The organism is Stakelama pacifica (assembly GCF_004361835.1).
Classification (GTDB): Bacteria; Pseudomonadota; Alphaproteobacteria; order Sphingomonadales; family Sphingomonadaceae; genus Sphingomonas; species Sphingomonas pacifica.
This window is the reverse complement of sequence record NZ_SNWD01000002.1, coordinates 1-56,306: the sequence shown is the minus strand read 5'-3', so window position 1 is coordinate 56,306 and position 56,306 is coordinate 1. Positions and strand designations below refer to the sequence as shown.

Sequence of the window (56,306 nt, the reverse complement as noted above, 5' to 3'; positions counted from 1 at the left end):
TGAAGGCGATGGTCGAGATGGGTATGTTTCTCGCCATCCTGTCGGTCGGTATCGTCTATGGCTGGCGCGAGGGGGTATTTCGGTGGCAATGAAGGCGCTCGCACGGATCGCGATGCGCGCGCCGATCCCCGTGTTCGTGGCGACAGGGCGGGGTTGGCTTGGCCCGTGCCGGAAACTTGCCGCGAGCGCGGACATCGCGGTCGTCGCGAACATCCGCCAAGCTGCGATCCTCATCGTCGCCGGCGAACCGCGCGACGAGGATCGCGATGCGCTTCGGCGATTGCACGACCAGATGCCGCATCCGCGCGCGACCGCGTGGTGGGGCACGCGCCCGTTCGCCGAGGCCGATTCTGCACTCGAGGTCTCCGCGACCGACGATCCGGGGCCGTTGCTCCGCAGGGCATTCGCCGCACTTCTGGCGCGCGTCCGAGAGAGCGAGCCGGATTGGTTGCCCGATGACCCTCCCAATCCGTGGCGAGGCGAGGGGGATCATGGTCAGGGCGGCAAGGGCATGATGGGCGGAACCCCCTATGGCCGTCCCATGGCGATGACCGCCGACGACTTACGCGACGGGCTGGCGCTCGACAGCTTCAGCTTCACGGTCGGCCCCTTCTATCCAAGCCTTCCGCCTGGTCTCGCGCTCGAGCTGGTGCTGCAGGGCGATATCATTCAGTCGGCGCGTATCGTGCGCCCTCCGCTCGATCCGGGCAAGGGCGCCGCGGACGCGTGCCGGTCGATGATCGTGGGGCGCATGCTGCACCTTCTGGAGCTCGACGCCTTGGCGCGCCGATGCGAAGCGGTGCCGGTCGACGATCGGGACGCGGTCGCCGCTTTGCGACGACGGATCGGCGCGAGCGGCGCCATGCGTGCCATTCCGGACGGGCTCGGCAGGATCGCGGGTGCTGATGCACGCACCCGGTTCACGCGAATGGTCGCGGCGTTGGGCGATGCAGAAGCGTCATCGTTTGCCGGTCCCGGCGGTCGACTCGTCGACCTCCTGCCGGGGCTCGAATGGAGCGAGGCGATGCTTGTCATCAACAGCTTCTCGCATCGCGATCTCGTGGCGCTCGCGCCGCGCGAAGTGGAGCCGGAAGAGCACCGCGAAGGGCATGGGACGTGACCGCGCTCATCGCCGTGCTTCTGCTGCTTGCCGCCGGCATCTGGTTCGGTGCGACGGCCGACGCTGTTGCCGAGGCCGCTGTGGCTGGCCATCCGGTACGGGCCGCTCTGACGTCACCGTTCCGTCGCGCCGCACTGATGCTTTCGCGCCAGGCGATCGCGACCGAACATCCCGACAGGCTCAATCGTTTGCTCGCGCCAGCCTGTTATCTCGTGCTGGCCGCCGCCGGCCTTTCGGTCATACCGTTCGCGCCCGGGATGGCGGTTACCGATATCGCCACGGGTCTCGTGCTGTGGGGCGCTTGCGAGGCGTTGGTGGTTGTGGTGGTCTTTCTGAATGGCTGGTCGGCCAATGCGCCATTGCCGCTTATCGGCGGATACCGTTATGTCGCGATCGGCCTGCCGGCGATGCTGATCAGCATGTTCGTTCTGATCGGCGCGGCGCTACCTGCACAATCGCTGGGAGTCGGCGCCGTCGTCGAATCGCAGCGGGTGCTCATCAACGCCGTCCGGCAGCCGCTCGGATTGCCTCTGTTTCTGCTGCTCGGCCTGTCGATCACGTTGCGCGGGCCGTTCGACTATGGCGACTCGGCGGACCTCGCCGGCGGCACGCATGCCGAGGCCTCAGGTGCACATCGGCTGTTGTGGCGCGCTGCCAAGCTCGCGATGCTGACCGCCTTTTCCGCGATGGCGGCGACGGTGTTTCTCGGCGGGTATCTCGGAACCGTGCTGCCCGGCCCGGCGTGGCTCGTGCTGAAGACCGCTCTCGTCATGCTCGTTCTGGTCGCGATCACGCATCTGGTGGCGCGCGTGCCGCCGGCGCGGATGCTCACCTGGCTGTGGACGGTGTTGTTGCCGCTGTCCTTCGTCGATCTTGTCTGGGCGGGACTGGAGGCAATGCGATGACCCTCAGCGATATCGCCTTTTGGCTGTTTTCGGCAGGCGCCGTTTGGACCGCGTGGCGTGTGTTTCGCACCGATTCGATGGTCCGCGCCTCATTCGCGCTGATGCTCTCCTTCTTCTGCGTCGCGGCGATCCTGCTGCTCCTGTCCGCGCCCTATCTCGGCATCGCGACGATCTTCATGATGGCCGTCGAGATGATGGTCATGGCGCTGTTCATGGTCATGTTCATGATGAACCCGGCCGGCCTCAACCCGATGATGATGGTGCATCAGCATAAGGTATCGATCGGTGCCGGCGTGGCGGCCTTTGCCGGGTTGGGCGCGGCGGCTCTCCTGACCGATCTGCCCCATCACGCGGTCGCCGCCGGCAAGCCGGTGATTCGCGACCTCGGAACCGAACTGCTCGGCGGGTCGATGCTGATTTTCGAGACCGCGGGGATCACGCTCCTGGCGACGATGGTGGCGACGGTGGTGCTGTCGAGCCGGTCGGGGCGGTTTGGTGCCGCCGATGAGGGATCACGCCCGCCGGGCCTCGAACCCGGCGGCAAGCCCGCCGGCCGGGCGCCGGAGCGAGATAGCGATCATTCGCACCATGCGGAGCATGGCGGATGACTTTGACCGCGATCCTGCTCGTGGCCGCCGCGCTGATCGGCATCGGGCTGTACGGCGCGTTGTCGCAGCAATCGTTCGTCATGCTGATGATGGGGCTCGAACTGATCCTCAACGGGGTGCTGCTGATCGCGGTCGGATTCTGGTCGCTGGGTCTTGGCGGCCCGCCGCGCGGGCAATTGCTCGCGATCGTGGTGATGGCGGTGATGGCGATCGAGATGGCGGTCGGTTTCGCACTCGTCACCGCCGTCTACCGGAAGCGCCAAGCCGACACGACCGAGGGACTGGAGACGATGAAGCACTGATGTTGTGGCTACCCGCCCTCGTGCCGATCATCGGCGCTGCCGCGATCTTCGCCTGGCCTTCCGAACGGCGGATGGGGCTCGGCGCAGCGGGTGTCTTGGTACTCACGGCGACCCTCGCCCTCGCGGTTCTCGCTGCGACGCAAGGCTGGAGCGAGGCGCTCGAATGGGGCGGGCCGCTGCGCCTGATCGCGGTGCTGACGCCGCTTTCGTCCATTGTCGCAATCCTCGTGCCGGGGGTTGCGCTGGCAGTCGTGCTTTATGCCGCCGCGCATGAGGCGGAGCGCGGATTGCGGCGGTTATTGGCGCTTATGGTCGCTTTTGCCGGCGCGATGGAGTTGCTCGTGATCGCCGGGGATTTCGTCACGCTGCTCCTCGGCTGGGAACTGGTCGGCGCCTGTTCCTGGGCGCTGATCGGGCATCGCTGGCGCGACGCGGACGTGCCCGCGTCGGCGAACTACGCCTTTGTCGTGACGCGATTCGGCGATCTCGGCCTGTTCCTGGCCGGGATGGCATGTTTCGCCGCGACCGGGCGTTTTGCCTTCTCCTCGCTCGCGGTCATGCATGGCCCGGCGCTTGGCGTGGTCGCGGCGGGCCTGCTCTTGTCTGCAGCCGCGAAATCGGGGCAGGTGCCCTTCGCGCCCTGGCTGTTCCGGGCGATGGCCGGCCCGACCTCGGTGTCGGCCCTGCTTCATGCCGCGACGATGGTGGCGGCAGGCGCGTTCCTGCTCGCGCGGCTGTGGGAACCGCTTCACGCGGTCGACTGGTTCGGCCCGGCGACGATCGCGATCGGCCTCGCCACCGCGCTCGCCGGAGGGATCGTCGGGTTCGCGCAGTTCCACGCCAAGAAGCTCCTGGCGGCGTCGACCTCGGCGCATTTCGGGCTGATGTTCGTCGCGGTCGGCGCGGGATTTCCGGGTGTCGCCGTTCTCCACCTCGTCGCCCATGCCGCATTCAAGGCACCGCTGTTCCTGTCCGCCGGTGTGGCCGAACATGCGGTCGGCAGCTACGATTTGCGCCGGATGCGCCTCGGACGCGTCGTGCCCTGGACCGCGGCGGTCGCGCTCGTCGCCGGACTGGCGCTGGCCGGATTGCCGCCGCTCGGCGGGGGCTGGACGAAGGATGCGATCGTCAGCGCCGCCGAGGCCCGGCAAGGATTGCCCCTTGCGCTTGCCGTCATCCTCGCCGGCGGGTTGAGCGCGGCCTATGCGGCACGCTTTGTTACGCTCGGCTTTGGTTTGGGGGAAAAACACCAGCTCACCTCGCCGCGGGCCGCCGAGCGCGTTGGGCTTGGGCTGTTCGCGGTGGCAACGCTGGCATTGTCGCTGTTGTGGCTGCCGGGCGTCGAAGCGGCGACGGCGCGGCTGCTGGCGGCGGATTTTCCCGAACGGAGCGGCACCGGCTTGCTGTTGTCGCTCGCATTCGTGGTGACAGGACTGGTGGTCGGCGTCCGGGGGGTACGGATCGAGTTTCCGGGATGGATCGCCGAATGGTTCGGGCTGCCGTTACTGATCGACCGGCTTGTTGTACGCCCGGCCGTTCGCTTCGCCGAAAGCCTCGCGGGCGTCGACGACCGTCTGATCGATTGGGGCGTCGCCTGGACGTCTCGTCTGGCGGGCGTCATCGCGCGCCTCGGCGACAATGTCGGCGAGCGGCTTGCCGACCTGCTGCCGCACGGCAGCGCGCGCGCGGTGTCGATGACCGGCCTGAAATCGATGAAGCTCCAGACCGGACTCTCGCACCATTATTATCTGCTCATCGCGGGTGGAGGAGCAGGGATGCTCCTGTTGCTGTTCTTGTGGAGGTGACATGCTGACGATCGCGATCCTGCTGCCGCTTGCCGCCGCGCTCGCGCTGTTCATGATTCCCTCGCTTGGCGCGCGGGCATCGCGCGGCATCGCCATTGGAGTAGCGGCCGTGCCGCTCATATTGCTGGCGGTTGTCGCGGCGCGGTTCTTCGGCGGCGGTGCGCAGCCGGCGTTCGTCGCGACCGCCGAATGGCCGTGGATTCCGGCGCTCGGCATCGCCTGGCGGGTGGGCGTCGACGGCGTTGCCATCGCGATCGCCCTGATGAGCGCGCTCTTGTTCGTCGCGGCGATCGCCTGGCCGATCCGTCTCGATCGCGAGCCAAGGCATTATTACGCCTGGATGCTCTTCCTGCTCGGCGTCTCGCTCGGCGTATTCCTCGTTCTTGACCTGATCCTGTTCTACGTGTTCTTCGACCTGAGCCTGGTCGGCATGTATTTCCTGATCGGGCGGTGGGGCCATGGCGACGCGCAGGCCGCCGCGACCAAATTCTTCATCTATACGCTGCTCGGCTCGCTCGCGATCCTGCTGGCGATCATCGGGCTAGCGCTCTCGGGCGGGGGGCCGCTGACCTTCGACATGCGCACGTTGATCGTGCGCCAGCCGCTCGGCGGCGTCGATCCGCGGAGTTCGCTGATCCTGTTCGGTTTCGTGCTCGGCTTCGCGATCAAGACGCCGCTCTTTCCCGTCCATACTTGGCTTCCGCCCGCGCATGTCAACGCGCCGGGGCCGGTCTCGGCGATCCTCGCCGGCGTGCTCCTCAAAATGGGCACCTACGGCCTGGTGCGCATTCCGCTGTCGATGATGCGCGAGACCGTTGCCGCCTATGCGCTGCCGCTGGCGATCCTCGCGCTCGTCTCCATCCTGTGGGGGGCGTTCGTCGCCTTGGCGCAGAGCGATCTGAAGCGCCGGATCGCCTACACCTCGGTCAATCACATGGGCTACACCGTGCTCGGGATCGCGGTTGCCGGTGCGTTGGCGAGCGGCGATGCCGCCGCGCACCGCCTCGCGCTCGACGGCGCGGTGGTCGAGATGGTCGCACACGGCCTCATCACCGGCTCTTTGTTCCTGATCGCGGGCGCGTTCTGGCAGCGCACGCGCGACTATGATCTCGACCATTATGGCGGCTTGGCCGACGTGGCGCCGCGCCTGACGGCGCTGACCATCGTCGCCGCTTTCGCCAGTCTGGGCCTGCCCGCGCTTGCCGGCTTCGTCGCCGAGTTCCAGATTTTTGCCGGAACCTTCGCCACTTGGCCGTGGATCGCGGCGATCGGCCTGCTGGGCGTGCTCATTACGGCCGCCTTGTTCCTGAACATGCTTCGCCGGCTCTTTTTCGGTGACCTGCCAAAAGAGCGTCAGGGATTTGTCGATCTCGGCCGCATCGAAACCGCGATCCTCTCCGTTCTGCTCGGGCTCGTGCTGGCGATCGGCGTCTATCCGCGACCACTGCTCGCGCTGATCGGTTTCGGCACTGTCCCGATCGTCGCGGAGCGCTGAGGTGCCGATAGGCGACATCGCCCCCGAAATCGCGCTCGTCCTGAGCGCCGTCGCGATCGTCCTGCTCGCTACGTTCCTGCCGCGCGCGCAGCAGCGGCTGTGCGCCTTTGTCGCGCTGGCGGGCGGGTTGGTGGCGCTGGCGTTGGTCGCCATCCAACTCCGCACGCCGGTACGCGAGACGTTTTCGGGCCTGTGGGTGATTGATCCGGCGTCGATCTGGGCGCGACTTCTGATCCTCGCCGTTACGCTCGCGGTCACCATGATGAGCATCGGCTGGTTCCGCGCCGATCAACGCGAGGGCGAATATTATGCGCTGCTCCTGCTGTCGGCGCTGGGCGCGATGATCCTCGCCGGTGCGACCGACCTGTTGCAGCTCGTCATGGGAATCCTGCTGTCCTCGGTGACCGGCTATACGCTCGCCGCCTATCACCGCGACTGGGCGCTGTCGGTCGAGGCGGGAATGAAATATTTCCTGATCGGCGCGCTCGCCAATGCCGTGCTGATGGTGGGCGTGGCGTTGCTGTTCGGCCTGCTCGGCGATTCGAGCTATGCCGCCATGGCGGCGGCGCTAGGCACAACGGCGCCATCGCCGCTGCTGCTGGTCGGTTTCGCGCTGACAGTCGTCGGCGTGGCGTTCAAACTCGGGGCGGTGCCCGTGCATAGCTGGATGCCCGATGTCGCCGAGGGTGCGCCGGCGCCGGTCGCGGCGTTCCTGACGATCGCGCCCAAGATCGGCGGCGCCATCGCGCTCGCGCGGCTGGTGACGCTGTTCGGCGGCATCGACGCCGGCGTCCGGCCGTTGGTCGCCGCGCTGGCGGTAGCGACGATGACGCTCGGCAATCTCGCCGCGCTATGGCAATCGGACGTGCGGCGATTGCTCGGCTGGTCTTCGGTGTCGCAATCTGGCTATGCGCTGATGGCGGTGACGATCGTCGGGCTCGTGCCCGATGCCACGGCGGCGCTGCTGCTATTCCTGGCAGGGTATGCGGCGGCGAACCTGACCGCGTTCGGCGCGGTGATCCACCTGCGCGGACGCACCGCGATCGAGGATTATGCCGGTTTTGCTGGACGGCGACCTTTTACCGCGGCCGCGCTGGCGCTGGCGCTGCTCTCCCTGGTCGGTGTTCCGCCGCTCGCTGGTTTCGTCGGCAAGTTGTTGCTGTTCAAGACGACCATCGCGGCCGGCTATGCCTGGCTCGCCGCGATCGCGGTCGCGAATACCGTGATATCGCTCTTCTACTATCTGCGTGTTCTCGCCCGAATGTATTTCGGCGAGCGGGGAGGCAATGCCCGGATACTCGGCGGATGGAGCGGTGCCGCGTTGGCGATAGGCGCGGTCGGGGTGACCGGTATAGGAATTTTTGCCGGATTGGTGCTGGCAGCATTTTGATCCACGCCCACCCGCCGTCACGGAAATACTCTCTCGGGTGAGGGGAAAGGCCGCAAGGTGACGTAATGGAATTGAGGCCTTGCGTGAGGCGCGACAAGAAGGGGAGACCGAATCCGTGGCCGCAATCCGAAATTTCGACCATCGCAAACATCTACCTAGCGTCTCGTTCATTGTCGTAGCCGCGATCGTCATTGCGGTCTTCGCGGCCGTGCTGATCTATACCGGCGTGTACAATATCGGCGCCGACGCCCCGCATACCCGCGCCGTCTATTCGCTGCTCGACACGGTCCGTGACCGGTCGATCGCGGTCCATGCGCGCGGAATCAAACCGCCCGCCAACCTCGCCAGCGCCGAACGCGTGTCGCGTGGCGCGGGGCTCTATGACGAAATGTGCACCGGCTGTCACTTGGGGCCGGGCATGGCGCCGACCGAACTGAGCCAGGGCTTATATCCTGAGGCGCCCGAGCTGGCAGAACATGCGCATCACTCGAATGCACAGAAATTCTGGATGATCAAGCACGGCGTCAAGCTGACGGCGATGCCGGCCTGGGGCAAGACGCATAGCGACGAGCTGATCTGGGACATGGTCGCGTTTGTCGATCGTCTGCCGAGCATGACCCCTGCACAGTATAAAGCGATCGTGGCCAATGCGCCGGCCGATCATGATGAAATGATGAAGGAAGACGAAGGCGCGAACACCAAACCGGCGGGCGAAGCGCATGGCGGGGATGGTCACGATCATCAGCACTGAGCGGGACGCGATGGGGAACCGGTGCCGTGCGACCAAAGCAGGCAGTGGTGCGCTGGTGGGTTGGGATCGCCGCCGAATTGGTATGCGTGATCGCGGCAGGCCTGAGTTTCTTCCTATTGCCCTCCCCGTGGAGCGATATTTTCCTTGGCGGCTTTGTCGCGCTGGGGTGGTGGTCGACAGCAAAGCTCGGGGGTCGACGCAAATCGTGATCTCAAGCCCGTCTAGCTCGGCGTGAATTTTCGCACGATCATCCGGCGCATTGGTTGCTCGACATAATCGTGGCTCAATGCTGCAAGCGCAAGGATAATCGCCGTCAGGACGACCGCCCATACAAGCTTCGCGGTGTTCGCGGGATGGCTACCGGTCAGGCCCGATAGCTGAGGCCATAGAAGCTCGGCGGTCATCAGCACGGGGAAATTGAGCAGATAGAGAGCATAGGACATGGTGCCCAAGCGCTGTGCCGCACGCGTCCTCGCTATTGCTCCAATCGGCCCGGCGTCCGAGGCGCTGGCGTAGATCAGTGTCGCGAAAGCTGGGATGAGAAAAACATCATGAAAACCGGACAAGAAAATGGCTGCGATCAGGATCAGCGCGCCGCACTGGGTTAATCCCATCCACGGTCTAGCGCGCAGCGGTCGTCGCTCATGCGCCCGGTAGAGAACGACGCCAAGCGCGAAGCCGGCAAAGCAGCGAAGAAGCGCAAAGGGTGTCAGGATATCGAGCGAGGGCTTTGCGTGAAGGATCGCAAGGTAGATCGACACCGATGTGACACACAAAACTACGATGCTGCGCACCGGGGCACGCGCGAGCGCGAAGGCCAGAAGCGGGAAGATCAGATACACATGCATTTCCGCGCTGATCGACCAGGATGGAATGTTCCAGCTGAGCGCTGCCTTCGCGTCCCAGATCTGGAGAAGAGAAAGCTGTTCAAGAAAATGGCGAAAATCGAACGTCGTCAGCGGCTTCCAGAAGCGTCCGCCCCCCAGCAACGGTCCTAGAAACGAGGTGCCGATCATGAGCACCGCCAGATAGGTGAGCGCCAAAATGTGAAATGGAAGTATCCGTGCGATTCGGGCGACGGCAAAGGCGGTGACCGATGTCTTTGACGGTGACGCGAGAAAGCCTTGATAGGTAAGCGCAATGACGAATCCGCTCAGAATGAAGAACAGGTCCACCCAGGCATAGCCGCGTGCGATGACCGGTGCTGCGGATCCAAGCGGTATCCGGAATGCGCGTATGAGCTCGAAATGGTAGAAGAATACGAACAATGCAGCCATGCCGCGCAATGCGGTGTGCGAGTGGATGTACGGTTTGACGCCCGCAGCTTCGTGCACGACGGCGCCGGCATCGCTCAGGCCGATACCCCGATCTACGCTGTCACGGTGGCGACCGGTCGCTGTTTCTCGGGTCGGACCCGACATAATAGACATGAGAAACGGACCCCCGCATTCCTCTTTGTCTATGATACGTGTGTGCACCCCCGATCCCCTCGCCGAGATCCGGAATGAGGTTAGGAAATTGGAAGAGAATAACCTGCGCACCGAGTGCGTGATGCTTAATGTACGCTTGACCGCTGTCCACGACATGTTCCCGCGAACATCGGTTTGCCGGCACTCAGGATTTGCGAAGAATCCGAGCCTATCTCGTGACCTCGAAGTCGAGTTCGCCACGCATAGGGTGCCCGTCCGCCGCTTCCACCGCCCAGCGCAGCGCATAGGTTCCAGGCTTTAGCCGATTGCGAAGCTTCAAGGTCACCGTTCTCGTGGTCGGGTCGGTGGCGGCGACGAACGCCTTGATCGCCATTGGCGAATGGTTGTTCATTCCCGGCATACCGGTCATCACGATTTCCGCGCTGCCGCTGTCAGGCGTGATCGCGGCATCGAAGGTCAAGGTGACGACCGATACGCCGGTAGTGGTGGTTCCCTCTGCCGGTGTGGACTTCACCAATTTCGTATGCGCAAGTGCGGATTGCGAAGCCGCAAACGTCATGCTCAATAGCGCAAAACCCGCCCATTTTATTCCGGTCATCGCAGTATCTTCCTTCGGCAAGCAACTTGTTGGTGTTGGATCAGAACCACAGCCTGATGCCCGCCACGAAATTCGTGACGCTGGGATCGTCGCCGCGTGCCCGGGCGAAATCGGCGCTGTTGCCGACCCGCCATTCCTGCTCGACGCCGATATAGGGCGCGAACTCGCGGGCGATTTCGTAGCGCAGCCGCACGCCGATCTCGGCGGTGTCGATCCCGGCACCGACGCCGCGTTCGCGAATATCCTGCGCCGACAGGTTGATCTCGGCGCGCGGCTGCAACCGCAGGCGCTGCGTGATGCGCTGGTCGAGTTCGGCCTCGATACGCCCGCGCAGCTCGCCCTTGGTCGACAGGAACGCCGCAGCGTCGATTTCGAACATATAGGGCGCGAGACCCTGAACGCCGATCACCGCGTCGGTACGGTCGGGGCCGGCGAAATCATGGCGCACGCCGGTCTGGAGATCGAACCACGGCCCGATCGCATGGCTGTAGAGCGCCTGAACCTCGGCCTGTTCGTTCTCGCCGCCGAACGCGCCTTCGCCCTCGCTCTTGAACCACAGCTTGTCGACGTCGCCGCCATAATAGCCCTGGACGTCCCACAGATATCCGTCCTTGCCCTTGTGCGCGCGGTATTCGAGCCGATCGGCCATAAACCAGAAATATTTCTGAGCGCCCTGTTCGCGGCGAAGCGTCTCGCGCGACGGCGCCATCGCATCGGCGCCGTAGATCGCATCGGCCGCGGTCGGCGGACCCGATCCCGCCGCGGCGGGTGGCGGTGTTTCCGTCGTCGGTGCAACGGGCATGTCCATCGCGCCGTGATCCTGCATTTGCATGGGCGCGGACGACTGCGGTGCGACCGACGGCATGTCCATCGAAACCGGCGCGGCAGGAGCCTTTGCCTTCGCCGCCGGCGTCGTCTGCGTGCGGCGCTTTGCGGGCGGCATCGGTGCGGGCTTCGGCGCGGCCTTCTGCCCGGTCGCCGCCTTGGGCTTTGCCGGCATCGGCATGTCCATGTGCATATGCTGTGCAGCAGCGGGCGTCGCGGCGAACAGCAGCGGAAGGAGGAGCAAGGCGCGCGTCATGCCCGCTCTCCCGGTGCGGCGACCGAGACGACCTGAAACATGCCCGCATGCATGTGGTAGAGCAGATGGCAGTGAAACGCCCAGTCGCCATATTCGTTGGCGGTCAGGTCGAACTGCGCGCTGCCGCCGGGCTGTACGATCACCGTGTGCTTGCGCGGCTGGTGCAGATGTCCGGCACCGTTCACCAGCTCGAAGAAATGGCCGTGCAGGTGAATCGGATGCGCCATCATCGTGTCGTTGACGAGCTTCACGCGGACGCGTTCGTCGTTCGCGAAGCGGATCGGATGATCGCTGACGGCGGAGAATTTTTCGCCGTCGAACGACCACATATAGCGTTCCATGTTGCCGGTCAGATGGATCTCCATGAAGCGCGACGGCACGCGGTCGTCGGCGCCGGGTTCGAGCGCGACGAGCTGCCTGTAATCGAGCACGCGGTGATCGACGTTATCGAGCCCGAGGCCGGGATCGCCCATCCGGTCGATCGGATTCATCGCGACCATGTCGATGCCGGGCCCGACTTTGACGTCGGGCGGCAGCAGCGATGTGTCACGCATCGACATGCCCGACATCGACATGCCCCCGCCGCCCTGCGACGCGCCCATCGCCATACCGCTCGTGCCGGCCATGTCGCCATGGTCCGTCTGACCGGCATGGCCCATCGCGCCGTGATCCATTCCGGTCATGTCCGAAGAGGCGCCATCGCCCATCTTCATGCCGTCCATACCGCCCATGCCGCTCATGCCCATATCGGCCATCGTCAGGAGCGGCGGATCGCGAAGCGCCGGTACCGCCGCGCGCGCGCCGGGAGCCGAAGCGAGCGTGGCGACCGCCATGCCCGATCGGTCCATCGCTTCGCCGACGATCGTATAGGCGGGCGCCGAACCGGGTTCGACGACCACGTCATAGGTCTCGGCAACGCCGATCTGCAGCTCGTCCACCTCGACGGGCCGCACATTCTGTCCATCGGCGGCGACCACCGTCATCGGCAGGCCGGGAAGCCTGACGTTGAAGAACGTCATCGCCGAGCCGTTGATGATCCGGATTCGCACGCGCTCGCCGGGCCGGAACGCGAATTCCATCCCTTCGGTCGGGCCGTGTCCGTTGGCGAGATAGGTGTAGGTGGATCCCGTCACGTCAAGGATGTCGGTCGCCATCATCCGCATCTTCGCCCACATGCGGCGGTCCTTGCCCGATAGCGGATAATCGTCGGTCCAGCTCGTCTGCTGGTAGTTGAAATAATCCTCGCCCTTTTTGAGCTTGGCCATGATCGCATGCGGATCGAGCGAAGAGAATTCGCTCAACAGGAGAACATAATCGCGGTCCGCTTGGACTGGATCGGGACTAGCGGGATCGACTACGATGGGTCCGTAATGGCCCGACTGTTCCTGCAGGCCCGCATGGCTGTGCCACCAATAGGTGCCCGACTGCCGGACCGGAAAGACCGCGCTGAATGTGCCGCCTGCGGGAATGCCGGGAAAGCTCACGCCGGGCACGCCGTCCATCTGGAACGGCACCAGCAGGCCATGCCAGTGAATTGAGGTATCGACGTCGAGGTCATTATGGATGTTGAGTGTCACCGGATCACCTTCGCGCAACCGAATGAGCGGTCCGGGAACACTGCCATTGACTGCGATGCCGCGTCCGGCGCGGCCCTCTACGCGGCGCGGGCCTCGGCCAACGCGAAGTTCGATGGTCTCGCCGCTCACCTCGTCGAAACCCTGACGGATCAGCGGCTGCGACAGGTCACCCCCGCGCGCCCAAGCTGGACACGAAAGCAAGGCGCTGCCGGCGAGTGCCGATGCGCGAAGGAAATCTCGCCGGCCAAACGGCGTCTGGAATGTCTCGGTGCTCATATCGCCTACTACGCGAGCTCGGTGTGACAACCCTCAAACATTTTGTGCGCCGCCGCGAAGCCGGGCACGCGCCCGGTAAATGCGCGTCTCCACCGCCTTTTCCGAAATGCCGAGAATAGCAGCTGCCTCGCCTTGCGAATAACCCTCGTGAGCCACAAGGATCAATGGCTCGCGAAGGGACGTAGGGAGGCGCGCGATCTGCGCCTGTACACGGCGGAGCTCGTCGCGCCGCTCGATCGACTCGACGGGATCCTCGGGATCGGGACGATCATGTTCGTTCGCCGGATCGAGCCGATCGAATGGGTTTTCGGTGAAGAAGCGCCAATGCCGACGCCGCAGGAGATCGCGGCACTTGTTCAGGGTTACGCGTGCCAGCCAGGGAGCTAGTGCGCGCGTTTCGTCGAAACGGTCGAGCTTCAGCCACGCCTGCGCAAGCGCTTCCTGCGCGGCGTCCTCGGCTTCAGCGCGATTGCCCATCGTCGCTTGAGCGATGGCCAACAAGCGCGGCGCATGGCGCGCGATCAGGCGGTCATAGGCAGCGCGGTCACCGGCCCTCGCGCGTCGAACAAGCTCCTGCTCTTGTGCTTCCGTCTCGCCGCCCCCGGGGGTCATTCCGGCTGGCTGGTGAGCGATTGCGTGACCCGGGCATCGAACCGCTCGCGCTGCGCCGGCGTAAGGATCGCGCGCATCGCGAACAGGTGATCGATCGTGGCGTCCTGGAGCGCGCCCATACGGGCATGGACGATTTCCACGGCCGCTTTCACTCGCGGGCCGTTGCGCCCTTCGATCTCGATCGCACGGGCGAGATCGACATTGGCCTGCTGCAATTGCAGATCGAGCGCGCGCTGCCGCGCGCCGAACCGTGCCTCGAGCGTTTCGAGCGCGGCCTCTTGGTCGGGCGATAGCCGCAACCGCTCATGGACAAAACTGTGGAGACCGGTCGCTGTGCTGTGAGTCGGCGCCCACCGATCGACCGCGAGCGCGCCGAGTGCGCCGAGTGCGCCGAGTGCCACGGCGAGAAGCACGAGTAGAACGAGGCCAATGCGCCGCACCTTCAGCCTTCCAGATCGAGTAGCGCAGCGGGGGCATGGTCGGTTACCCAGATAGCACTGGGGTGTGCCCGGGCGGGATCGCTTCCGGCGATGCCCATCCCAGAAACCGTCGCGATGGCGAGGAACAGCGCGCTCAACGCCGTTTGGCGCAACCGTCTTTGTCGTTCGGTAATCGTGCCGATCCGCTGCCATACCCCACTTATGAATGCTGCATCGAGGGGCGCTGCAACGTCGGATTGCATTGGCTTCATTGTCATCACTTCCTGCTTTCACCTCTAATACGTATTGTCCAACCGGTTCCCCTCGCGGGCCGAGGGATAAGACACCTGGCGAGCGTAAGCGCAGGTGGAAACCTGGGGAATCTGCATTCGCATGGCCGAAACATGCTGAGCACTATCATTCTGACATTCGCGATTTTCGCGATAGTTTGCGCTGTACATATCGGGGGGATTGCCGGAACGGCACGCCATATCAGGCGCATCTCCGGTCATGGTCGGAGGACGGCGTGCTTACTGCCGTTGTTGCTCGCATTGCATCTGGCCGGCGCGGCGTTGTTCGCCATAGGGTTTTATTTTGGGGGGCTTTTGGGCCTCGGCGCGCTATCTGGATCCTCGCCACCGGATGCGATGGATCAATTCTACTTCTCGCTGATCAACATGACGACGCTTGGTCTCGGCGACGTATACCCGGTGGGCCATTTACGGTTTCTGGCTGGCGTCGAATCGCTGACGGGGTTTCTACTTCTCAGTTGCTCGGCGTCCTATGTCTTTCAGTCGATGCATCACGGTGTTGAGGAGAGGTGAGAAGTTGATCGGGTCATCGAGGGCCGAAGAGATCACCCGCTCCGGACAATATTTTCGTCCAGATATTCGCACTGTGCTTCGGTAGCATTCCGGTTCGGAGGTTGTCGCGATGGGTAGCGGATTTCTTCGCCAGATTGTACCCTTGGGGATCGCGCTCACTATTCCCGGTGTCGTCGCTTGGCATTGCAGATCAGTGGAAACAGCTTTTTTGACGCTAGGTTTGGCGACGCTCCTAAATACTGTCGCCTTGGGCATTGCCTGGGTTTCTATTCGCCTCTTCAGCCAGAACATTGGAGCGAGTTGGCAGCGCCTGCTCGGGTCTGCTCTACCGTTCGATCTTCCGCTCATCTGCTCTATCGCAAGCGGCATCGGGATTTGGAATGCCTGCTGACGGTGGTTCTTGGCTTAGCATATTTGACGGCGGCCAAACCCAAGCAGGCTGTCAGGCCCTAACGACGAACTGGCCCATCATGCCCGCATCCTCGTGCTCGAGGATATGGCAATGATACATATAGGGCAGATCGCGATCGGTGTATTCCTCGAACCGCACCAGGATGCGCACGCGCTCGCGGGGGCGAACAACGACGACATCCTTGAGCCCCAGTTCGGCGGCCGATGCGGGCCGGCCGTCGCGATCGAGGACACGGAACTGCACATTGTGGACGTGGAAGGGGTGCGCCATCATCGACGCGTTCTCGATTTCCCAGATTTCATCGGTTCCGACCGTTACCGCTTCGTCGATCCGCTGCATGTCCATCGACCGTCCGTTGATCGTGAAGCCGCCGCCGCTCATCATTCCCATCGGCATGTCGAGCACGAAACGCCGCTTCCGCACCGCCTTGCTCGCATCCGGAGGTGCGAGATCGACGAGACGACGCGGCAGCGGACCCCAGCGTCTCCTCGCTTCGCCCGGGCGGATGTCGAGCGCGACGAAGCGCTCGCCGCGGTCCGCGCCGCGCGCCATCATTCCCCCGCGCATCATTGTACGCCGGGCATCGGCGGCCAGGAGCTTGACCGCTAAACCGTCCTGAAGATCGACGATGATCTGAGCGCGTTCGGCAGGGGCCAGGATCACATGGTCGGTTCGCAAGGCGGCGGCGAGCAGCCCGCCATCGGTGCCGATCAGGTGGAATGACCGGCCATCGCTGAACGACAGGCGATAGAAGCGCGCGTTCGAACCGTTGAGAAGGCGAAGACGCAACCGGTCCGAGCCGGCATCGAATGTCCGGCCGATGCCGCCGTTCACGAGTAGCGTATCGCCGGTGACGCCCATCATCCTGTTCATCATCGACGGCGAATAGATCAGCTCCCCAGCGCTGCCGAACGACCGGTCCTGCAGGATGAGGGGAACGTCGTCGACGCCGTACTCGCCTGGAAGCGCGAGGCGCTCGCTTTCGCGGTCGCGAACGTAAATCGCACCCGCCAGCCCGTGATAGACCTGCGGTCCCGCTCGGCGGTGCATATGCGAATGATACCAGAACATCGCGCCGCGTTCGCGTATTTCAAACGATGGCGACCACGTCTCGCCCGGTGCGATCGGCTGATGCGGTCCGCCGTCCGCTGCCGCCGGCAGGTTGAAGCCATGCCAGTGCAGCGTCGCCGGCTCGTCGAGCGCGTTGACCACGGACATGCGAACCCGCTCGCCCGCATGCATTTCCAGCGTGGGACCGAGATAGGCGCTGTTGATGCCGATGGTTGGCGTCGTCCGCCTCTCGATAAATTCGCTGACGCCCTTTTGCAGCCGTAGCGAGAATTGGCGCGCGCCGCCGGCTTGAACTCCCGGGAGCAGCGGTGGAATGTTGAGCGGTTTACGGTCGCCGGTGCCGCCCGACACTGCCGTTCGAGACTCGTCGAACAGACCGGGCAGCGTGACGCCGGCGACGATCATGCCCCCGCCCAGCGCCGCTCCCGCGACCAGTTGCCTTCGGCCAATCATGCTGTTCCTTTCGTGGCTTGGGATCGGCAATCCGGCACGCAACCGGTGGCGTCATCCGGATCGCAGATATTTGACGAGCGCCAGCAGGCTGAGGACGAGCCATGCAAGAATGAGGATCCAGACGATGCCCATTCCCACCATCATGCCGGTCGGCATGTCACTCGCGCAGTTCATCATGGTGTTTCTCCTTGTTCTTTCTTGGCTGACCGGCGGCGCAACAGCAGATAGCCGGCGGGAATAACCAGCATTGAGATCAGCGGTGCGGTGAACATGCCGCCGATCATGGGCGCCGCGATGCGGCGCATCACTTCCGACCCTGTTCCCGCGCTTATCAGGATCGGCAGCAGGCCCGTCAAAATCACCGCGACGGTCATTGCCTTGGGCCGCACCCGCAGCAGCGCCCCTTCGCGTACCGCGGTCGTAATTTCGGCAATGCTCGGATTGGGGCCACGGTCGGCGAGCGCCTGCTTGAGATAGACAAGCATCACCACGCCGAACTCGGCCGCGACGCCGGCAAGCGCTATGAAACCGACCGCGGTCGCGACCGACTGGTTGTAGCCGAGCAGATAGAGCAGCCACAGCCCGCCGGTCAGCGCGAACGGCAGCGTCGCCATGACGAGCAGCGCCTCGTCGAACCGCTTGAAGATCAGATAGAGCAGGACGAAGATGATGAGCAGCGTCGCCGGAACGACGATCATCATCCGCTGCTCGGCGCGCTTCAGATATTCGAACTGGCCGGTGTAGGACACGCTGACGCCCGGCGGCAGCTTCACCTGGCTACGAACCGCGTCCTGAAGATCCTCGACGACCGAGGCGATGTCGCGCCCGCGGCTGTCGATATAGATCCAGGTCGATGGCCTGCCATTCTCGCTCCGGAGCATCGGCGGCCCCGAACTTACCGTCACATCGGCGACGCTGCCGAGCGTGATTTGCTGTCGCGACGGAGTGAGGATCGGCAGCGCGCGCAGCTCTTCCAGGCTGTCGCGAATTTCGCGCGGATAGCGCACGCTGATCGGATAGCGGGCCAGCCCTTCGACCGTCTCGCCGATCGTCTGCCCGCCGATCGCGCTCGCGACGATCGATTGCACGTCGGAGATGTTAAGCCCGTAACGGCCGGCCCGCGCCCGGTCGATATCGACATCGATATAATGTCCGCCGGACAGCCGATCGGCGAGCGCCGAGGTGACGCCGGGGACCGATTTCGCGACGCCTTCGATCTTTTGCGCGACGCCGTCGATCGTCGACAGCTCGGCGCCCGAGACCTTGACCCCGATCGGGCTCTTGATGCCGGTCGACAGCATCTCAATCCGATTGCGGATCGGCGGGATCCAGAAGTTGGCGATGCCGGGAACCTTCACCGCCGCGTCGAGTGCGTCGACGAGCTTGTCAGGCGTCATGCCTTCGCGCCACTGATCGCGTGGTTTGAAATGAACGACGCTTTCGAACATCGTCAGCGGCGCGGGATCGGTCGCGGTATCGGCGCGCCCCGCCTTGCCGAAGACGGTTTCCACTTCGGGAACGGTCTTGATCATCCGGTCGGTCTGCTGGAGCAGCTCGGCCGCCTTGGCGGGCGAAACCCCCGGCAGCGTCGACGGCATGTAGAGCAGATCGCCCTCGTCCATCTGCGGCAGGAATTCGCCGCCGAGCTGACTGATGGGCCACAGGCTCGAGGCGAAGACGAGACCCGCGATCAGGATCGTCGTCTTCGGGCGGACCATGACCCAGTCGATCGCGGGACGGTAAATCCGCGTCAGCCAGCGATTGATCGGATTGGCCTGCTCTTCCGGTATCCGCCCGCGGATCAGATATCCCATCAGGATCGGAATGAGCGTGACCGACAGGATCGCCGCGCCCGCCATCGCATAGGTCTTGGTGAACGCAAGCGGCGCGAACAGCCGTCCTTCCTGTCCCTGCAGCGTGAATACCGGCACGAACGACAGGGCGATGATGAGCAGGCTGAGGAACAGCGCCGGCGCGACCTCGACGGCGGACGCCGTGACGAGACGCCAGCGCGCCTCGCCCCTCAGCGTATCGTCGGGGTGAAGGTGGTTCCACCGCTCGATATGCTTGTGCGCGTTCTCGATCATCACGATCGCGGCGTCGGTCATCGCGCCCACCGCGATGGCGATGCCGCCGAGCGACATGATGTTCGCGTTGACGCCCTGGATGCGCATGACGATCAGTGCGATCAGCACGCCGAGCGGCAAGGTGAGGATCGCGACCAGCGCCGAGCGCGCGTGCCACAGGAACAGCGCGCAGACGAGCGCGACGACGATGAATTCCTCGAACAGTTTTTCCTTGAGGTTGTCGACGCCGCGATCGATCAGCGACGACCGGTCATAGGTCGGCACAATCTCAACGCCGGGCGGGAGGCTCTTCTTGAGGTCGTCGAGCTTGGCCTTGACGTTGGTGATCGCCTGCCGCGCGTTCTTGCCCGACCGCAGCACGATGATGCCGCCCGCGACCTCACCTTGGCCGTTCAGTTCGGCGACGCCGCGCCGGATAGCGGGGCCGGTCTGGATCGTGGCGACGTCGCCGAGCGTGATCGGAATGCCGCCCGACACCGTGTCGACGGGGATCGCCCGGAAATCATCGAGATTTTCGAGATAGCCGCTGGCGCGCACGATATATTCGCTTTCCGCCATCTCGACGACCGAGCCGCCCTTTTCCTGGTTGGCGTTGCGAACGGCGCTGATCACGGCATCCTGGGTGATGCCGTAGGAGGCCATGCGTTCGGGATCGAGCACGATCTGATACTGGCGCACCATCCCGCCGATGCTTGCCACCTCGGCGACGTCGGGGACGGTCTTGAGCTCGTAGCGCAGGAACCAGTCCTGGATGCTCCTCAGCTGCGCGAGGTCGTGCTGCCCGGTCCTGTCAACCAGCGCATATTCATAGATCCAGCCGACGCCGGTCGCATCGGGTCCGAGCGATGCCTTGGCGCCCTCGGGCAGCTGGCTTTGCACCTGGCTGAGATATTCGAGGACGCGCGAGCGCGCCCAATAGAGATCGGTGCCGTCGTCGAACAGAATGTAGACATAGCTGTCGCCATTGAACGAATAGCCGCGCACCGATCGTGCGCCCGGCACCGACAGCATCGTCGTCGCGAGCGGATAGGTGACCTGGTCCTCGACGAGCTGCGGCGCCTGTCCCGGATAGCTCGTGCGGATGATGACCTGCACGTCGGACAGATCGGGAAGCGCGTCGACAGGCGTGGTTTTCGTTGCCCAGATGCCGACTGCGAGCAAAGCTCCAACCAGCAGCAGGACGAGGAAGCGCCCGCGGACGCAGGCACGGACGAGCGACCCGATCATTGGCCGCCTCCCGCGCGCGCGATGCTCGTCACGGTTTGCGAGCGGCCCTGTTTGCGGAAGTGGAAGGTGATGCGGTCCCCCGTCTTGAATCCCCGCGCCAGTTCAGGTTTGGCGAGCGCGAAGGTCATCGTCATCGCCGGCCATTGCAGTGCCGGCACCGGCTCGTGCGAGATGGTGATCGCGTTGGGCTTGATGGCTTCGATCTTGCCGGTGGCGGAATGGTCCGCGCTGGCGTCTTGCGCCTTTTTCGCGCTATCGGCGGGCGCCGGGCGCGACGCGTCGAGCGGTCGGACCTGAAGGTTCGAGAGGCTGGCTTCGGAATCGACGAGGAACTGGCCCGAGGCGACGACCTTCTCGCCGGCGGCGAGACCGTCGAGGATTTCGGTCTGGCCTCCGCCCTCGCGGCCCAGCTTCACCTCGGCCGGCTGGAAGCGGCCATTGCCCGTCGCCAGCATCACGATGTCGCGCTTTCCGGTGCGGATCACCGCTTCGCTCGGAACGAGGAGATGCGGTTCGCCGCTTTGGCCGAGATGCACGGTCGCGAACATGCCGGGTTTCAGGCGGCCGCCGCGATTGGCAAGCTCGATGCGCACGGTCAGCGTGCGGCTGGCCTCGGCGGCGGTCGGCAGAACCGCGATGACGCGGCCGGTGAAGCGTTCGCCGGGATAGCTCGCGACATCGGCGGCGGCGGTTTCGCCGACCCTGATCTGCCCGGCCTGCGCCTCGGGAACGGCGGCATTGAGCCATACCGTCCCCAGCCCGTTGACTTGCGCCAGCGTCTGACCGGCGGCGAGCGTCATGCCCGAGCGCACGTCGAGCGTCTGGATGACGCCGCTGACAGGAGTCGAGATCGTCACCACATTCTGTTCGCTCCCGGTCCGGTCGACGCGCGCGATCAGGCCCTCCGGCATCCCGAGCAGTTTCAGCCGCTCGCGCGCCGCCGCGGCGAGGCTCTGATTGCCCGCACGCCGGAGCGCGAGATATTCCGCCTGCGCACCGCCCCATTCGGGCACCAGGAGGTCGGCGATCGGAGCGCCGCGCCGGACCAGGTCGCTCGGCGCCCGACCATAGGTGCGCTGGACGAATCCGCCGGACCGTGCCTGAATGACCGCGACGTCGCGCTGGTTGAAATCGATCGTGCCGGTGACATCGATGCTCGACCGCAGCGTGCCCATCTGTGCGGTCGCGGTGCGGATGCCGAGATTTTGCATGACGCGCGGATCGATCTTGACGCCGGGCGCCGAATTGCCGTCCTCGTCGGCATATTTGGGGATGGTCTTCATGCCCATCGACGACAGCGTGTCAGGATTGTCGTAATGCTCGGTCGGCACCATCGGATCGTACCAATAGAGGATCTTGCGGCCGTCCTTGGCCGCCGCGCCCGACGGCGCGGCGCTTGTCTGTTCGGCCAAAAAATAGCCGCCGGCGCCGGCGGCCAGCGAGGCGACGCCGATTGCCGCGGCAATCCGCAGCTTCAGAGATTTGTCGAGGGTCACTTGGCGTCTCCGGTATAGGCGAACAGGATTTGGACGGCGGCGCGCTTGAGCGCCGCTTCGCGTTCGAGAAGGTCGATTTCGGCGTCGGCTAACGCGATCGTCTGGTTGAGTGCGGCGCCCAGATCGAGCCGGCCGGCGGCGTAGCTTTCCTGCGCGACGACGGCGCGCTTCTTCGACAGGGGCACCAGCTGGTCGCGCGCGCGATCATATTGTTCGCGCCGCATGCGATAGTCGGCGAGATCGGTGCTCAACGCGGCACGGGCCTGACGCTCGGCATCGATCCGTTCGAGCCGCGCCGCCTGTTCATCGCCGAGCCGTGCGTCGATCACGGGATCCTGCCGCTTGCCGGCGAAGAGCGGAAGGTCGATCGAAACGCCGATCGACACGAAATTGCCGAACTGCGGCTGGCGATGCGCGAACGACGCCTTCAGCGCCCAGTCGGGATGCTTCTCGGCGCGGGCGAGGCGGACATCGGCTTGCGCCTGACCGATGGCGGCATCGCGCACGCGGAGTTTGGGAAGCGTATCGATCCGCGCAGCCAGCGCTGTCGAGTCGATCTCCGTGGCAGGCGGCGGGCCGGCGACCTGGGGCGCGGCGATACCGGTCCAGCGGCGCAGTTCGGCGCGCGCCTTAGAGATCGCCGCCTCGCGCTCGCTCCGGCGGTCGGCAAGTTTGGCGGCAAGAATGTCGGGATCGAACGCCTCGGCGCCGGTGGCGCTGCCCGAGGCGAGCCGCGCGCCCATCGTCTTTTGCAGGTCGCCGATATCGCTCTCCAGTTTCGCGAGGATGTCGAGGCGCTTTTGAGCGAAATAGAGATCGACCCAGGCCAGCGCCGCGCCGAGCCTGGCCTCGCGAACCGCGACCGCCTCGCGCGCGTCGGCGGCGGTGATGTCCGCCGCCGCCCGGTCGGCGCGAGCATGGCGCTTCTTGAGATTGGGAAATTCCTGACGGACACCGATGGTTTGCCGGACGTAGCCGTTGGGCGTCACCGGCGGAGCCTGCGTCAACCGGAAGTCGTTGAAATCGAGATCGATCGTCGGATCGGGGAGCTGATCGGCGGCAACGGCGGAACGTCGCGCCGCCGTGGCTTGCTCCGAACGTGCCTCGACCGACGGTGCGTCGCCTTCGGCGCGTTCGACCGCCTGTCCGAACGTCAACGATTGCGCTGATGCGGGTGTGGCTTGCACGATCGCCGCCATCCCAACGGTGATCGCCAGGCGCGCGGCGGCGCCTTGCATAGAGTTCTTCATTCGTGAGCCTTCGTGTCGCCGCGTACCAAGCGGGTACGGGCACGTCGCGAATCTGCCGCGCTCGCGGTGATGTCGCGGGAAGAGGCGCACGCCGCGGCGACGCAAAGGCCCCCATGTAACCGGGCAGCCGAGACGTCCGCCGCGTGGTCGCGGCGCCGTTGCCTAAAGGATCAGATAGATGGGCGCGGAGGCGCGAGTGGGGGTGCGACCGTCAAGCCGGTCAAGCGCGCGGAGGACGGGGCGAACGCAATGTCGTCCGACAGTGCAACGCGACGCGCGATCGCCGGGTCGGCCGATGGCGCCATGACGCCGCTGCACCCGGCCATGCTGACAAGACAGGTCGCGAAATTGCAGCCTTGCTTGTCCGAGCCGCTCTTGTTGGTGTCGTTCATCATCCGCATGCAGTCGGCGGAAGACGACGTACTCGCAGTCACGGTCGCATCGGTTGAACGGGCGTGCGCCAAGCCCTGCCCGCTCACGGTCAGTGCAAGCAGCGATAACAGGATCGAGTAGAGCACGGTTCGCAACACGCGCGATCCCTTCCATGCATCTGGCCGAATTGTCAACACCGAAAGCATCAGTGGCGGAATGTGGTGGCCTGCGAAAGGGACCAAATCTCTGACGGGTACTTTGCGTAGTAGTGTTTTCGCTTCTGCGGTGCAGTTGCTGAATTTCAAGTATTCGACTAAAGTTTACCCGAATAATACTTGTGGTAAATGCTTCCAACAGATCACAGTTATGCCGCCTCGGATTTGCCGAGCGGGGTTCGCCCGTGACGAGATCCGATCAATGGCAAACCCTGTCTAACCACGCTAATGGCGACAATCGGCGTCCTGCTCGGACGCAAGGCCGATGAGTATATGGGGAAAAGCGCGGAGGTGCTGGGCCGCGTGGCGCTGATCGTGATCGACGTATCGATGCTCCATCAACACATATGGGCCTAGCGGCGAGAGACCCCAAACGTCGCTCAACGCGTCTGGGAGCTTGTCGTACGTCGGATAGGTCCTATCGCTTCCGCGACGCAGCGATATGCCGCACCGGCGAGGAATTCCTTGTGGCTGACGGGTGAAAGCAACTCCTCGATCGCGTGCCAGGGCTTGATGGCGGCATAGTCGCGGCTGACGCCGAACGGGCGGTTGATGAAGATTGCCAGGTCGATGAGCCATTTCGGCCAGTGCTCGGGTTCCTTCAGCCCGAGACAAGCGAAGCGTGCCCCCGGTTGCAGTCGATCTGCTACGCGCGCTACCACCTCGGCGTGATCGGGCAGCATTTCGAGTGCGAATGTTGCCACCGCGCCGTCAAGTGCGTCTGGCAAGTCGGCGGTTCTGAGGTCACCGCATCGTAGCTCCACATTGTCCCAACCGTTATCGGCGACCCGTTCACGGGCCTTGGCCAGCATTTCCGGAGAAAGATCGATGCCGACGACCCGGCCGGTCGGTCCGACCCTCCGGACCAACATCGCGAGGTTCGCGCCGGTCCCGCAGCCAAGATCGACGACCGTTGCGCCGGGCCGAAGGTTCAGCGCATCGATCGAAGTCGCGCGCTGTCGGCCAATTCCCGCGAGCCGGTAAATGACCAGAGCGGCGTCATAGAATTTCGCGGTCCTGCCATAGACCTTCTTAACTTGGTCATTCTCGAGAACCATCACTCGTCACGGTAGCATGTCGACTGCTCTTGCTGAAGAGGAGTATTGAAGCCATCCTCGCCAATTCATGCTATATCAATACATAGCCCGTGCGGCGTCAGGATACATTTTTGAGTTTGACTAAGCACGCGGTGGCACTATGGATGCACGCCGCATGCGAGGATTGATCGCTCTTGTTCTGGGAACGCTGCTGTCGCTGTCATTGGCGGCAAGTGCGGTCGCGCATGTCATGGAGCGCCGGTTTCGCATCTTGCCGGCGCGGTCGAGTGCACCGCCGATAACGACGGCAAGACCGGCGATAGCGACGGTGAGAAGTCCGCACCGCACGCTCATGCCTCGCATTGCCATCACCTGATTGCGCCCGTGGATGCGGTCGCGTCCGAGGTCCCGGTATCGCTGCGGGATATCGGTCTTGCGCTTCCGTCACGGCCGCTGGATCCGGCACCGTCCGACGGCATGCTGAGGCCTCCGCGCGCCTGACAAATGCGTCCTCCCCCTCACGGGGGATGTCCGTTCGTCAGGAGATAATTCATGTATCGTATCGTCGCCGCGGCCTTCGCCGTGGCCGCGACCGGCTGGGGCACATCGCCCTTGTCGGCGCAAACCGTGGCCGGACCGCCGGCCACGATGGGGCCTGTCGCGCAAGGCGCGCCGCCAGTATCGTCCACGGCAAAGCTGCCGGAGCGGCTCAGCCTTGCGGAAGCGCTCGCCCTAGCGGCGGCTCGCTCGCCGCGCATCGTGGACGCGCAGAGCCAGGTCGACGCTGCGCGTGCACGCGTTCGCCAGGCAGGCTTTCGGGTAAACCCCACGCTCAGCGTCGAGGCTGAGAATTTCCTGGGCTCCGGCGCTTTCGAAGGGTTTCGAAGCACCGAGCTGACCGCCTCGATCAACCAGCAGATCGACCTTGCCGGCCACCGCAAGGCGCGCGTGTCGGTAGCCGAAGCTCAGCTATTTGCCGAAACCCTGCGGCTGGCGATCGCGCGCGCCGACCTCATCCAGGACGTCCGGCAGCGCTTTGCCCGGGCGGTGGCGGCGCGAGAGCAGCTTACGGTCGCACGCGACAATGCCGATCGGTCTCGCGAACTCGCCCGCATCGCGGGGGAACTGGTCGATGCCGGACGCGAGCCGCCGCTGCGTGCGCTACGCGCCCGCGCCGCACTTGCCCGCGAGCGGGCGGCGGTCGAGTCGGCACAGGCAGAAGAGCAGGCCGCGCGCGCCGCGCTCGGCACCTTGCTTGGCAGCAAAACGCCGCCGGCACAGGTGGTCGGCGCTGTCGAGGTGCCGATGCCGGCCAGCATCAGTGCTCCGGAAGCGCTCGATGTGCTACTCGCCCGCGCGGAAACGGCGATTGCCGAAGCGCAGGTGAGCAACGCGCGGGCCGAGGGTCGGGTCGATCCGTCGATCGGTCTGGGTGTGAAGACGGTGCGCGAAACGGGCGATGTCGGACTGGTGGCGGGCATATCGCTGCCGCTGCCGGTCTTCGACCGCAATCAGGGCAATATCGCTGCCGCCGGTGCCGAACGCGTCGCTGCGGAAGCGAGGCTGGTCGATGTCGAGAACCGGACCCGGGCGGAAATCGACACCGCGCGTGCCGAGCTGCGCGCCGCTGACGCGCGCCTGACCGCCCTGCGCGACAGCGGGATCGGCGAGGCAAAGGAAGCGCTGCGCCTTGCCGACCTGTCCTATCGCGCCGGCAAGTCGTCGCTGATCGAATTGCTCGATGCCCAGCGAAGCCTCGCGCTTCTCCAAACCGATCTGATCGATGCGCGGCGCGCCCGCGCGGAGGCAGCGGCGGCGCTTGCGCGCCTTGCCGCGCCCTTCACCCAGGGGACCAACTGACATGAATCGCAACATCATCGCCGCGTTCGCGGCAATCGCCATCATATCCGGCGGCACCGGATATCTGCTCAGCGGAAGCGAGGACGCATCGCCCGACCAGGCGCCGGCGACCGCGCCGGAAACCGCCACTACTCCCGACAGCGTCGCGATGACGCCCGAGCGGATCAAGGCCGCCGACATCGCGCTGGTCGAGGTCGGCCCGGGTGCGTTCGGGTCCGAAATCGTCGCCCAGGGCTCGATCGAGGCGCCGCCCAGCGGCGTCGCCGTCCTCACCGCCGGTGCCGAGGGGCGCATCACCCGGATCACCAAGCAGATCGGCGACGCCGTCTCGCGCGGCCAGACGGTCGCCCGCATCGAGAGTCGCGACGCAGCCGATATTTCCGGCGACTTGCGTGCGGCGCAAGCGCGTGCCGCCCAGGCAAGGGCCGAATATGAGCGCGAGCAGCGCCTGTTCGATGCGAAGGTCACCGCCGAGGCCGATCTGCAAAAGGCCCGCGCCGACTATCAGGCCGCGGTCGCCGCAGTCGATGCGGCGCAGGGTTCCGCTGCCGCGGCGGGCGTGACCGGGCGCTATGTGCTCGTCCGATCGCCGATTTCGGGAAGCGTCACCGCGGCGCCGGCCAAGCTCGGCAATTATGTCAGCCCGGAAACCGAGCTGTTCCGCATCGCCAACCCCAATCTCGTCCAGGCGCAGGTCTCGGTGCCGGTCGCCGATGGCCGCCGGATCGAGCGCGGCGCGCGTGCCGTGATCGAGGCGGGCGGGCAGGAGATCCCGGCGCGGGTTCGCTCGGTCACGCCGTCCGCCAATCCCGAAAGTCGCACGCTGACGGTGATCCTGACGCCAACCGCCGGCCGTAGCATGTTGACGCCGGGTGATTACATCCGCGCTCGCATCACCGCCGCAAAGGGTGGTGAAGCCGGCCTGTCGGTCCCCGCCGAAGCGGTGCAGTCGGTCGGCGGGCGCGACGTCGTCTTCGTGCGGACGGACAAGGGCTTCGCCCCGCGCCCCGTGCAACTCGGCGCGCGCACCAGCGCGGCGGCGCAGATCCTGAACGGGCTGAAGCCCGGCGAGACGATCGCCGGCGCCAATGCCTTCCTCCTCAAGGCCGAACTCGAAAAGGGTTCGGGCGAGGAAGAGTGACCGGACCGATCAGGAGATACGCGACATGCTAGCCAAGCTAATCGACGGATCGGTCCGACACCGGTATCTGGTCCTCTTCATCATCGCGGCGATCGCGGCCTTCGGGTTGTTCCAGCTCAAGAAGCTGCCGATCGACGCGGTTCCCGACATCACCAACAATCAGGTGCAGATCAATTCGGTCGCGCCCGAGCTATCCCCCGTCAACATGGAAAAGCTGGTGACGTTTCCGGTGGAAACGTCGCTTGCGGGCATCCCGGGGCTGGAGACGACACGCTCGATCACCCGCAACGGGTTCAGCCAGGTCGTCGCGATCTTCAGCGACGATACCGACATCTATTTCGCCCGCCAGCAGGTCGGCGAGCGGCTTAACCAGATCGGCGACGCGCTGCCGCAGGGTGTGCAGCCGACCATGGGCCCGATCTCGACCGGTCTCGGCGAAGTGCTGATGTGGTCGATCCGCTATGCCGAGCCGGGGACCAAGGATGCCAAGGTGCGCGACGGCAAGCCGGGGCCGCAGAGCGACGGGTCCTATATCACGCCCGAAGGTCAGCGGCTGACGACCGAGACTGCCAAGGCCGCTTATCTGCGCACCGTTCAGGACTGGATCGTCGCGCTTCAGATGCGAACCGTTCCCGGCATTGCCGGCGTCGACTCGATCGGCGGCTACCAGAAGAAGTATCTGGTCCAACCCGACCCCGCGAAGCTTTCCTCCTACGGTCTGTCGTTCATGGATGTCGCCGACGCGCTCGAACGCAACAACCTCTCGGTCGGCGCGAACTATGTCAATCGCGGGGGCGAGGCGTTCCTCGCTCGGGTCGATGCGCGCATCACCTCGATCGACCAGATCGAGAATGCGGTGATCGCCGACCGTGCCGGCGTTCCCATCCGCCTGTCCGACGTCGCCTCGGTTTCGATCGGCGGCGAGCTGCGCACCGGCGCGGCATCGGAAAACGGCAATCAGGCGGTGATCGGAACCGCGCTGATGCTGCTCGGCGAAAACAGCCGGGCAGTCGCGCAGGACGCTGGCGAAAGGTTGGAACAGATCAGGCCGTCGCTTCCGCCGGGGGTAGAATTGCAGGTCGTGCTCGACCGCTCGAAACTGGTCAACGCGACGATCGAGACGATCCAGAAGAACCTGACCGAAGGTGCGCTGCTCGTCATCGTGTCGCTGTTCCTGCTTCTCGGCAATTTCCGCGCGGCGATCATTTCCGCGCTCGTCATCCCGTTTTCGTTTCTGATGATGGCGATCGGGATGAACTGGCTGAAAGTGCCGGGCAATCTGATGAGCCTCGGCGCGCTTGATTTCGGGCTGATCGTCGATGGCACGGTGATCATCGTCGAGAATTTCCTGCGCCGCATGGCGGAACGGCAGGAACATGAAGGCCGGCTGCTGAACGTCGGCGAGCGGCTCGAGGAGGTTGCGGGCTCGGTCAAGGAGATGATCCGGCCTTCGTTGTTCGGACAGGCGATCATCCTGATGGTGTTCGCGCCGCTGCTGACCTTTACCGGCGTCGAGGGCAAGACCTTCTCGCCGATGGCGATCACGGTGATGCTCGCACTGGTCGCCGCGTTCATCCTGTCGATGACGTTGGTGCCCGCGCTACTGGCGGTGGTCATCCGCGGACGGGTCGCCGAAAAGGAGGTGCGGGCGATTGCCTGGCTCAAGGATCGCTATGCCCGCGGCCTGCCGCGCGCGCTGGCGCGCCCCTGGGTCACGATCGGAACGGGCGTCGCGGTGTTCGCGCTGTCGCTCGTCGTGTTCCAGTTCGTCGGGCGCGAGTTCATCCCGCAGCTTGATGAAAAGGACTTTGCCGTCTCGGCGATTCGCATCCCCTCCACCTCGCTCGAACAATCGGCGAAGATGCAGCGCGACGTCGAACGCGCGCTGATGAGCGTGCCAGAGGTCGACTACGTATTTTCCAAAACCGGCACCGCCGAGGTGGCGTCCGATCCGATGCCGCCGAACCGGTCGGACAGCTTCGTGATGCTCAAGCCGGAGGAGGAATGGCCCGATCCGGACCTCAGCAAGGCGGAACTTGCGAAGAAGCTCGATGCGAAGCTGCAACCGCTGGTCGGCAACGCATTCAGCTTCACTCAGCCGATCGAGATGCGGTTCAACGAACTGATCTCGGGCGTGCGTGGCACGGTCGCGATCTCGCTTTACGGCGACGATCTCGACCAAATGGCGACGACGTCGGAACAGATCGCACGCGTCCTGCAATCGATCGACGGCGCGGCCGACGTCCAGGCCGACCAGACCGGGGGCTTCCCGACTCTCGACTTCCGCTTCGACAGAGCGGCAATCTCCGGATTGGGGCTGCAGGTCGAAGATGTCGCCAAGACGGTTTCGGCCGCACTCGGCGGCCGCGAAGCAGGCGTGGTGTTCGAGGGTGATCGCCGGTTCGACGTTGTCGTGCGCATGCCAGACGCCACCCGCGACAATATCGACGCGATCGGTGCGATTCCGGTCATGTTGCCGCAAGAAGCGAGCGCAGGACGCCATTCGGTGCCGCTGCGACAGCTCGTCGACTTCAAGGAGGTCGAGGGGATCAACCAGATCAGCCGCGTCAACGGTAAGCGGCGTGTCGTCATCCAGTCGAATGTGCGCGGGCGTGATGTCGGCACCTTCGTCGCCGAAGCGCAGGCGAAGGTCCGAAGCCAGGTCGATCTGCCAGCGGGCATGTATCTCGAATGGGGCGGGCAGTTCCAGAGCCTGCAGGCGGCGTCGCAGCGGCTGATGATCGTCATTCCCATCGCGGCGGTGCTGATCTTCGTTCTGCTCTTGATGGCGCTGGAAAGCATCGGGATGGCGGCGGCGATCTTCGCCGCGGTTCCGCTGGCGATTTCGGGCGGCATCTTCGCGCTGTTCCTGACCGGGCAGCTCTTCTCGATCTCGGCGGCGGTCGGCTTCATCGTGCTGTTCGGCGTCTCCGTGCTGAACGGTCTGGTAATGATGACCAGCATCCAGGCCAGGCTCAAATCGGGCATGGAAGTCGGCGAGGCGATCGAGGGCGGCGCGATGGAGCGCTTCCGCTCGGTGCTGATGACGGCGATCGTGCCGTCGCTCGGCTTCGTGCCGATGGCGATCGCGCACGGCACCGGGGCCGAAGTGCAGAAGCCGCTGGCGATTACGGTGATCGGCGGGCTCATTACCGCGACCATCCTGACGCTGTTCGTGCTGCCGGCGATCTCGAAGCTGGTGCTCGGACGACGGCGCAAGGAAGCAGCAACCGAGCTTCACCATGAACCGGCGAACGCTTGACGAGAGGAGAGGTGAGATGAGCGAAGAAGCAATGTTGCTTCGGCTTTATACCGATGAGAATGCCCGCCACGGCGATGAGGCGGTAATGGATTTGGTCGTCCGGCGCGCGAGGCGCGCCGGGCTGGCCGGCGCGACCGTCCTGCGTGGCCGGGCGGGTTTCGGTGCCCGAACGGCGCCGATCCATGAGCATCACGCGTTCGGTATCGCGGACAATCTGCCGGTGGTGATTGAAATGGTCGACCAAGAGGCTGCGCTCCGTGCGTTCGCCCATACGGTCGCCGATCTTCATCATATCGGCCTGATGACGCTCGAGCGCGTCGAAACGCTGATGCCGCTTCGGCGCGACTGACAGAAAGGGAAAGGACCATGGGCGGTCATCACCACCACGGACATGATCACGGCCATTCGCACGCCGGGCACGGCCATGCTCCGGCGAGTTTCGGCACGGCGTTCGCGGTCGGCATCGGCCTGAACGTCATATTCGTGGTGATCGAGGCCGCCTATGGCATTCTATCCAATTCACTGGCGCTTCTCGCAGACGCCGGTCACAATCTGAGCGACGTTTTCGGGCTCGTCATCGCCTGGGTGGCCGTGCTCGTCGCGAAGAAGGCGCCGACCTGGCGCTATACTTACGGCCTGCAGGGCAGCTCGATTCTCGCAGCGCTCGCCAATGGCGTGTTCCTGATGCTGGCAGCGGGCGCGATCGCCTGGCAGGCGGTGCTGCGCTTTTCCGATCCCGAGCCGGTCGCCGGTAATACGGTGATGATCGTCGCCGCGATCGGCATCGCGATCAACACCGGCACCGCGCTGATGTTCATGCGCGGCCGCAAGGGCGACATTAACATCCAGGGCGCGTTCCTGCACATGGCGGCCGATGCGGCCGTGTCGGCGGGCGTGGTGCTCGCCGGGCTCGCCATCCGCTATACCGGGTGGAATTGGCTCGACCCGGTCACCAGCCTCTTGATCGTCGCGGTTATCGTCTGGAGCACTTGGGGGCTGTTGCGGGAGGCATTCGCCATGTCGCTCAACGCCGTGCCGTCGGGGATCGATGCGAAGGCGGTGGAGGAGCATCTGGCGCAGATCGACTGCGTGACGGCGGTACACGACCTGCACATCTGGGCGATGAGCACCACCGACACCGCATTGACCGCACATCTGGTCGTGCCCGCCGAACACGACCGCGATGCGTTTCTCCACGACGTTGCCGCCGACCTGCACGAGCATTTCGGTATCGACCACACCACGCTCCAGATCGAGCGCGATCCCAAGGCGTGCGCGCTCGAGCCGGCGGACGTGGTGTAGCATCGTGCAGGCGCTCACCTACACGCTCATTCCCCTTGCCGCGCTTGCGATCGGCGCCCTGACGACGCTTCGCTTCAATGCCGGACCCCTGCTTCGCAGCGCCGTCCAGCATCTCGCAGCGGGCGTGGTATTCGCGGCGGCCGCGGGTGAGATTTTGCCCGACGTCAAACATGGCGGCTCGCTGCTCGCGGTCATCGTCGGCGCACTTACGGGTATCGCGGCGATGCTGCTGCTCAAGGCATATAGCAGCCGCACCGAGGGGGCGACCGGGCTCGCTGTGGCCACCGGCCTCGACCTCGCCATCGACGGATTGGTGCTCGGACTGGGCTTCGTCGTGGGGGCGCGGCAGGGCATGCTGCTCACCATCGCATTGACGCTGGAGGTGCTGTTCCTCGGCTTGACGCTGGTCGGGGCATTCGCCGAGACGCTTTCGCGTGGACGCGCGGTGTTGATGACCATGCTTGTCGGCCTGGCGCTTCCCATTGGCGCGCTGCTCGGCCAGCCGATTGCTGCGCTACCCGAAGCATTTCGCACCGGCTGCTATGCCTTCGGTCTGATGGCGCTTCTCTATCTCGTCACCGAGGAACTGCTGGTCGAGGCGCATGAAAAGCCCGAGACGCCGGTCGCGACGGGCATGTTTTTCCTCGGATTTCTTGCCATTCTGGTCATCGAGGAATTGATGCGCGGGTAAGGCTTTGCCAAAAAGGAGCATGGCCAGCTATCTCGCTTATGTCGGTGCGGCTTTCGCGGAAATCGCCGGCTGCTTCGCCTTCTGGGCGTGGCTTCGGCTCGACTGGTCTTCGCTCTGGGTTCTGCCCGGCATTGCGTCGCTCGCGCTTTTTGCATGGTTGTTGACACTCGTCGACACGGACAGGCCGGGCGCGCTTTTGCAGCCTATGGTGGTGTCTATATCATGGCGGCGATCGGCTGGATGTGGATTGTCGAGAAGACGCCCCCCGACCGCTGGGATATCCCGCCGCGGTGTGCCTCGCGGACTCGGCCGTCATCCTCTTCGCCCCGCGGTCGGCCTGAGCGGAATGACCGAAATGGCTTATAGGCGACCGGACGCCCTTCTTCGCTGATCGCGCAAAGCGGCTATCATCCGCAGGCCGCGCCACCAGCCCGTCGTCCACAACAGCCAAACGGTGGTCGAAGAAAGCGTGGCGGTCAAACCGAGCCGCTGTAACTGCGCGCGGAGCATCTCTGACATCGGCAGCAAGCACCCCAGTGCGCCGATGCTGGCGGCGAGCAGAACAATGATGAGGGGACGTCTCACGCCTCTTGCCGCGATGCCATCTTCACCCTTCGCTCCGGGACGGCGGACCTTCGGGCGCCAAAGCCTGCAGGATGTCGCATTCGCCGATTGCCCCGCCTGTGCAGGAATTCACCAACCCGCTCAGTTCGCGCCGCAGCGACGAAAGGTCGACGATCTTACGCTCGACTTCCGCAAGGTGCTGACGCGCGATGGCGTCGACGCGTTCGCAATCGGCGCGGGCGTTGCGTGTCAGCGCCATCAATTCGGTGATCTGCTCCAGCGAAAAGCCGAGATCGCGCCCGCGCTTGATAAAGCTCAGCCGAGCGAGCGCGGCCGCGTCATAGTCGCGGTAGTTGCCGGCGTTCCGCGCCGGCTTCTCGAGCAGCCCGCTCTTCTCATACCAGCGGATGGTTTCAACGCGAACGCCGGTGCGGCGCGCGAGTTCGCCAATGCGCATGTGCCGATCCCTTGACCCTGTAGCGACTTCAGGGAGCATATGGCGTTCATGTTTGATTTTTCCACTCCGCACGGAGACCGCGATGCCATGTTGTGATTGCTCGTCCGAGGAGGCGCCGGCCAATGATCCCCATTGGCGGCGCGCGCTGTGGATCGCGCTCGCGGTCAACGCGGCAATGTTTGCAGGCGAGATTGTCGTCGGCCTTGTTTCGGGATCTCAGGCGCTACGCGCCGACGCGCTCGATTTTCTCGGCGATTCGGCCAATTACGCGATCAGTCTGGGCGTCGCAGGTTCGGCACTTGCCTGGAGAGCGCGAGCGGCGGTCGCCAAGGGTGCAACGCTTGCGCTCCTGGGAATGTCTGTCCTGGTTTCGACAGCGATCGCGGCATGGCATGGATCGGTGCCGCACGCCGATATGATGGGCGTGGTCGGGATCATCGCCCTTGTCGCGAATGGTGGCGTGGCAGTCATGCTGTTCCGCTATCGCGACGGCGATGCCAACCGGCGATCGGTTTGGATTTGCTCGCGCAACGACGCCATCGGCAACATCGCGGTTGTGGCAGCCGCAGCCGGCGTGTTCGGGACCGGCACGGCATGGCCCGATCTCATCGTCGCCGCGATCATGGCAGCACTCGGCATATCGGGCGGATGGCAGATTCTGCGCCACGCGATGCGCGACCTGTCCGAGGCGCGATCGGCACGGGAATCCGTCTCGATCTGAAATCTGAAAGTAAGAATGCGTTGCAATAGCCTTGACCCTATAGCGGCTTCAGGGATTATTGCGCGCGCTATGAACTTCCGGGAATCGCATCCGACATCGCGTCTCGCCTACCGCAGCACAGCGACGCAACGGCTCTTGCTGGCGCTTCTGACGGCGATGATGCTGGTGATGGTTGGCGGCGCTGCCTCGGCGCAGACGGTAGACGCCGGAACTGCCGGTAAGGTGACAACGACCTGGAAGCTGCTCGACTATATGGCGGTCGACTATGACGGGGCGGTGCGCAACGGCAAGATCGTTAGCCGCGGCGAATATGCCGAAATGACCGAATTCGCGGCCACCATCGTGAGCACGATCGGCGATTTACCCAGCCGACCCGGCCGTAGCGCGCTTGTGCAGCAGGCGGGGGCCCTACAGCGTCAGGTCAAGGCGAAGGAAGGTGGCGACCGGATCGCCGCGACTGCCCATGCGCTGTCAAAGGCGCTTCTCGCCGCATACCCGGTCGCGATCGCGCCCGAGACGCCACCGGATGTCGCGCGTGGCGACCGGTTGTTCGCCGACAACTGCGCCGCCTGTCACGGCGCCAGCGGCAATGGCAAGGGACCCAACGCCGCTGCTCTGGATACGCCGCCGATCGCCTTTACCGATGCCGGCCGCGCTCGCAAACGAAGCCTTGCCGCGCTCGAGCAGGTGATCACACAAGGCATCGACGGAACGGCGATGCAGAGCTTTCGCGATTTGCCGCCCGGCGATCGCTGGGCGCTGGCGTTTCGGGCGGGTGAATTCGCTTTTTCCGAAGCCGATGTTCAGCGCGGCAAGGCGCTCTGGCGAAACGAGGCTGCCATCCGATCGCGCATTCCCGACCTGAAAGCGCTGGTTACGACGACGCCCGCCGCGCTGGGCGAGGCGATCGGCCAGCAAAAAGCCGACGTCGTGATGGCCTATCTGCGCATGCACCCGGAGGCGGTGGCGCGCGCCTCGACAGGGGGAGCCGGCGACTCCATCGCGGTCACTCGGACGAAGCTCGATGCGAGTTTGGCAGCATATCGCGCCGGTGACGCGAAAAAGGCGAAGGCGCTGGCGCTTTCCGCGTATCTTGACGGGTTCGAACCCATCGAGCCGCTTTTGAGCGCCAAGGACGCCGGCCTGATGGCGAATATCGAGACCCGCATGGGGGCGTTCCGCGCCGGCATCGGCGACGGAATCTCGTCCGGCGAGCTGGCGTCACGGGCCGCGGCGATCGAAACGCTGCTCGACGATGCGTCGGCTGCACTGTCCCCGCAAGCGTCAAGCGCCGTTTCGACCTTTCTCGGAGCGTTCACCATTCTCCTGCGCGAAGGCCTGGAAGCTCTGCTCATCGTTGTCGCCATGCTTGCCTTTCTTCGCAAGGCGGAGCGGGTCGATGCCCTTCGTTATGTGCATGGCGGCTGGATATCCGCTCTCGCCGCCGGCGGCGCGACCTGGGCGGTGGCCACCTACGCGATCGGCATCAGCGGCGCGAGCCGCGAGCTGACCGAAGGGCTGGGCTCGCTCCTGGCTGCGGTGGTTCTGCTGTCCGTCGGGATCTGGATGCACGGCAAGAGCCACGCCGACCAGTGGCAGCGCTATATCCGCAAAAAACTTTCAGGTGCGCTCAATCGCCAATCCGGCTGGTTTCTGTTCGCGCTGGCTTTTGTCGTTGTCTACCGCGAGGTGTTCGAGACGATCCTCTTCTATGCGGCTCTTTGGGCGCAGGGTAACGGCGCGGTGATGCTGCTCGGCGCGGGCGCCGCCATCGGCGTGCTTGCGCTGATCGCTTGGGCGATGCTGCGCTACAGTCGCTCGCTGCCGATCGGCACCTTCTTCCGCTACAGCGCATGGCTGATGGCGATCCTTACGGTGGTGCTGGCCGGCAAGGGTGTCGCCGCGCTTCAGGAGGCCGGTTGGATTGATATCGCGCCGCTCGCCGAAATGCCGCGAATCTCAATGCTCGGAGTGTTTCCAACGTGGCAATCGGTGCTGGCGCAGATTGTCGCGCTGGTCGCGATCGTGATTGGATTCGTCCTGAACGACCGGCAAAAGCGGCCGCAAACCGCCGCGTAAATGGTGGCTGCCACGTGCGAACCGCGCGACCACAAGTTCAGGGTATCGCAGCGCGGTCTGGCTATTCCGCCATCGGCGCCTGCCAGATTCCTTTGGCGGCGTCGGCATTTATGACGCCGATGATGAGATCGGGATAGACAGACCGCCACACGATGGTGACCAAGCCCGCGACGATGATTGGAATATTGGCGAAGACGTCGGTACCGGCAACCGCAATAGCAAGATCGGTCTCGGCCATTTGAGTTCAGCGACCAGAGACCTTTGCGCATCGCGTGTCCGCCCAACGCGAAAGTCTACGCGATGCCCAGCGCCGTCTGGGCAATGTCCAACCGATACGGACCGATTCCGACAAAGTCCTCGACGTCCGGCGGACGACGTAGTGGGGCCGCAAGCGGGCTTCTACGGCGCGCGTCGTGGCGGTTACTACCTCAGAGCCCGCAGTCAGAATAGCGGATGAATTGCCATGCGCGAGCGCAATCGCTTCGCGAGGATGCAGGTGCGGAATGGCTTGCGTTAGTCCGTGCTATTAGGCGCGCAGGCGAGCAACAAAGTCATCAATACTTGACTTTAGGATCAAGCTGCGACGGCCGATATGAACCAGTTCCAGCTCACCCGAGCCAATCAGCTCGTATAGTTTTGTTTTGCCGATACCCAGCATCTGTGCCGCTCGATCGGCGCGGACGCAAATGGGCGTATCGAGCCGGTCTCGGTCAGGCACGCAGCTTGAATCAATTGATCCACTCATGATTTTGCCCGCCGCGCTTTTGCGAAGCCTCGATCGCTCTCGAGAAAACTGGTGAGCATATAGGGAACGAGGTTACCGACCGGCTCGGCCCGGCCATAGACTGCCTCGTAGACGGCGGCGTATTCGGTTAGCGCCTGATGTAGATCCGGGGCCAGGTTGATGGTCATCTTGACCGGCTTTCGCTCAGGCAATTTTGCAAGTTTCAGGTCGGGCATCTCAATTCTCCTTGGATCGTGGTGGCAGGATCAGATCGTGATGCACGACCAGTCGAACGGGTGTTCCCGGACGGATCGTGATGGTCGGTTGAATGCGAAGATCGCGCGAAATGAGTTGATCGCCGGCGCGCGATGCGTTTTGCTGCGTCGACTCACGTATTGCCTGGACGAGGTCACTTTCGCCCGTAAATGTCAGATTGGAACCGATACCCAGGAGTGTCGATACGGCAGCGCCCTTGAGCAGCGTCCAGGTGTGGAAATCGACTTTGTCGGCAAGGCCGGCATAGCCTGCGGGATCGGTTGCCGGCACATTATCCATGCGAAGCGACCGTCCATCGGGAAAGATGATGCGTTGCCAGACGATCAATGCGCGCCGCTGACCAAAGGCGACAACACTGTCATAGCTGCCGATGAGGCGCGCGCCTTGTGGGATTAGAAGAATGCGTCCCGTCGGGCTGTCGTAGACGCGCTCGGTGACCTGGGCGATCACAACCCCGGGAAGATCGGATCGCAATCCGGTGATGAGGCTGGCTGGAATGACGCTTCCGGCCGATAATATGTAGGGCGATGCCGCTGGCTCGATCTCATGCGGGTTCACGTCACCCTTGGTGTCGAGTGAGGCCATGAATTCGACCTTGTGCGGCGACGCATTCGGAAAGCGCCCGGCACTCGAGCCTGTGGGAATTTGTGGGGATGGCGTGGACATATCGGACGCCGTCGCCGGCTTGGGTGATTGATCGTGTCCTTCGTTTGCGGATCGAATCATCAAGGCAGACCTTCGCGCGCTATCAATCTCGGCCAAGACCCGCTCGTGCTTGGAATTCCGCGTATCGGCCGGTCCGCTTTGCCCGTTCGCAGGAAGCATATTCTGAGCACGCTGATGATCGAGAATGGGCTGACCGAGGTCTCCCGGAAGCGGCGGCCCGAGTTTGGGCGCGTCAGCGTAGCTGGTCGGCAGGTTGCCGAAGCTTCCGGCGGGAAGCCTGGCGGGCTCGCTGCCATCGCTCGGCGTTGAGATAAGATGCAATGCCTGGGGCTTGAGCGAGTACCAGGCCGCTGCGACGACGCCGACGATGGCGGTGGCTGCGATCAGGATGACGATGCTGCGCCGAAAACGGATCGCGCGGCTAGGCTGTGCTCGCAGAACGAGCGTTTCGGGATTCTCCTTCGTCTGGGCGGATGTCTTCGGCCCCTGAGTTGACTCAGATTGAACATGTGCGGCGGGTTCGGTCATAATCCGCTCCGCGCCACTGGGGCGGTTCGCGCAATTTGAACGGTCTTTTGATGTTTCGTGCCGAGCCGCAGCTCGGCGATATCAAACAGCCGATCGACGATGTAAAACCGCCCTTTGACGCGATAATTGACAAGGCTGATGGTCTTGTCGCCGTCAACGAGAAACAGCGGTGGCGCTTCGCCGACGCCGATCGATGCCGGAAATTCGATGAAGGTCTGCCGTCCATCGTCAAAGGCACGTACTGGACGCCACGCCGGATGATCGCCGCTGATGCGATACCCGAAATGAAGCTGTTCGACATCGAGACCGGTTGCGACTGGCGCCGCCGCTTCGGCGGTCTCGCGAGCGCGCTTGACGGCCAGCAGCGCGTCTTGCGGGTAGCGCCAGGAGAGCGCGGACATCGCCGCGCCATCGCTGCTGGTAAGCGCAAGATGATAGGTCCGCCGATCGGTCGTGATAACCAAATTGGTCGATAATTTCGGGGCGATTGGCTTTACGAGAACATGAACGCGCCGATCAGGTCCCGCGCCGCTGCTTGTGTCGCCGATCACCCATCTGACCGTGTCCCCGCTCGCGACCGCGACAAGCGCCTCGCCCGCCTGCAGGGCGATGTCGGTGACATGCTCGGGGGCGGCATAGAGCCGATACACGGCGTCATCACTATAGGCGTAAACCGCGCCCGCATTGACGAAGTCGCCACTGACCGGTTCGACCGTCGCCGCCGTTGTCGCTATTCGAACCGCGTCGGGCGGACTCGCTTCGGTCTGGTGCCGGCCAAGGGCCTGGATTGGCGCCGCCGATACAGGGACGGCAAGCGTTGGAGCGAGGAGGATCGGCAAAATTGTCGTATAGCGATACGCGGTCATGGCTGGATCTCCGGAGAAGAAGAGGGAAGGACAGTGTCGCCGCCATTCACGGTGGCTGCGGCAGGCGCGGTGACAGCGGGATCGAGCTCGCGACTCCAGTCGATGCTATCGATGTAAATGCCGAGCGGGTTGCGACGCAGTATCTCGGCAGAAGCGGGAGCGTGGTGGACCACGCTCACGATGCCGGTCCAATGCGAGACGCCGACTTGCGTACCCCGCTCAAACGCGGTCTGTGTCCATTTGATCTGGAATGACTGGTCCGATGCGCGCACCACGCTGGTCACCTGAACCGAGATCGTCCGCTCGCCAATCGACGCGAACGGATCGCTGGCACGCGCATAGGAATCGAGATAGCGCGCGCCGCGTTTGGTGACGAACGCATAGGCCGAAAGCCAGTTCTGACGCATGAGCACGGGATCGAGCGAGACCGAGCGTATCTGTTCGATGAACCGCGAAAGGTGCCAGGCGATTTCGGGATCGTCCGGACGATAGTCGCGGTTGGCTGGACTGACCGATCGCGCTTCGCCGAGATGATCGACTTCCACGACATAGGGAACGATGTGGCTTTGAAGCGACTGCCAGACGAGCGCGCTCGACATGCCGGCCGTCAGCAGCAAGCCGCCGAACGCCATGATCCGCCAGTTTCTTGCCTGAAGACGGGCCGAGCCGATCCGCTCATCCCAAATTTGGCCAGCACGTTGATAGGGCGTTGCGGGCTCGGGTGTATGTCCGTAGCGCTGGACACTGCGTTTAAAGCGCATCGTTCAATCCTCCTTTTCCTTGATGTCCGGGGTGGCGCCGCTGCCGCCGCGGTCGCCTTCACGCAGCGTCTGGAGCGCGACATGGCGGTGATGACGGGCGTTCTGCTGGCGGCGAAGGTCGCGTGCCCAGCCGGGCGCGCCGCCAGTCGCGCCACTTGTCGTTGGCTGGCCTGACCCACCAGCGTTGAGGGCTGACCAGGCAGCGGCGCGACCCGACTCGGAGGCTTGCCGGAGTCCGAAGGCTTGGCCGGCACGCTGCCGCGCCGCGCCCCCGGCGGCACGGGCGACGCCACCCATGCCCGAAGCGATGCTCGATGAACCTGAACCTTCCTGACCGAGCGTATAAGCCGTCGAAGCGGCCGAACCCATTGCCGTCCCGGCCCGAACCGCGCCGACCGCCGCACCACCTGCAAGCCGTGCCGCGCCGATGGCGGCACCACCGCCAAGCGCTACCACGCCGGCGGCGCCAATTGTCGAACCGAGGGCCGCGCCAGCGCCAAGTTGCGGCGCTCCCGCGACGAGGCCCGAAGCGATGCCGGGGCCGAAGATGCCGAGACCGAAGAGCGACAAGCTGGCGAGCACGAGGCTCATCGCTTGACCGATATCGGGTTCCTGGCCCTGAAGCGCGCCGGTGAACTCGCTGAAAAAGTTCGAGCCGATGCCGACGATCACGGCGAGCACCATCACCTTGATCCCCGACGAGACGACATTTCCCAGCACACGCTCGGCGAGGAAACTGGTCCGCCCCCAAAGTGCGAATGGCACGAGGATGAAACCGGCGAGACTCGTCAGTTTGAACTCGATGATGGTGACGAACATCTGCACCGAGAGGATGAAGAAGGCGATGATGACGATGATCCAGGCGAACAGCAGCACCGCGATCGTCAGAAAATTGTCGAAAAAGCTGGTGAAGCCCATCAACTTTGCGGCCTGGTCGAGCAACGGCCACGCCGCTGAAAAGCCGGTTGCCGCGAGGCGCCCCGGTTTGAGCAGGTCGTCAGCGGAGAGCGTCCCGCCACCGGCCGTCAGCCCCGCTTGCGCGAACGACCTGAAAATGATGTCGGCCAGCGTCGCGAAACGGTTCAGGATGAAGGCGAAAGCGCCGATATAGAGGATCTTGCGCAGGAACCGGCCGATGACGTCCTGCTCGCCGCCCATCGCCCAGAACAATCCTGCAAGCGTGATGTCGATCGCGATCAGCGTCGTGGTCAGAAAGCCGATGTCCGGACCCAGCAGGCCGAATCCGCTGTCGATGTAGCGGATAAAGGCATTCATGAAGCGGTCGAGGACGTTCAGGTCGTTCACGGATGATGATCCTGGTGGCCGTGGAGAAGAGAAGGTCGCGGGGCGCGCGGGGGAGCGTACGCGCCCCGCGACGGTGACGGACGGAGGGCGAATCCGCCGTCACCTCTCGGACTCAAGCCTATTGGGGCGTGTAGGCCGAGCCGGAGCCGAGAAAGCGTTTCGTGGTCGCGCGGGCGTCGCTTTCGGCTTGCGCGCGTCGCGCCGCCTCGACCGCTTGAGCGCGATATTGTGCCGCCATCATATTCTGGAGCTGAAGCTGTTGCTTGGCGGTGAGCGCAAGCAGCTGATTGGTCGCCTGTTGAACCTGAAGCGCGCCTTCGGCGCCTTGGCTACGCGCGATAAGCGTGCGCAGGGTCGCGGCGTCCGAGGCGACGTTTTCGACGACCTGCGCCTGAACCGTCATCGTCTCGTGATAGGCGTCCATCGCGGTGCCGAGCCGGGTGCGCGCCGCGATCACACGCTCATCGCTCGACAGCGCCTGATCAAAGTCTCTTGGAAAGAGCCGACGAAATTGCCGGTCGAGGCCATCAACCCGAAATCCAACGCCCTTTGCCTCGCCCATCAATTGGTCGATTTGCTGGAGCGTCCGGTTGAGCGTCTCTACCTCGGGAAAATCAACGCGGCGAAGATTCTTCGCCTGATTGAGGAGCATCGACGCTTCATTTTGCAGCGACTGGATCTGGTTGTTGATTTGCTGGAGGGTGCGTGCCGCCGTAAGCAAATTTTGACTGTAGTTGCTCGGATCGAACACGGTAAATTGCGCCGCGGCGGGCGTCGCGGGGAGAGTGAGCGCGACGCCGAACGACACCAAAGTGCCGAGCGTGAGGGCAGACGAAACGAAATATTTGCGGGCGTCGAAGGACATTGTCTTACTCCTGTGCTGATGAGGTGTCGGGAAATTCCGCGAGCAGATCTGCCGCCCAGGACAGACCGGAGGCGGTGAGGAAGCGGGCGGCCAAGCCGTCCTGCCCGCCATTGGCGATGAGCGCGTCGATCTGCGCCTGCGTCGCGGGATCGGCCGCGCCACACAGCGCGAGCGCGATGGGGCCGAGACCGAGTTCGAACAGGCGGTTGCCGCGCGCTGATTGCAGATAATAATGCCGCTTGGGCGTCGATCGGCTGATCAGTTCGACCTGGCGCTCGTTGAGGCCAAAACGTTCATAGGTAGCGCGGCTTTGTGGCTCGATCGCACGATCATTCGGCAGGAAGATGCGCTGCGGACAGCTTTCGATAATGGCCGGTGCGATCGCGCTGTGGGTAATGTCGGCGAGACTCTGCGTCGCGAACAGAACCGAGACGTTTTTCTTTCTGAGCGTCTTGAGCCATTCACGAATTCGCGCGGCGAACAGGGGATCGTCGAGCAGACTCCAGGCTTCGTCGAGCAGCAACAGGGTCGGGCGACCATCGAAGCGCTTTTCGATGCGGTGGAACAGATAGGTGAGGACGGGCGCGACGACGCCTTTGCGCAGCATAAGCGCCTCGGTCTCGAAGCATTGCACATCGGCAAAGGCGAGCCGCTCGTCGTCGGCGTCGAGCAGCCCGCCATAAGCCCCATCGAGCGTATAGGGCGCAAGCGCGGTCCTGAGCGCGTTCGACTGGAGCAACAGACTAAGCCCGGTAAGGGTGCGTTCTTCGCGTGGCGCGCTCGCAAGGTTGCCGAGCGCCGACCAGATCAGCTCCTTGATATCGGGGGTAAGATTGACCTGTTCGTGCGTCACCAGGGCCGCGACCCACTCCGCCGCCCAGCTGCGTTCATCGACGTCATCGATATCGCGCAGCGGCTGGAAGCTGAGCCCTCCGCCATCGCCATGCTCCGGCCGAGGACCAAGGGAATGGTGACTCCCTCCCATCGCCAGCACCGCGGCGCGCGCCGAAAACCCCATGTCGAAGACAATGATCCGGGCATTGGCGTAGCGACGGAATTGCAGCGCGATCATTGCGAGCAGTACGGATTTGCCCGCGCCGGTCGGACCGACGACGAGCATATGGCCGACATCGCCGACATGGGTCGAAAGCCGAAACGGCGTCGTGCCGCTGGTTTGGGCGTACAGTAGCGGCGCACCGTCAAGATGATCGTTCTTCACCGGGCCGGCCCAAACGGACGAGAGCGGCATCAGGTGAGCGAGATTGAGCGTGTGGATCAGCGGCTGACGTACATTGGCGTAACTTTGCCCAGGCAGTGATGAAAGCCATGCCTCGACCGCGTTCACGCCCTCGCGCATGCTGGTAAAGCCCAGCCCGTTGACGATCCGCTCGACGGCGCGGAGCTTGTCTTCGACCCGGACGCGGTCCGTGTCGGTAACCGTGATCGTGGTGGTCAGATACCCGAACGCGACATGGTCGCCGCCAAGCGATTGGAGTGCCAGGTCGGCGTCAGCCACCTTGTTGTCGGCGTCGCTGTCGAGCAATTGCGCCGGCTGACTGTAGAGCACTTCACGCAGGAGCGCGGTGATCGACTTGCGCTTGTTGAACCACTGGCGACGAAGGCGGGTGAGGACCTTGGTCGCATCGGCCTTGTCGAGCGCGATGAAGCGCGTCATCCAACGATAGGAGAAATCGGTGGCATTGAGCGCGTCGAGAAGGCCGGGCCGGCTGGTATTTGGGAAGCCGAGGATCGTCAGGGTGCGCAGATGCGCGGTCCCGAGCATCGGCTCGAGACCCCCGGTCAGCGGAGTATCGGCGAGGATCGCATCGAGGTAAACCGGCGTGTCTGGCGCGCGCACGACGTGCGGGCGCGTCGATATGGTCGCATGGAGATAGGTCAGGGTCTCGGTGTCATCGAGCGGATGAACATCGGGCATGAAGCCCGTGAGCAGATCGAGCGCACGATCGGTTTTCGCTGCAAAGCTTGCAAGGCTGGCGTGCCAGTCGCGGCCCTCCTGCCGACTATCGCGCTCCACCAGCGCGCGTCCGGCGGCATCGCTGCTGTCGGCGGGCGGCATCCAGACCAGGGTTCCAAAATACCGGCTCTCGAAGTGCCGACCCTCGGCTTCGAAGGCGGCGCGACGTTCGGCATCGACGAGCCAGGAGACAGGATCGGGGAAGCGGCTGACCGGATAATCTAGTGCTTCACGGCGGACTGCTTCGAAGAACAGCGCCCAGCCCGTCCCGAACCGCTTGAGCACGTTATTGGCGCGCGCGGATGCGGACACAAGTTCAGCCTCGGTCGCGCTTTCGAGATCGGGACCGCGAAACGCAAAGCTTCGCTGAAAGCTGCCGTCCTTGTTGAGGACGATGCCCGGCGCGACCAACGCTGCCCATGGCAAGTGGTCGGACAGCCGGTCAGCGCGCTGGCGATATTCATGGAGCGCTAACATGCCAGATAGCCCTTCTGGCGCAGATGGCGGATCAGCACGGGCGCGAAGTCGGGATCGTGGCGCGCAGCGAACACCGCAAGGCTGTGCCCGACGGCCCATAGTGCGAGGCCGGCGATCCATTGCTGGAGGCCAAGACCGACAGCGGCGGCCAGCGTTCCGTTGACGATCGCAAGCCCGCGCGGCGCACCGCCGAGCAGGATCGGCGAGCCGAGACTGCCATGGATGGGCACTTCGAAACCCTCGATATGGTGGGACGAAATCGAGGTCATGCGACCAGCGCCCCGCCGCCAAAGCTGAAGAAGGAAAGAAAGAAGCTCGACGCGGCAAAGGCGATCGACAGGCCGAAGATGATTTGGATGAGACGGCGAAATCCACCCGCCGTCTCGCCGAACGCAAGCGTCAATCCGGTGACGATGATGATGATCACCGCGACAATCTTCGCGACCGGCCCCTGCACCGATTCCAGCACCTGCTGAAGCGGCTGTTCCCAAGGCATGCCCGAACCGCTCGCCCAGGCGGTGGTCGAGGTCGTGGCTGAGAGAAACGCGGCGGCGATAAAGCAAGCCGCGCGGCGACGAAGGCGCATTGGGTACATGGTCAGTCTCCTTGACTGTCGGGGGGTGTGAGGGGGGTGATGTCGAGCACGGCGTAGCCGCCGTCCGGATCGAGACCGGCGACGCGCGCGAGCGTCTCGACCCGGCGCGCGGTTCCCCGGCCGGAAATGAACACGATCAGATCGATCGCATCAGCGATCAGTCGCTGGGGCACGGTGACCACGGCTTCCTGGACGAGCTGCTCGAGCCGGAAAAGCGCTGCACCGGCGCCGTTCGCATGAACCGTCGCGATGCCGCCGGGATGGCCGGTATTCCAAGCCTTGAGCATATCGAGCGCTTCGGGGCCCCGCACTTCGCCGACGATGATGCGGTCGGGCCGCAGCCTCAGTGTCGAGCGGACAAGATCGGCCATCGACACCGCACCAGCGCGAGTCCTGAGCGCGACGGTATCGGCCGCGGGCGATTGGAGCTCGCGCGTATCCTCGATCAGGATCACGCGCTCGTCGAGATGGGCCATTTCGGCAAGCAGCGCATTGGCGAGCGTGGTCTTGCCCGAACTGGTGCCGCCCGCGACAAGGATATTACGCCGATCGACGACAGCCAGGCTCAGCAACCGCGCGACTTCGGCCGACATGATCCCATCGGTCACATAGTCCATCAGCGTATAGAGCCGGGTCGCGGGCTTACGGATCGAAAAGCAGGGCGCGAGACTGACCGGCGGCAACACGCCTTCGAACCGCTCGCCGGCGCCGTCACCGAGCGGCGGAAGTTCCGCCGATACGATCGGTGCCGTAGCATTCACCTCGGTACGAGCATGGCTGGCGACCAATCGGACGATTCGTTCGATTTGAGCGGGATCGTAGCGCACGCCGGTACCGATGCGGCCTTCGCCAAGCCGATCGAGGCGCAGCTCTCCATCGGGGTTGACCATGACTTCGAGGACAAGCGGATCGGTGAGGGCGGCGGTGATTGTCGGCCCCATCGCGGTGCGCAGCATGGTTCGGCGGCGGCCATCGCTACCGGCATCGAAGGTGTCGCCGCTCACGAGATTTTTCCGGTATCGGATGTTTCACCGAGCGTACGATGCTCCGAGGCGATTTGGCGCGCCACCTGGGACACGAACTTGTCGAACCGTGCCTGGCCGACCGCGATCGCGGCGGCGTCCCCTTCGGGAAGCGGCGCGGTCACCATCAGCTGGTAGCGGATGAACAGCGACAGGCTTTCGAGCAGCACTTCGATGTCGCGGCGGGTATGGCCGATCTCGCGACCGAGTCGGTCGAGCCGGCGCTTCAGAAGATCGTCAATCTCCTTTGCGCCGCGCCGTTCAAGCCAATCACGAATCGCGTCATTGACGAGCCGTGACTTGTTGCCGGCCTCGCCCGCGGCGAGCGCCTGGAGCGCCTCGGCGAGTTCTCGATCGATATAGAGGTTCTGGCGTATTTTCATCGCTCAGATCCCCGGCACCAGATCGTGGTCGCTTGACTGATTGAGCCCGTAGCCCCGCGCGACCGCGCTCAGGCTGCGCGCCTGATCCATGGCGCGCTTGTCCTGCGCGGGATCGTCGTCCTCAGCGGCCACAAGGGTCGGCTCTTGCGGTTCTGTCGCGCGAGGCGCGTGTTCGGGCAGCCCAGGCTGACGCTGCTGCTCGCGTCCGCCATCTCGAGTGCAGGCCTCGTCTTCGGCATCCGGTCGATCGCGATCGTCGAGGCGGACTGCGTCTGCCCAAACATTCGGGCGGTCAGCCGGACGGTCACCATAGCGGCCCTTGGCCAGGACGGGTGGTGCGGTGACGCGCGCGGCAAAATTGCCGTCGGCGAAATAGCGCAGCTTGGTCGCCCGAATCGGCGCGAGACCGGCGACGAGCACAAGCTGCTCGTCGGACGGGAGCTGCATGATTTCGCCGGGGGTCAGAAGCTGGCGCGCGGTTTCCTGGCGGCTGACCATGACATGCGCGAGCCACGGCGCGAGGCGGTGACCAGCATAATTACGCATCGCGCGCTGCTCGGTCGCCGTGCCGAGCGCATCCGAAATGCGTTTTGCCGTGCGCTCGTCATTGGTCGCAAACGCCACCCGGACATGACAATTGTCGAGGATCGAATTGTGCTCGCCATAGGCTTTTTCAATCTGATTGAGGCTCTGCGCGATCAGGAACGCGCGGATGCCGTAACCGGCCATGAAGGCGAGACTGGTCTCGAAGAAGTCGAGCCGACCGAGTGCTGGAAACTCATCCAACATCATCAGTAGCTTGTGTCGATGTTCGGCGACGGTCGGTTGATCGAGGCGTTCGGTTAGCCGCCTGCCGATCTGATTGAGCACCAGGCGCACCAGCGGCTTGGTGCGGCTGATGTCCGAGGGCGGGATGACGAGGTAGAGCGAAAGCGGCTGCTTGCCCTCGACGAGATCGGCGATCCGCCAATCGCAACGCGAGGTCACCGCGGCCACGGTCGGATCGCGGTACAGGCCGAGAAACGACATGGCGGTCGAGAGCACGCCCGAACGTTCATTTTCGCTCTTGTTGAGAAGTTCGCGCGCGGCCGAGGCGACGACCGGATGCGGGCAGGGGGTCTTTTCGGTGCCGAGATGATTGGTTGCCATCATCTGTCGAAGCGTCGCGACGAAGCTACGTTTAGGGTCGGATAGAAAGGTTGCGACGCGGGCGAGCGTCTTTTCTTCCTCGGCATAGAGAATGTGGAGGATGGCGCCGACGAGCAGCGCGTGGCTGGTCTTCTCCCAATGACTGCGGCGTTCGAGCGCGCCTTCGGGGTCGACGAGGATGTCGGCGATGTTCTGGACGTCGCGCACTTCTTGGGCGCCGCGACGCACTTCGAGCAGCGGATTATAATGCGCCGAGCGGCGATCGGTCGGGTTGAACAACAGGCAATGCGAAAAGCGCGACCGCCAACCCGCCGTCAGCTGCCAGTTTTCGCCCTTGATATCGTGAATGACCGCCGAACCGGTCCAGGACAGCAAGGTGGGCACGACAAGGCCGACGCCCTTGCCCGAACGGGTCGGGGCGAAGGCCATGACATGTTCGGGACCGTCATGACGCAGATAGCGGTCGTCGAGACGGCCAAGCATGACGCCTTGATCGCGTAGCAGGCCCGCCCGTTTGATTTCGCGCGTTGTCGCCCAACGTGCCGAGCCATAAGTGGTGACATTGCGAGACTGGCGTGCGCGCCACAACGACCCGAAAATGGCGGCACCGCAGCCGGCAAAGCCGCTGGCACCCGCGAACATGCCGGCGCGATCGAAAATCCGCGGGGCATAGGCATTGAAATGATACCACCACGGAAATAGCGCCCAGGGACGGTAGATCGGCGTGCCAGCGAAGCGAAACCACGCGCCGCCCAATTCCGGTTGATAGGCGAGCGCCGCTGCGACCCACTGGGTCGAAGCCCAGAGACCGAGGAGGACGATCCCGAAAACGACGAGAATCTGACCGAGAAGAAGTTTGGTGGGCGTCACGTCGAAGCTCCCATACGGAACGACGACGGTCGAACCGGATGGCCTCAGACTCGATCAGAGACGATGGAAACGGAACGGTGCCGAATGGCCTTGAAGAGCTCGCTATGGCTCGTTGCGCTGATTGGAACGGCCACCGTCAGAGGCGTTAGAGGCCCGCGGCGGTTCGAAGTTCGTCTATTCGTTGCTGTGAGACGCCAGCGACTAAATTGCGCAAATCGCGGACCGAGCGCGTCAACATTTCGAGGTCCTCGGTGCCGATGGTGAAATTCGCCGAATAACGCGCTTCGACATAAGCGCGCTTGAGGAGTTCGAACCGGCGCCGCTCGAGACGGGTCGCACGGGGCCAGGCAGCGACGAGCCGGGGTTCGCTATCTTCGGCCAGCGACCGCAGGAACTTGATGTTATGCGACCGGGGGAAATAGAGCGTGCGGACGAGCAGGAAGCAGATGAAAGCGCGCTCGGTCGCTTGGTGAAGCGAGAATGCGGCATCCTTGCGCCACCCCAGGTCGTCGCTCCCTTTTGCCAGTTGGTCATTTGCAGTCGATAGCGCCCGATCAATGCTGGGTAGCCACTCGTTGAAGTAGGAAGCCGCCATTTCGTACGCATCTGCAGGCGTAAGTGGTTTGGGTGTCGCGAGCGTGCTGCCGGGCAGCTCGTAGAGCACGATGCCGTCGCGCGCGATATCGACCCAGAAATACTCGCCGCGACTGAGTGCCTGGTTCACTTCGTTGAGGGTATGGACGATGATATTGACCGGACGGTCGATTGCGGAATCGCGCTGGATCAGATCCTCGGCGATATACCAATAGTCCGCGATGTCGGTCAGATCGGGATGGCTGACGATCACGAGCAGATCGAAGTCCGACTGATAGCCCCTGTCCGGATCGTCAACCCAGTCGCTGCGCGCATAGCTGCCGAACAGGATGATCTTGAGAATCTTCCCGTTCTTTTTCCAGGGCTGGGTCGCGCGCGCGATCGCGGTCGCGAACTCGGCCATCAAATGCCGCGTGACGCGTTCCAGCTCGCCTTGCTGTGTCGGCGGCAAATGGTCGAGATTAGTGCGCATCGCGGACATCTTCGCGCGCGACGGCGATTTCTACAAGGAAAGCGGATGAGTCATTCATATCACGAGGTGTCCGCGATGGCGGTCGATCGCTGCTATGACCTTGCTCGATAGTGGCAGATGGTCCCTTTCCGACGCCCACGCCGCGTCGAACCGTTCGACCGTGTCTTTTGCGGCCCGGATGACGGGGCGAGTGGCGAGACGCGCCTTGTCGGCCATCGCGCCGAGTTCGTCATAGGTGTAGGATCCCCACGCCTTGGACCGGCGAAACTTGAGCGCCGCTTCCTCGTCGCCCAGATAGGGAACGGTCGATAAGAGGTCATAAGCCGGCGACAGGATCGGCGCTCGCCGGTCGGGATATACCAGCGACCAATTCTTCAGATGCATGTCGCCATTGCCGATGAGCACGCTAAATGTGAGACGGCGCACGAACTGCTCAATGCTCGCTTCGTCGGTCTCGATCGCCAGCACCGACAGGATATTTCGGTAGCTGGCATTTTCATATTTATCGTCGGGGTAGACGCCAAAGACCTGCGCGAAATCCTCGATATGGACGGGACCGTGCGGGGTCCGGTCGAAGCGCCGGATGGCATAGGCATTGTCGCCGAACTCGCCGATCCCTTCGGGCAGCCCCTCGATTTTTGCGACGGGTACGAGATCGATATCCGGCACCTCGATGCCGACGTGCCGGGCCAGGCTCATCGACGCGAACTCATTCTCGGGAACGTCGGAAAAGCGCGTGGAGGGTAGTTTGACGATCCAGTCACCGCCATTGCCATGCGCCGGAATCGTCAGGCCACCATTCTTGCCGCGATTTTTCAATGCCGAGAATTTGAGCTGCACCCCCGCCAGCGAGAAGCGAAATATGGGCGGCGCGGCGACATGGCTTTCGTTGTCAGCGAATTCGCCTCCGCCGGCTGCTGTGGTCTGCTGGACGGGCACTGCGCGAATGGCGCCGGGAAGATCGGTGCCGAGCTCGGCGAGCAACTGGAATTCGCGGCTTGCCTTCACGCCAGCCCGCTTAGCGAGATAGTCGCGCAACGTACCTTCGGGCAGCAGGTTGGAAAAGAACGGCGCGACGCGCGTCCGATAGGCACGGGTATCGGTGATCAGCGCGCCATATTCGTCTCGAACGGAGAGGCTTAGCGTTTCGCGCGCCTCGTCCGCGACATAGCCTTCGTCGAACGTGAAGATACTGTGATCACCGTCGAGCAGCGTGATCGTTCCGATCCTGCGATCGTAAAGGAAGATGTCGAGGGCACGGGCGTCAGTCATCGTCCTCCTCCAGCCTGTGGGCGGGACGCTGGCGCGGCGACGGGAGAACAGGCGCGTGAACGCGGTGGTTTCGCAACGCGCGCAGACTTGCGGTCGCCTGATCGAGCGCCTTCATGATGTCCGCTCTGCTGTCATTTGAATGCAGCAGCCGCGCGAGCTTACGCGAGGGTTCTACAGCCTCCTGCAATGCCTTCAGTGCCGGGGTATCGAAATGCAGCTGCCGAAGCTCGTCGATCGCCTGTCCATAACGCGACAGTTTGTCGGTCGCAGGAAAGGCGCTTTCGAGGTCCGCCAAGAGCTGCGCTTGTTCATCCAAGATCGTCCTGGCCCGACTGGCACTTGGATCGGCGTTGCGTCCGGTCGCTGCCTGGATCGTCCCCTCAAGCGCGGCGACCGCGGCGCGCGGGACGAGGGTGAGTTCGAGATCAAGCGCACGCGCAAGTTCGGCGAGACTCGAGAATTGAAGGTCCACCGCGCCCTGTTCGATCTTCGAAATGTGACTCTGGGGAAGTCCTACGCGTTCGCCAAGTGCACGCTGGGACAGGCTCTTTTCCCGCCTCGCGTGCCTCAGCCGATGGCCGAATGTAACCAGCAATTCAGTTTTAAGCTGCTCTGACATATGTTTTTATCAATCCATATGCTTGAATATATAACCCGCCCCCTGAGTGGCAAGCCTATATAGCATAATCTTGCTGCATTATATATTATTGCATATGATCGATAATCATCCTGAATGGTCACCGCAATCGCGGCTTAAGCGCTAGAGGTTTGTTTCGATTGGATATCTATATTCCTGTGTCTGACTGGACATCGGGAACGATCGGAAACCAATTAATCCTTCGTGACACGCGTTTTGCGGTCAGCGGACCTTCGGGCACTTTTCTTGGTGCATCGATCGACCCTCTGCATAGGTCATCGATAATTTTATCCGTCTTTGAGCAACGCATCCATCACAGGGCAGTGCGGCACATCGCCGCCTTCGCACTGGGCTGATATATCGGCGAGCGTGTGTTCGAGGCGTGCCAGATCCTTTATTCTCGTCCGGATATCCGTGAGATGGCCCCTGGTGAGCGTGAGCACCTCTCCGCAGGTATATTCGTGTGAGTCCGCGAGGCTGAGCAGACTGCGAAGCTCTTCCACCGAGAAGCCAAGTTCGCGGGCGCGCAGGATAAATCCCAACCGCGTTTGATCTGCTGGGGAATAGATCCGGTGTCCGCTTCGGGTCCGTTCGGGCGCCGGGAGCAGCGCGATATTCTCATAATATCGGATCGTCTCAATGTTGCATCCGAAACGCCTGGCCAGCGCGCCGCGTTTTAACGGACGGTCGGTCGCCGCGAATGCCATCGAAAATCACCTCTTGAACCTGTATCTACTACAGGGACTACATAAGTTCGGTCGGACAGGAATCGAGAGTTAAGGGCGAATGGCGGCCACGCGACCGGAAAGCGAAGGATCGACGTCCACGCGTCAGGGCGGCAGGCGCGGCGGGTGGTTGGCCACGGGCGGGATCGTCGGCGCCGTGCTGGCGTCGTCGTGCTGCATCGTCCCGCTCCTTCTCGTCATGCTGGGGATTTCGGGTGCATGGATCGCCAATCTTACCGCGCTCGAACCTTACAAGCCCTATTTCCTCGCAATGACGCTGGCATTTCTCGCCGGCGGCTTCTGGCACGTCTATTTTCGTCCGAAGCCCCACTGCGACGAAGACAGCTATTGCGCCCGTCCCCGATCCGACTTGCTGACCAAGGCAGTGCTGTGGGTAGCGACGCTCATCGTCGCGCTCACCATGACCCTGCAATGGTGGGCACCTCTGTTCTATTAGGAGACCTAAAATGAAGCACCGCCTGTCGATCGTCCTTTCAGGACTTGCCGCCGTTGCCGGCGGCACTGCCATCGGCGTCGCGCCCGGCCGCGCGGCGATCGCCGCACCGGCAAGCGAGCGGACCCGGACATTTGCGATCGGCCACATGACGTGCCCGACATGCCCGATCACCGTGAAGACCGCGATGGGCCGTGTCGCAGGCGTCAGGTCGGTCAAGATCGACTTCGGCGCGAAGACTGCCACAGTCACCTATGATGCGAAGGTCGCGACACCGGCGAAGATCGCCGCCGCATCGACCAATGCCGGCTACCCGGCGAAGGTTCGCGAGCACTGAACCGGTCAGCTCCAGATTCGCAAATGCAGAGTATGGTTATGGAATTGCAATCAACCTTGACGTGTCCGGTGTGCGGGCGATCCGAAATCGAGACGATGCCGACCAATGCGTGTCAGTTTTTCTACGACTGCAAAGGTTGTGGCGCGGTGCTACGCCCCAATGCGGGCGATTGTTGTGTTTTCTGTTCGTTCGGCAGCGTACCCTGCCCCCCGATCCAGGAAGCGCGCGCCACCGGAACGACGGCCTGTTGTCAGGGGAATACGGTATCCTGACGCAATCGTTCGACCTGGTCGTGCTCGGCGTCGGGATGGCGGCGGTGAGTGCGGCGAATAAATGCGCGGCGGCCGGCTGGTCGGTCGCCGTCGTCGACGAACTCCCTTATGGCGGAACCTGCGCGCTGCGGGGTTGCGATCCCAAGAAGCTGCTTCGCCGGGGTGCGGAGATCATCAACGATGCGCGGCTGATGCGCGGCAAGGGGGTCAAGGACGACGACCTGCGGATCGACTGGGGCGAACTGGTCGCGTTCAAGCGCAGCTTCACCGACAAGATGCCCGGCCGGATCGAGAGCGGTTTCGATGAAAAGGGCATTGTGACGTTGCACGGTCACGCGCGGTTCCTGAATGAAAACACAGTGGAAATCGGGGGCGGGACACGGATCCAGGGCCGCCATATCCTGATCGCAACCGGTGCCGTAGCACGACCGCTGTCGATGCCGGGGTCCGAACACGCAATCGACAATGCCGGGTTCATGGACCTCGATGAGCTTCCCAAGCGCATCCTGTTCATCGGCGGCGGCTATATCTCGTTCGAATTTGCTCATATCGCGGTTCGGGCGGGGAGCAGCGTCTGCATCGCCGATCACGGCCCGCGACCACTGCGCGCCTTCGACCCCGATCTCGTCGATCGACTGGTGGCGCATAGCCGCGATCTGGGTATCGACATCCGGCTGAACGTGGCGGTGCAATCAATCGAACGCGTGTCAGACGGCTTTCTGATCCGCACGAAGTCGGGCGACGAATGCGCCGAATTCACCGTCGACCTCGTCGTTCATGGTGCAGGAAGGGTTCCTGCCGTCGATCAACTGAATCTCTCTGCGGCGAATATTGAACGCACCGATGCCGGCATTCGCGTGAACGCGCACCTCCAGAGCGTATCCAATCCCGCTGTCTATGCCGCCGGCGACGCCGCCGGTACGGCGGGACCCGCGTTGACGCCGGTCGCGGTGGCCGAAGGCAAGGTCGCCGCGTCCAACATGCTCAAGGGCAATCATGCCAAGGCGGATTATAGCGGTGTGCCAAGCGTCGTGTTCACGATTCCCGAGCTCGCACGGGTCGGGATGCTCGAAAGCGAGGCCCGGGAGGCCGGATACGATGTGCGCATGGCGGTCAACGACACGAGCGACTGGTTTTCCAATTTTCGGGTAGGCGAATCCTGCGCCGCCACGCGCATCGTTATCGACGCCAAAACCGATCGAATTCTGGGCGCCCATCTGCTGGGACCGGGATATGCGGAATTGATCAATTATCTAGGTCTGGCGATCCGGACGGGACTAAAGGTCGGTGATTTGAACAAGATGATCGCCGCCTATCCGACGATATCGTCGGATCTGGGATCAATTTTGTAGCCGTCATAGATCATCCGAACACATGGTACCGCCTCCCTATCACGCGGAAGCTATCGTGATCAGGTGGCCCGATCCTGGAGTCGCTTTCGCATGATCGCAAAGTGAAGCGGACGATCGAGCGCAACCGGATAGGGCTTCGTTCGGCCGGTGAAGCCAAAGCCGCGTCGTTGATAGAATGATATCAATCGCGGTTGTTGAACGATGACCGCGATCTCCATCCACTGAGCACGAAATCGCTCGATCGCGACCCTCTCGGCCGCTGTGATCAGACGTTTGCCGAGTCCCGCCGTTTGACGATCTGGTTCGACCGTCAACAGACTTAGTTCGCATACGGTTTCAGGCTCATAGGCAATCCGCACGCAGCCAATGGGCGCATCATCGGCAAAGGCACCGAGCAAGCACTGCCGCGGGTCAGCGAGAATAGCCAGGAGCGCAGCGCGAGAAATTCGCTCTCCCTCGGCTAGAGCGACTTCATACGACCAACTCGCCCGGGAGGTCTCGCCTCGAAAGGCACGTTCAATCAGCGGATGCAAGCTATCGAGGTCGATGTGCCGCACCGCGCGAATGCGACTGTCGCCAAATATCGTCATGCTGTTATCCCATAAGCGAACCCAACCATGCGATAATCGGACCCAAAATCTAGCGGAGATTCCCAACTGCCTGCGGGTCGCGTGAATTGCGGTAAACGCGATGGCTTCGCGATCGAACAGGTTGGTGACGCATTGTGCCAGCCTTCTCGGCGCGTGGTCTGAGCCCCTAGATTTCCTCCATTGATAGGTAGAGTCCGGCCTTCGACAAGGAGACGGACGAATGAAGCGATCGAGGTTCAGCGAGGAGCA

General features: G+C 63.7%; 57 protein-coding genes and 1 pseudogene (1 of these 58 running past the window's edge). 25 read left to right on the top strand and 33 right to left on the bottom strand.

The features are described 5' to 3' along the window. The 9 genes from EV664_RS03425 to EV664_RS03385 all read left to right on the top strand — a co-directional run. A protein-coding gene (locus tag EV664_RS03425) for an NADH-quinone oxidoreductase subunit A (RefSeq protein ID WP_229668117.1) crosses the window boundary here: on the top strand, nt 1-92 show its final stretch. 148 nt of this gene lie to the left of the window's left edge; 92 of the gene's 240 nt are visible here — the last part of the coding sequence; the start codon falls outside the window, past its left edge; it ends in the stop codon at nt 90-92. Then, the gene (locus tag EV664_RS03420) at nt 83-1,120 is read left to right on the top strand and encodes a hypothetical protein (RefSeq protein ID WP_133494307.1); all 1,038 of its coding nucleotides are present in this window, start codon (nt 83-85) and stop codon (nt 1,118-1,120) included. Before EV664_RS03425 ends, EV664_RS03420 begins: the two co-directional genes overlap by 10 nt. After that, on the top strand, nt 1,117-2,025 hold the full coding sequence (locus EV664_RS03415; protein WP_211338461.1) for an NADH-quinone oxidoreductase subunit H: 909 nt from the start codon (nt 1,117-1,119) through the stop codon (nt 2,023-2,025). The genes EV664_RS03420 and EV664_RS03415 overlap by 4 nt, the downstream gene beginning before the upstream one ends. Continuing rightward, nucleotides 2,022-2,633 (top strand): NADH-quinone oxidoreductase subunit J family protein, encoded by a 612-nt coding sequence (locus EV664_RS03410; RefSeq protein WP_133494305.1) that lies wholly within the window; start codon nt 2,022-2,024, stop codon nt 2,631-2,633. Before EV664_RS03415 ends, EV664_RS03410 begins: the two co-directional genes overlap by 4 nt. Nucleotides 2,634-2,635: 2 nt before the next feature. Further along, complete coding sequence (gene nuoK / locus EV664_RS03405; protein ID WP_268237627.1) at nt 2,636-2,935, top strand: NADH-quinone oxidoreductase subunit NuoK; 300 nt, start codon at nt 2,636-2,638, stop codon at nt 2,933-2,935. Beyond that, a complete protein-coding gene (locus EV664_RS03400; RefSeq protein ID WP_133494303.1) occupies nt 2,935-4,740 on the top strand; it encodes an NADH-quinone oxidoreductase subunit 5 family protein in 1,806 nt (601 codons plus the stop codon). Before nuoK ends, EV664_RS03400 begins: the two co-directional genes overlap by 1 nt. A gap of 1 nt (nt 4,741) precedes the next feature. Then, complete coding sequence (locus EV664_RS03395) at nt 4,742-6,235, top strand: complex I subunit 4 family protein (RefSeq protein WP_133494302.1); 1,494 nt, start codon at nt 4,742-4,744, stop codon at nt 6,233-6,235. A 1-nt stretch (nt 6,236) separates the two neighbouring features. Next, nucleotides 6,237-7,625, top strand: coding sequence for an NADH-quinone oxidoreductase subunit N (locus EV664_RS03390; protein WP_133494301.1), 1,389 nt, complete (start codon nt 6,237-6,239; stop codon nt 7,623-7,625). 115 nt (nt 7,626-7,740) lie between these two features. Further along, a complete protein-coding gene (locus tag EV664_RS03385) occupies nt 7,741-8,376 on the top strand; it encodes a c-type cytochrome (RefSeq protein WP_133494300.1) in 636 nt (211 codons plus the stop codon). Between the two features lie 221 nt (nt 8,377-8,597). Here EV664_RS03385 and EV664_RS03380 read toward each other — a convergent pair whose 3' ends face one another. The 7 genes from EV664_RS03380 to EV664_RS03350 form a co-directional block, all read right to left on the bottom strand. Next, nucleotides 8,598-9,806 carry an acyltransferase family protein gene (locus EV664_RS03380; protein ID WP_162848765.1) on the bottom strand — a complete coding sequence of 403 codons (1,209 nt, stop codon included), beginning with the start codon at nt 9,804-9,806 and terminating at the stop codon, nt 8,598-8,600. 208 nt (nt 9,807-10,014) lie between these two features. Next, nucleotides 10,015-10,425, bottom strand: a complete 411-nt coding sequence (locus tag EV664_RS03375; protein WP_133494298.1) for a copper resistance protein CopC — start codon at nt 10,423-10,425, stop codon at nt 10,015-10,017. Nucleotides 10,426-10,444: 19 nt separating this feature from the next. After that, nucleotides 10,445-11,485, bottom strand: a complete 1,041-nt coding sequence (locus EV664_RS03370) for a copper resistance protein B (RefSeq protein ID WP_133494297.1) — start codon at nt 11,483-11,485, stop codon at nt 10,445-10,447. After that, a complete protein-coding gene (locus tag EV664_RS03365; protein ID WP_133494296.1) occupies nt 11,482-13,338 on the bottom strand; it encodes a copper resistance system multicopper oxidase in 1,857 nt (618 codons plus the stop codon). Before EV664_RS03365 ends, EV664_RS03370 begins: the two co-directional genes overlap by 4 nt. Nucleotides 13,339-13,371: 33 nt before the next feature. Next, entirely contained in the window at nt 13,372-13,950 is a 579-nt protein-coding gene (locus EV664_RS03360; protein WP_133494295.1) for an RNA polymerase sigma factor, read from the bottom strand. Next, complete coding sequence (locus EV664_RS03355; protein ID WP_133494294.1) at nt 13,947-14,390, bottom strand: periplasmic heavy metal sensor; 444 nt, start codon at nt 14,388-14,390, stop codon at nt 13,947-13,949. The genes EV664_RS03360 and EV664_RS03355 overlap by 4 nt, the downstream gene beginning before the upstream one ends. A 2-nt stretch (nt 14,391-14,392) precedes the next feature. Further along, a complete protein-coding gene (locus EV664_RS03350) occupies nt 14,393-14,647 on the bottom strand; it encodes a hypothetical protein (RefSeq protein WP_133494293.1) in 255 nt (84 codons plus the stop codon). Nucleotides 14,648-14,773: 126 nt separating this feature from the next. Here EV664_RS03350 and EV664_RS03345 point away from each other — a divergent pair, with 126 nt between their 5' ends. Next, on the top strand, nt 14,774-15,193 hold the full coding sequence (locus EV664_RS03345) for a potassium channel family protein (protein ID WP_133494292.1): 420 nt from the start codon (nt 14,774-14,776) through the stop codon (nt 15,191-15,193). Nucleotides 15,194-15,635: 442 nt separating this feature from the next. Here the strand turns inward: EV664_RS03345 and EV664_RS03340 are convergent, their stop codons facing one another. The 5 genes from EV664_RS03340 to EV664_RS03325 all read right to left on the bottom strand — a co-directional run bounded on the left by EV664_RS03340 (nt 15,636) and on the right by EV664_RS03325 (nt 23,189). Next, complete coding sequence (locus tag EV664_RS03340; protein WP_244923121.1) at nt 15,636-17,027, bottom strand: multicopper oxidase family protein; 1,392 nt, start codon at nt 17,025-17,027, stop codon at nt 15,636-15,638. A gap of 153 nt (nt 17,028-17,180) precedes the next feature. Continuing rightward, complete coding sequence (locus EV664_RS19605) at nt 17,181-17,306, bottom strand: hypothetical protein (RefSeq protein WP_268237628.1); 126 nt, start codon at nt 17,304-17,306, stop codon at nt 17,181-17,183. Then, nucleotides 17,303-20,443 (bottom strand): efflux RND transporter permease subunit, encoded by a 3,141-nt coding sequence (locus tag EV664_RS03335; RefSeq protein WP_133494291.1) that lies wholly within the window; start codon nt 20,441-20,443, stop codon nt 17,303-17,305. The genes EV664_RS19605 and EV664_RS03335 overlap by 4 nt, the downstream gene beginning before the upstream one ends. Continuing rightward, complete coding sequence (locus EV664_RS03330; RefSeq protein WP_133494290.1) at nt 20,440-21,939, bottom strand: efflux RND transporter periplasmic adaptor subunit; 1,500 nt, start codon at nt 21,937-21,939, stop codon at nt 20,440-20,442. Before EV664_RS03330 ends, EV664_RS03335 begins: the two co-directional genes overlap by 4 nt. Beyond that, a complete protein-coding gene (locus tag EV664_RS03325; RefSeq protein WP_133494289.1) occupies nt 21,936-23,189 on the bottom strand; it encodes a TolC family protein in 1,254 nt (417 codons plus the stop codon). Before EV664_RS03325 ends, EV664_RS03330 begins: the two co-directional genes overlap by 4 nt. 249 nt (nt 23,190-23,438) lie before the next feature. On the opposite strand from EV664_RS03325, the gene EV664_RS03320 reads away from it, so the two are divergent. Both EV664_RS03320 and EV664_RS03315 read left to right on the top strand, forming a co-directional pair. Continuing rightward, nucleotides 23,439-23,702, top strand: a complete 264-nt coding sequence (locus EV664_RS03320; RefSeq protein ID WP_133494288.1) for a hypothetical protein — start codon at nt 23,439-23,441, stop codon at nt 23,700-23,702. Between the two features lie 302 nt (nt 23,703-24,004). Next, the gene (locus EV664_RS03315) at nt 24,005-24,133 is read left to right on the top strand and encodes a manganese efflux pump (RefSeq protein WP_133494287.1); all 129 of its coding nucleotides are present in this window, start codon (nt 24,005-24,007) and stop codon (nt 24,131-24,133) included. A 23-nt stretch (nt 24,134-24,156) separates the two neighbouring features. Here EV664_RS03315 and EV664_RS03310 read toward each other — a convergent pair whose 3' ends face one another. Next, entirely contained in the window at nt 24,157-24,834 is a 678-nt protein-coding gene (locus EV664_RS03310; RefSeq protein WP_188656370.1) for a class I SAM-dependent methyltransferase, read from the bottom strand. A 531-nt stretch (nt 24,835-25,365) separates the two neighbouring features. On the opposite strand from EV664_RS03310, the gene EV664_RS03305 reads away from it, so the two are divergent. From EV664_RS03305 to EV664_RS03275, 7 genes and pseudogenes are all read left to right on the top strand, one after another. Continuing rightward, the gene (locus EV664_RS03305; protein ID WP_133494285.1) at nt 25,366-26,673 is read left to right on the top strand and encodes a TolC family protein; all 1,308 of its coding nucleotides are present in this window, start codon (nt 25,366-25,368) and stop codon (nt 26,671-26,673) included. Nucleotide 26,674: 1 nt separating this feature from the next. Next, the gene (locus EV664_RS03300) at nt 26,675-27,814 is read left to right on the top strand and encodes an efflux RND transporter periplasmic adaptor subunit (protein ID WP_162848764.1); all 1,140 of its coding nucleotides are present in this window, start codon (nt 26,675-26,677) and stop codon (nt 27,812-27,814) included. Between the two features lie 25 nt (nt 27,815-27,839). Then, nucleotides 27,840-31,076 (top strand): efflux RND transporter permease subunit, encoded by a 3,237-nt coding sequence (locus tag EV664_RS03295; protein ID WP_133494283.1) that lies wholly within the window; start codon nt 27,840-27,842, stop codon nt 31,074-31,076. A gap of 16 nt (nt 31,077-31,092) precedes the next feature. After that, nucleotides 31,093-31,425 carry a DUF190 domain-containing protein gene (locus EV664_RS03290; protein WP_133494282.1) on the top strand — a complete coding sequence of 111 codons (333 nt, stop codon included), beginning with the start codon at nt 31,093-31,095 and terminating at the stop codon, nt 31,423-31,425. 17 nt (nt 31,426-31,442) lie between these two features. Continuing rightward, nucleotides 31,443-32,378: a cation diffusion facilitator family transporter gene (locus EV664_RS03285; protein ID WP_133494281.1), complete on the top strand. Its 936-nt coding sequence runs from the start codon at nt 31,443-31,445 to the stop codon at nt 32,376-32,378. A gap of 4 nt (nt 32,379-32,382) precedes the next feature. Beyond that, nucleotides 32,383-33,069 carry a ZIP family metal transporter gene (locus tag EV664_RS03280; RefSeq protein WP_133494280.1) on the top strand — a complete coding sequence of 229 codons (687 nt, stop codon included), beginning with the start codon at nt 32,383-32,385 and terminating at the stop codon, nt 33,067-33,069. A 19-nt stretch (nt 33,070-33,088) separates the two neighbouring features. After that, nucleotides 33,089-33,410: pseudogene (locus EV664_RS03275) on the top strand (YnfA family protein). Nucleotides 33,411-33,676: 266 nt separating this feature from the next. On the opposite strand, the gene EV664_RS03270 reads toward EV664_RS03275, so the two are convergent. After that, a complete protein-coding gene (locus tag EV664_RS03270) occupies nt 33,677-34,090 on the bottom strand; it encodes a MerR family transcriptional regulator (protein ID WP_133494279.1) in 414 nt (137 codons plus the stop codon). An 82-nt stretch (nt 34,091-34,172) separates the two neighbouring features. On the opposite strand from EV664_RS03270, the gene EV664_RS03265 reads away from it, so the two are divergent. Together EV664_RS03265 and EV664_RS03260 are read left to right on the top strand one after the other, a co-directional pair. After that, nucleotides 34,173-34,811, top strand: a complete 639-nt coding sequence (locus EV664_RS03265) for a cation efflux transmembrane domain-containing protein (RefSeq protein ID WP_133494278.1) — start codon at nt 34,173-34,175, stop codon at nt 34,809-34,811. A gap of 156 nt (nt 34,812-34,967) precedes the next feature. Next, on the top strand, nt 34,968-36,890 hold the full coding sequence (locus EV664_RS03260; protein WP_373287493.1) for an FTR1 family protein: 1,923 nt from the start codon (nt 34,968-34,970) through the stop codon (nt 36,888-36,890). A 61-nt stretch (nt 36,891-36,951) separates the two neighbouring features. On the opposite strand, the gene EV664_RS19140 is transcribed toward EV664_RS03260, so the two are convergent. The 18 genes from EV664_RS19140 to EV664_RS03175 form a co-directional block, all read right to left on the bottom strand. Continuing rightward, the gene (locus EV664_RS19140) at nt 36,952-37,128 is read right to left on the bottom strand and encodes a hypothetical protein (protein WP_162848763.1); all 177 of its coding nucleotides are present in this window, start codon (nt 37,126-37,128) and stop codon (nt 36,952-36,954) included. Between the two features lie 288 nt (nt 37,129-37,416). Next, entirely contained in the window at nt 37,417-37,635 is a 219-nt protein-coding gene (locus EV664_RS03255) for a helix-turn-helix domain-containing protein (protein ID WP_133494276.1), read from the bottom strand. Continuing rightward, entirely contained in the window at nt 37,632-37,850 is a 219-nt protein-coding gene (locus EV664_RS03250) for a DUF2274 domain-containing protein (RefSeq protein ID WP_133494275.1), read from the bottom strand. Before EV664_RS03250 ends, EV664_RS03255 begins: the two co-directional genes overlap by 4 nt. Nucleotide 37,851: 1 nt before the next feature. After that, nucleotides 37,852-39,084 carry a TraB/TrbI/VirB10 family type IV secretion system protein gene (locus EV664_RS03245; protein WP_133494274.1) on the bottom strand — a complete coding sequence of 411 codons (1,233 nt, stop codon included), beginning with the start codon at nt 39,082-39,084 and terminating at the stop codon, nt 37,852-37,854. Continuing rightward, nucleotides 39,081-39,950, bottom strand: coding sequence for a P-type conjugative transfer protein TrbG (trbG, locus tag EV664_RS03240; RefSeq protein WP_133494273.1), 870 nt, complete (start codon nt 39,948-39,950; stop codon nt 39,081-39,083). The genes EV664_RS03245 and trbG overlap by 4 nt, the downstream gene beginning before the upstream one ends. Then, on the bottom strand, nt 39,947-40,711 hold the full coding sequence (gene trbF / locus EV664_RS03235; RefSeq protein ID WP_133494272.1) for a conjugal transfer protein TrbF: 765 nt from the start codon (nt 40,709-40,711) through the stop codon (nt 39,947-39,949). The genes trbG and trbF overlap by 4 nt, the downstream gene beginning before the upstream one ends. Nucleotides 40,712-40,714: 3 nt before the next feature. Further along, nucleotides 40,715-42,016, bottom strand: coding sequence for a P-type conjugative transfer protein TrbL (gene trbL, locus EV664_RS03230; RefSeq protein WP_133494271.1), 1,302 nt, complete (start codon nt 42,014-42,016; stop codon nt 40,715-40,717). A 118-nt stretch (nt 42,017-42,134) separates the two neighbouring features. Beyond that, nucleotides 42,135-42,881: a P-type conjugative transfer protein TrbJ gene (gene trbJ, locus EV664_RS03225; RefSeq protein WP_133494270.1), complete on the bottom strand. Its 747-nt coding sequence runs from the start codon at nt 42,879-42,881 to the stop codon at nt 42,135-42,137. Nucleotides 42,882-42,885: 4 nt separating this feature from the next. Then, on the bottom strand, nt 42,886-45,333 hold the full coding sequence (trbE, locus tag EV664_RS03220) for a conjugal transfer protein TrbE (RefSeq protein ID WP_133494269.1): 2,448 nt from the start codon (nt 45,331-45,333) through the stop codon (nt 42,886-42,888). After that, nucleotides 45,327-45,602, bottom strand: a complete 276-nt coding sequence (locus EV664_RS03215) for a VirB3 family type IV secretion system protein (RefSeq protein ID WP_133494268.1) — start codon at nt 45,600-45,602, stop codon at nt 45,327-45,329. Before EV664_RS03215 ends, trbE begins: the two co-directional genes overlap by 7 nt. Next, nucleotides 45,599-45,919 (bottom strand): TrbC/VirB2 family type IV secretion system protein, encoded by a 321-nt coding sequence (locus EV664_RS03210; RefSeq protein WP_373287494.1) that lies wholly within the window; start codon nt 45,917-45,919, stop codon nt 45,599-45,601. Before EV664_RS03210 ends, EV664_RS03215 begins: the two co-directional genes overlap by 4 nt. An 11-nt stretch (nt 45,920-45,930) precedes the next feature. Continuing rightward, nucleotides 45,931-46,884, bottom strand: coding sequence for a P-type conjugative transfer ATPase TrbB (gene trbB / locus EV664_RS03205; protein WP_133494710.1), 954 nt, complete (start codon nt 46,882-46,884; stop codon nt 45,931-45,933). Nucleotides 46,885-46,928: 44 nt separating this feature from the next. Then, complete coding sequence (locus tag EV664_RS03200) at nt 46,929-47,333, bottom strand: ribbon-helix-helix protein, CopG family (protein WP_133494266.1); 405 nt, start codon at nt 47,331-47,333, stop codon at nt 46,929-46,931. Between the two features lie 3 nt (nt 47,334-47,336). Then, nucleotides 47,337-49,352: a conjugal transfer protein TraG gene (locus tag EV664_RS03195; protein WP_133494265.1), complete on the bottom strand. Its 2,016-nt coding sequence runs from the start codon at nt 49,350-49,352 to the stop codon at nt 47,337-47,339. A 145-nt stretch (nt 49,353-49,497) separates the two neighbouring features. Continuing rightward, nucleotides 49,498-50,418 carry a HEPN domain-containing protein gene (locus EV664_RS03190; RefSeq protein WP_133494264.1) on the bottom strand — a complete coding sequence of 307 codons (921 nt, stop codon included), beginning with the start codon at nt 50,416-50,418 and terminating at the stop codon, nt 49,498-49,500. Nucleotides 50,419-50,472: 54 nt separating this feature from the next. Continuing rightward, a complete protein-coding gene (locus EV664_RS03185) occupies nt 50,473-51,690 on the bottom strand; it encodes a type II toxin-antitoxin system HipA family toxin (RefSeq protein ID WP_133494263.1) in 1,218 nt (405 codons plus the stop codon). Continuing rightward, nucleotides 51,683-52,309: a helix-turn-helix domain-containing protein gene (locus EV664_RS03180; protein ID WP_133494262.1), complete on the bottom strand. Its 627-nt coding sequence runs from the start codon at nt 52,307-52,309 to the stop codon at nt 51,683-51,685. Before EV664_RS03180 ends, EV664_RS03185 begins: the two co-directional genes overlap by 8 nt. A 305-nt stretch (nt 52,310-52,614) precedes the next feature. Continuing rightward, complete coding sequence (locus EV664_RS03175) at nt 52,615-53,034, bottom strand: MerR family transcriptional regulator (RefSeq protein WP_133494261.1); 420 nt, start codon at nt 53,032-53,034, stop codon at nt 52,615-52,617. Between the two features lie 79 nt (nt 53,035-53,113). On the opposite strand from EV664_RS03175, the gene EV664_RS03170 reads away from it, so the two are divergent. The 4 genes from EV664_RS03170 to EV664_RS03155 are packed head-to-tail and all read left to right on the top strand — an operon-like array spanning nt 53,114 to nt 55,467. Then, entirely contained in the window at nt 53,114-53,509 is a 396-nt protein-coding gene (locus EV664_RS03170; RefSeq protein WP_133494260.1) for a mercuric transporter MerT family protein, read from the top strand. Nucleotides 53,510-53,519: 10 nt separating this feature from the next. Further along, nucleotides 53,520-53,843 carry a heavy-metal-associated domain-containing protein gene (locus tag EV664_RS03165; protein ID WP_133494259.1) on the top strand — a complete coding sequence of 108 codons (324 nt, stop codon included), beginning with the start codon at nt 53,520-53,522 and terminating at the stop codon, nt 53,841-53,843. A 23-nt stretch (nt 53,844-53,866) separates the two neighbouring features. Continuing rightward, nucleotides 53,867-54,115, top strand: a complete 249-nt coding sequence (locus EV664_RS19600) for a GDCCVxC domain-containing (seleno)protein (protein WP_280524581.1) — start codon at nt 53,867-53,869, stop codon at nt 54,113-54,115. Further along, nucleotides 54,091-55,467, top strand: a complete 1,377-nt coding sequence (locus EV664_RS03155) for a dihydrolipoyl dehydrogenase family protein (protein WP_229668118.1) — start codon at nt 54,091-54,093, stop codon at nt 55,465-55,467. The genes EV664_RS19600 and EV664_RS03155 overlap by 25 nt, the downstream gene beginning before the upstream one ends. Before the next feature lie 59 nt (nt 55,468-55,526). On the opposite strand, the gene EV664_RS03150 is transcribed toward EV664_RS03155, so the two are convergent. Further along, entirely contained in the window at nt 55,527-56,057 is a 531-nt protein-coding gene (locus EV664_RS03150; RefSeq protein ID WP_133494258.1) for a GNAT family N-acetyltransferase, read from the bottom strand. Between the last annotated feature and the right edge of the window lie 249 nt (nt 56,058-56,306).

Bases quoted from the DNA above. Each gene is read 5' to 3' on its own strand.
- EV664_RS03300 (WP_162848764.1), top strand. From the start codon at position 26,675: ATGAATCGCAACATCATCGCCGCGTTCGCGGCAATCGCCATCATATCC.
- EV664_RS03165 (WP_133494259.1), top strand. From the start codon at position 53,520: ATGAAGCACCGCCTGTCGATCGTCCTTTCAGGACTTGCCGCCGTTGCC.
- EV664_RS19140 (WP_162848763.1), bottom strand. From the start codon at position 37,128: ATGGCCGAGACCGATCTTGCTATTGCGGTTGCCGGTACCGACGTCTTC.
- trbF (WP_133494272.1), bottom strand. From the start codon at position 40,711: ATGCGCTTTAAACGCAGTGTCCAGCGCTACGGACATACACCCGAGCCC.
- EV664_RS03265 (WP_133494278.1), top strand. From the start codon at position 34,173: ATGCCATGTTGTGATTGCTCGTCCGAGGAGGCGCCGGCCAATGATCCC.
- EV664_RS03315 (WP_133494287.1), top strand. From the start codon at position 24,005: ATGGCGACAATCGGCGTCCTGCTCGGACGCAAGGCCGATGAGTATATG.
- EV664_RS03250 (WP_133494275.1), bottom strand. From the start codon at position 37,850: ATGCCCGACCTGAAACTTGCAAAATTGCCTGAGCGAAAGCCGGTCAAG.
- EV664_RS03395 (WP_133494302.1), top strand. From the start codon at position 4,742: ATGCTGACGATCGCGATCCTGCTGCCGCTTGCCGCCGCGCTCGCGCTG.
- EV664_RS03335 (WP_133494291.1), bottom strand. From the start codon at position 20,443: ATGATCGGGTCGCTCGTCCGTGCCTGCGTCCGCGGGCGCTTCCTCGTC.
- EV664_RS03410 (WP_133494305.1), top strand. From the start codon at position 2,022: ATGACCCTCAGCGATATCGCCTTTTGGCTGTTTTCGGCAGGCGCCGTT.
- EV664_RS03295 (WP_133494283.1), top strand. From the start codon at position 27,840: ATGCTAGCCAAGCTAATCGACGGATCGGTCCGACACCGGTATCTGGTC.
- trbJ (WP_133494270.1), bottom strand. From the start codon at position 42,881: ATGTCCTTCGACGCCCGCAAATATTTCGTTTCGTCTGCCCTCACGCTC.
- EV664_RS03350 (WP_133494293.1), bottom strand. From the start codon at position 14,647: ATGACAATGAAGCCAATGCAATCCGACGTTGCAGCGCCCCTCGATGCA.
- EV664_RS03365 (WP_133494296.1), bottom strand. From the start codon at position 13,338: ATGAGCACCGAGACATTCCAGACGCCGTTTGGCCGGCGAGATTTCCTT.
- EV664_RS03180 (WP_133494262.1), bottom strand. From the start codon at position 52,309: ATGTCAGAGCAGCTTAAAACTGAATTGCTGGTTACATTCGGCCATCGG.
- EV664_RS03370 (WP_133494297.1), bottom strand. From the start codon at position 11,485: ATGACGCGCGCCTTGCTCCTCCTTCCGCTGCTGTTCGCCGCGACGCCC.
- EV664_RS03360 (WP_133494295.1), bottom strand. From the start codon at position 13,950: ATGACCCCCGGGGGCGGCGAGACGGAAGCACAAGAGCAGGAGCTTGTT.
- EV664_RS03210 (WP_373287494.1), bottom strand. From the start codon at position 45,919: ATGCGCCTTCGTCGCCGCGCGGCTTGCTTTATCGCCGCCGCGTTTCTC.
- EV664_RS03400 (WP_133494303.1), top strand. From the start codon at position 2,935: ATGTTGTGGCTACCCGCCCTCGTGCCGATCATCGGCGCTGCCGCGATC.
- EV664_RS03325 (WP_133494289.1), bottom strand. From the start codon at position 23,189: ATGAAGAACTCTATGCAAGGCGCCGCCGCGCGCCTGGCGATCACCGTT.
- EV664_RS03290 (WP_133494282.1), top strand. From the start codon at position 31,093: ATGAGCGAAGAAGCAATGTTGCTTCGGCTTTATACCGATGAGAATGCC.
- EV664_RS03255 (WP_133494276.1), bottom strand. From the start codon at position 37,635: ATGAGTGGATCAATTGATTCAAGCTGCGTGCCTGACCGAGACCGGCTC.
- EV664_RS03190 (WP_133494264.1), bottom strand. From the start codon at position 50,418: ATGCGCACTAATCTCGACCATTTGCCGCCGACACAGCAAGGCGAGCTG.
- EV664_RS03270 (WP_133494279.1), bottom strand. From the start codon at position 34,090: ATGCGCATTGGCGAACTCGCGCGCCGCACCGGCGTTCGCGTTGAAACC.
- trbG (WP_133494273.1), bottom strand. From the start codon at position 39,950: ATGACCGCGTATCGCTATACGACAATTTTGCCGATCCTCCTCGCTCCA.
- EV664_RS19605 (WP_268237628.1), bottom strand. From the start codon at position 17,306: ATGATGAACTGCGCGAGTGACATGCCGACCGGCATGATGGTGGGAATG.
- EV664_RS03260 (WP_373287493.1), top strand. From the start codon at position 34,968: ATGATGCTGGTGATGGTTGGCGGCGCTGCCTCGGCGCAGACGGTAGAC.
- EV664_RS03380 (WP_162848765.1), bottom strand. From the start codon at position 9,806: ATGTCTATTATGTCGGGTCCGACCCGAGAAACAGCGACCGGTCGCCAC.
- trbE (WP_133494269.1), bottom strand. From the start codon at position 45,333: ATGTTAGCGCTCCATGAATATCGCCAGCGCGCTGACCGGCTGTCCGAC.
- EV664_RS03245 (WP_133494274.1), bottom strand. From the start codon at position 39,084: ATGACCGAACCCGCCGCACATGTTCAATCTGAGTCAACTCAGGGGCCG.
- EV664_RS03175 (WP_133494261.1), bottom strand. From the start codon at position 53,034: ATGGCATTCGCGGCGACCGACCGTCCGTTAAAACGCGGCGCGCTGGCC.
- trbB (WP_133494710.1), bottom strand. From the start codon at position 46,884: ATGCTGCGCACCGCGATGGGGCCGACAATCACCGCCGCCCTCACCGAT.
- EV664_RS03310 (WP_188656370.1), bottom strand. From the start codon at position 24,834: ATGGTTCTCGAGAATGACCAAGTTAAGAAGGTCTATGGCAGGACCGCG.
- EV664_RS19600 (WP_280524581.1), top strand. From the start codon at position 53,867: ATGCAGAGTATGGTTATGGAATTGCAATCAACCTTGACGTGTCCGGTG.
- EV664_RS03150 (WP_133494258.1), bottom strand. From the start codon at position 56,057: ATGACGATATTTGGCGACAGTCGCATTCGCGCGGTGCGGCACATCGAC.
- EV664_RS03345 (WP_133494292.1), top strand. From the start codon at position 14,774: ATGCTGAGCACTATCATTCTGACATTCGCGATTTTCGCGATAGTTTGC.
- EV664_RS03285 (WP_133494281.1), top strand. From the start codon at position 31,443: ATGGGCGGTCATCACCACCACGGACATGATCACGGCCATTCGCACGCC.
- EV664_RS03320 (WP_133494288.1), top strand. From the start codon at position 23,439: ATGTCGTCCGACAGTGCAACGCGACGCGCGATCGCCGGGTCGGCCGAT.
- EV664_RS03305 (WP_133494285.1), top strand. From the start codon at position 25,366: ATGTATCGTATCGTCGCCGCGGCCTTCGCCGTGGCCGCGACCGGCTGG.
- EV664_RS03185 (WP_133494263.1), bottom strand. From the start codon at position 51,690: ATGACTGACGCCCGTGCCCTCGACATCTTCCTTTACGATCGCAGGATC.
- EV664_RS03200 (WP_133494266.1), bottom strand. From the start codon at position 47,333: ATGAAAATACGCCAGAACCTCTATATCGATCGAGAACTCGCCGAGGCG.
- EV664_RS03170 (WP_133494260.1), top strand. From the start codon at position 53,114: ATGGCGGCCACGCGACCGGAAAGCGAAGGATCGACGTCCACGCGTCAG.
- EV664_RS03215 (WP_133494268.1), bottom strand. From the start codon at position 45,602: ATGACCTCGATTTCGTCCCACCATATCGAGGGTTTCGAAGTGCCCATC.